Raw genomic sequence first — 57,671 nt, forward strand, 5'->3', positions numbered from 1 at the left:
CCGGCCACCAAGAACGAACCACCCGGCTGGACCTCACCCACCGGCCGGCACTACCAAAGCGAACACCAGGACTGGGAACCACCCCAATGGCCGCGGCACGTGGTGCCGGAGTTGGGATCGCTGGAAAGGGTAGTTGCCGGTTGTGCGGACCTGGTACGGATCGGCTACTCCCCGGGGGAGGCATGGCTGGACCGCATCCTCCATCCGCCCTCTGCCTGAACTGGCGGGCGGGCCGATACTCGGCGTCACGCTGTGCCACGAAAAGATGTGCCACGCCACGCCGCGCTTCACCACGTCCCGCCACGCTGGCCACGCCACGTCGGGCTGTGCCACGCCCCGCCGCGCTGTGCCACGCCACGTCGGGCTGTGCCACGCCACGTCGGGCTGTGCCACGCCACGCCGTGCTCTGTCGGACTTTCCCCGGTCATGGGCGTCCGGCTAGATTCATCAGCAAGATGACAAATTCACAGACTCCGCTCCACGCAACCGCATACTGGACCACTGCCAAGGAGCGCGGCGAGCTCAGAACCGAGGACGTGCCGGCCCCGGGGCCCGGGGAAGCGCTGGTCCGTGCCCTCTACTCCGGCATCAGCAAGGGCACCGAGATGGTGGTGCACACCGGAGCCGTGCCGCCCCGGGTCGCAGAAGAAATGCGGGCGCCGCACCAGGAAGGCCAGTTCCCCGGACCGGTGAAATTCGGCTACCTGTCCGTCGGAATTGTGGAGGAAGGGCCCCAGGAGTGGAAAGGCCGGCGCGTTTTCTGCCTGAACCCGCACCAAGACCTGTACGTGGTCCCCGTGGAGTCCCTAACCCGGATTCCCGACGACGTCCCCTCCCAGCGCGCAGTCCTCACGGGGACAGTGGAAACAGCCGTCAACGGCCTGTGGGAGGCCGGGCCCAGGCTGGGGGACAGGATCGCAGTAGTCGGCGCCGGGCTGGTGGGCGGCATGGTGGCCACCCTCCTGCGCACCTTCCCGCTGCAACGCCTGCAGCTGGTGGACCTCGATCCCGGCAGGAAGCAGCTCGCCGACGCCTTGGGCGTGGAGTTCGCACACCCGGATGACGCGCTGGCCGATTGCGACATCGTCTTCCACTGCTCGGCATCCCAGGAAGGCCTGGAACGCAGCCTGCAGCTGGTCGGCGACGAAGGCGACGTCATTGAAATGTCCTGGTACGCCAACCGGGAAGTTACGGTCCCGCTGGGCGAGGACTTCCACGCGCGGCGCCTGTCCATCAGGGCCAGCCAGGTGGGTATGGTGGCCCGTGCCCGCCGCCACCGCCGCACCAATGCCGATCGGCTGGACCTTGCAGTATCGCTGCTCAAGGATCCTGTCTTCGACGCATTCCTGACCGGTTCGTCTCCGTTCGAGGACCTCCCGGGCGTCGTCCAAAGCCTGGCCGACGGCACCCTGGAAGCCCTGTGCCACGTCGTCGAATACCCGGCCCCAAGCCAGACAGCCGTCCCCGCCGTCCACAACCCGGAAAACCAGAGGTAACCCATGTTCAGCCTTACCGTCCGCCGCCACTTCATGATCGCCCACAGCCTGCCGCGCGAAGCCTTTGGCCCGGCGCAGGGACTCCACGGGGCAACCTTCGTAGCTGAGGTGGCCTTCCGTCGTCGCGCCCTGAACAATGACGCAATCGTCCTGGACATCGGCGCCGCCGGAACCATCATCGAGGACGTGCTCGACGGCCTGAACTACAAGAACCTGGACGAGCACCCGGACTTTGAAGGCAAGCTCACCACCACGGAAGCGCTGGCCGAATACATCGCCACCCAGGTCGCGGCGCGGATCAAGGACAGCGACGACGGCCGCGAACTCGCCGGCATCGACGTCACCTTGCGCGAGAACCCGGACGCGTGGGCCTCCTACTCCCTGGACCTCGCCGCCTGACCTTGCGCCCCATCCGGCTGCTGGTCCCCGGAAACATCCGGCACAACTCCGGCGGGAACGTCTACAACGCGCACCTGGTTGACGGGTTGCGGACACTGGGCGCCCAGATGGACGTCATCAGCGTTGAGGGTGGTTGGCCGCTCGCCGGCGCCAAGGAACGACGCCGGCTGGGTGCCCTCCTCGGCGCATGGGAACCGGACAGCGCCACCGGACCGGACAATGCCCAAGGACCAGACAGCGGTCCGGTAATCGTTGACGGACTGGTCGCCGTAGGCGCTCCGGACGAACTGGAATTCGCTGCCAAGGCCGGTAGGCAAACATGGGTCATGGTGCATATGCCCGTGCCGGAAAGTGCCGGGACAGCAGCCCTTGCAGGCGAGGCCAGGGCTCTCCGCGCGGCAACGGGCGTGATCTGCACCAGCTCGTGGGCAGCGTCCGTCCTCCTGCAAAGGGGGGTGGTGCGGACACACATAGCGCTGCCCGGAGTTGAACCAGCTGCCAAGGCCGCCGGGTCCACGCCTCCGCACCTGGCCGTAGTGGCCGCCCTGCTGCCCAACAAGGACCAGTTGTTGGCCGTGGACGCACTTGCCCGCATCCAGGACCTGCCGTGGACCGCCTCGTTGGTGGGCTCAGACCAGGCAGACCCCGGTTACGCGCGGGCAATCCAGGATGCCGTCCTTGCCCACGGGCTGCAGGAGCGGGTCAAGCTCACCGGGGAATTGGCCGGCGAAGCGCTCGGAGCTGAATGGGACCGGACTGACCTGAGCCTGTTGCTGTCCCGTGCGGAGGCATTCGGCATGGTGGTCACCGAGTCCCTGGCCCGCGGCATTCCCGTGATTGTCCGGAAGGGCACAGGGACTGAAGAGGCGCTGGGGCTTGCGGGGCTGACAGCGGCCGACGGCGGTCCACGCCTTCCCGGGGCAGCGCTGCCGCTTCCGGAAGGAGGGCAGGAAGGCCCCGCCAGGCTGGGGCAGGCACTGCGCCGATGGCTCGAGGACCCGGAGGTCAGGTACGGTTGGCGTGCAGCAGCGCTGGAGGCACGGCTGTGCCTTCCGGACTGGGGCACCACCGCCCGGGGAGTGCTGGCCCTGCTGGCCGAACGGGGCCGGTAGCCGGGCCACAGCGCACGTGGGCCGGTCTAGGACCGCGGACTAGGGTTGCGGGCTGCTGCTGCGGTGCCCTGCAAAAAACGTGCGCAGCAACACGGCGCATTCCTCCTCGCGGACTCCCGGATACACCTCAACCCAGTGGTTGAGCCGGCGCTCACGGAGGATGTCGAACACGGAACCGGCAGCGCCTGCTTTCTCGTCCCAGGCGCCGAAGACAACCCGCGGGATCCGGGCCAGGACAATCGCCCCGGCACACATCGCACAGGGTTCCAGCGTGACCACCAGCGTGCAATCGGCTAACCGCCAGCCGTCGCTGCGGCCGCCGTCGAGCCGTGCCCGTTCCTGCAGCCGCTGCGCCGCCTCCCGGATGGCCACCACCTCGGCATGGGCCGTGGGATCGCCCAGTTCCTCCCGCTGGTTCCGGCCGGAACCCAGCACCCCGCCGTCGGGCCCTATCACCACGGCGCCGATGGGAACGTCCTCTGTGGCCAGCGCCTTACGCGCCTCGGCCAGGGCAAGGCCCATCCAGGCGTCATGTTTCTTTTCGGGCAACGGCATGGCTCAATGATAGTTTCGGGGATACTCAGGTTACTTACGGATGCCGGGAGGCAGCATGGACACCCTGCGGGATCGCCTAGGTCTCTGGTTCAAACCTTATGCGGCGCTGATCCTTACCATCCTCGTGGGCGGGGCCATCATCGTGTCCCTGGCCCTGCTGGGAGCTGAGGTGTACGACGACGTGGTGGATTCAGCCGGGCTGGCCAACCTGGACAAGCCGGCCCTGGCGTTTGCCGAAAGCCTGCGCAGCCCCGGCCTGGACGCGTTCGTTACCGGCTTTACCAACATCGGCGGCGGCATCGGCATGCCCATCCTGGCCAGTATCCTCACTGCCTGGTTGACGTTCCTCAGCCGGAACTGGCGGCCGCTGGCCCTGATCGGCGGTGCTGCGGGCGTCTCCATCCTGGCCACCACCTTCGGCAAGAAGCTGGTGGGCCGCACCCGGCCGGACCACGCGGACGCGGTACCCCCCTATGAGGATTCGCCGTCCTTTCCCAGCGGCCACACACTGAACACCACGGTGGTGATCAGCCTGGTGATCTACCTCATCTGCCTCCAGTTCCAGGCCACGCTGGTTCGCGTCACGGCCATCACGGCCGGCACGCTCTTCATCATCGCCATGGGCCTCAGCCGCGTCTTCCTTGGCCACCACTGGTTGACGGACGTCATGGCCGGCTGGTTGCTGGGCCTCACCTGGGTTGGCGTGGTGATCCTGGCGCACAGGCTCTTCCACCTGGTCCGCAAGCGGGAGCACGCCGGAGCCCCGCCGTCATTCGACCGTCCGATCATCCGCGACGTGGTTGGCGAGGAAGTTCGCCAGCACGGCGACGGGGGCAAGGCACCTGCCCGCGGCAGCCACACCAAGGACACCGCCGGATGATAGTTTTGGGGGATGCGTACTCTCGTTGTTGACCACCCCCTGGTCGCCCACAAGCTCACCGTCCTCCGGGACAAGAACACTCCGTCGCCGGTCTTCCGCCAGCTGACGGAAGAGCTGGTGACCCTGCTGGCCTACGAAGCCACGCGGGAGGTCCGCACCGAGCCCGTCACCATCGAGACGCCGGTCAGCACCACCATCGGCACGGCGTTCACCAAGCCCACCCCGCTGGTGGTCCCCATCCTGCGCGCTGGCCTGGGCATGCTGGAGGGCATGACCAAGCTGGTTCCCACGGCCGAGGTGGGCTTCCTGGGCATGGCCCGGGACGAGGAGACGCTTGACATCATCACCTACGCCGAGCGCCTTCCGGAGGACCTGACCGGCCGGCAGGTGTTCGTCCTGGATCCGATGCTGGCCACCGGCGGCACGCTCCGCGAGGCCATCAAGTTCCTGTTCAAGCGGGGAGCCTCGGATGTCACGTGCATCTGCCTGCTGGCGGCCCCGGAGGGCCTGGCGAAGCTGGAGGAAGAGCTGGGCGACGCAAACGTGCACATCGTCCTCGCCTCCATCGATGAGAGGCTCAACGAGAAGTCGTACATTGTTCCCGGCCTGGGCGACGCCGGCGACCGCCTCTACGGCATTGCAGGGTAGTTTTCACCCTTTTTGAATGCCGTCTCCGCCGCTAGCCTGTGCGGATGAACTGGAAACTCGAACTTGTCTACGTCCCCGTGTCCGACGTCGACCGCGCCAAGGATTTCTACGTCAACAAGGTGGGTTTCAACGCCGACTATGACGAGCGGCCCTCGGACGACATCCGCTTCGTCCAGCTGACCCCGCCCGGCTCGGCCTGTTCAATCTGCATGGGCGACGGGCTCCTGGATGCCCCTGCCGGCACCGGAACCACGCTCCAGCTGGTGGTGGACGACATCCAAAAAGCGCACGACCACCTCAAGGGCAGCGGTGTGGACGTCAGCGACATCGAAGTGCTGCCGTGGGGCCACTTTGTGTATTTCGCCGACCCGGACGGCAACAAATGGGCCGTCCAGTACATCCCGTGGCGGAGCGCCGCCCAGGACGCAGCCGACAGCGGCACAGCAGGGGGCGCAGCAGGTTAACGCACCAGCGGCCCGCACCCAGGTGGATGCGGGCCGCTGGTGGCGGAGAAATTCCTTGCGCCCGGCCCCGGTGAACGACGGCGGGGAGTCCGGGTGCGGCGTCGGCAGCGGTTAATGCCGGGGAGCCTCAGCGGATCCTCCGGCGCGCTGCCACAGGCAAGCCGGGCCTAGTACCAGTTGTGGGCCAGGTGGAAATTCAGCGCACCGCACGGGGAAGCGTAGCTGAGCTTGATGTAGTTAAGGCCCCAGTTGATCTGCGTGCGGTAGTTCGTGAGGTAGTCGGCGCCGGCGCTGGCCATCTTCTCGGCCGGGAGCGACTGGACAATGCCGTACGCCCCGCTGCTCGGATTGGTGGCCGTGGTGGTCCAGTCCGATTCCTTGGTCCACAGCGTCTGCAGGCACTGCATCTGGTCCGGGCCCCATCCGTAGGTGGCCAGCTGGCTGGCGGCGTAGGCCTGGGCACCGGCGGGGTCGTTGACCGCGACGGCGGGTGCCGGCTCAGGTGCGGGTGCAGGCTCCGGTGCAGGTGCCGGCGCGGCCGGTGCCGGGGCGGCGGGGGCTGCCGCGGGAGCCGGCTCTGCGGCCTGGGGTGCCACGGTGATGGCGGCGGGAGCGGGGCTCTCCGCCGGGTTGGAGCGGATCTCGCTCTTCTCGATGCTCATCTGGGCATCGGAGGCTGCCGGAGTGGACTGGGTGGACGATACCGGGGCCATGCTGCTGGTGGCCTGGCCGGCGGCGCCTACTCCCACCAGAACCGCGCAGGATGCTGCGAGGATCCCGGCGCGGCGGCCGAGGGTGGTCTTCTTTGCCTGCTGCGTGCCTTTGTGTTTAGCCTTGGCATGCAGACGTGCTTCTGCCGTGTTTTTGAACATGATTGATCGCCTCTCACACCTGCGGAGTTAGCTGTCGGGTTCGGATGAGGGCATCCGGCCGCACGGAACAATCACGTGCTGGCTTAACCCCAAGGGCATTCATTGCCCGGGACGGTGGGTCCCCCGCCTCTGCCGTGTCTCAATCGGAAATCCGGGAAGCGGCAGAGCTTGGCGTCAACCCGGGATATGCGGCCCGAACGGGGACCGCACCCAATCGACGGTACAGGAAGATTAAGGCAAAGTCACATTTGGGTAACGGAAGTCACGGTCGGCCGCGCGTCGGGTTGCCCGGACGGGCCGGGGCGTTCGCAAGGGCGGCCGCCCCGGCAGCCGCCCTTGCAGCCGGCGCTGGCGGGGTCCGCTGCTATTGGCCGGCCAGCAAGTACACCGTGGTGCCGTCAATGCTCTGCGCCTGGAAATTTCCGGCCACCCACGTAGCGATCCGGGAGGCTGCGTCCGAGCCGCTGGTGGCACGCATGGTCCCGCCCGCGATGAAGTAATGGATCTTCCCTTGGGCTACCAGGTCCTGGAACTGCGCCAGCGTGGGGGAGGGGTCTGTGCAGTTGAAGCCGCCCACTGCCATGACCGGCAGCTCCGTTGCCAGTTGGTAGCCTGCAGCGTTGTTCGCACCCACAACCGCTGCAGCCCAGGTGTAGCGCGGCGCGTCGGTCTTGAGCGCAGTGACCAGGCTGGCCGACGGCGTGGGCGCACCCAGGAGGCCGCCCATGCCGCCCCCGCCACCCGTGAACCCGGTACCGCCCTGGCTGCGCGGCTGGCGGAAGCCCTGGGCGGCGCTGCCCGCGCCATTCGGACCGGACCCGATCCGGCTGTTCCGGGCACCGGCGGGAGCGCCGGCCGCCGCCGCCCCGAATCCGGAGGTGGGTCCCGCGCTGACGATTGCTCCACTGTGCGCCATCGATGCCGTGGAGACGGAGAAGGCCAATGGGCCGGCGAGCGACGCAGCAACGGCAAGCGCCGCCGTCGTCCGTTGGAGGGAAGTCCTTTGGATGGAACCAATGCCCGGGAGCCCGTTCAAGCCCGCTCCCGCCGCCGCGGCCAGGCCGGCTACGAGCACCAGCCAGCGCAGCCACGGACCATAGGCCGATGTGGTGCCCAGCAGGAAGAACGCGGTGAGGGCTGCCGCGGCCACGGCCAAGGAGAGCAACATGCCGGCGGCCAGTTGCTGCCTGCGCTGCCACAGCAGCACTGAGCCCAGGCCGGTGAGCCCGGCGATTCCGGGAGCAAGCGCCACCGCGTAGTAGGGGTGGATGATGCCGGCCATGAAGCTGAACACCAGGCCGGTCACCAGTACCCAGGAGCCCCAGGCCAGCACTGACGCACGCACCGGATCGGTCCGCGGTGCCCGCCGGCCCACCCACAGCAGGCCGATCGCGAGGATCAGGGCGGAGGGCAGCAGCCAGGCGATTTGGCCACCGAACTCGTTGTTGAACATCCGGAACAGGCCGGGAACGCCCCAGCCGTTACCACCGCCCACGCTGCCCGTTTCGTCGCCCGTCAGCCGGCCCAGGCCGTTGTAGCCAAGGGTCAGTTCCAGGATGGAGTTGTCCTGCGAGCCGCCGATATAGGGCCGCATTCCGGCGGGTGTCAGCTCCACAGCCGCGAGCCACCAGCCCGCGGACACCACCATCGCAGCGCCGGCCGCGGCCAGCCGCAGGAGCCGCCGGCCCGGCCGTCCGGGCCCCGCCACCAGGTAGGCCAGGGCGAACCCGGGAACCACCAGCAGGACCTGCAGTTGCTTGGCCAGGAAGCCGAAGCCCAGGAACGCACCGGCCAGCAGGAGCCAGCGCAGCCGGTCCTCCTGGATTGCACGGATGACCGCGTACCCGGCCGCCATCATGAGCAGCACCAGCAGGGCGTCAGGGTTGTTGAACCGGAACATCAGCGTGGCCACCGGGGTCAGTGCCAGCACCGCTGCCCCCAGCAAGCCCGCACGGTGGGCAAGAGTGGCATTCCCGGTGGCCTGCGCCGCGCTCCTGCGGACGGACAGATAGAGCAGCCAGGCGGTGCCTACGCCCATCAGCGCCTGCGGCACCAGGATGCTCCACGGATTCAGCCCAAAAAGCCGGACCGATAGGCCCATGATCCACAGGGAGGCCGGTGGTTTGTCCACCGTGATGGAGTTGGCGGCGTCCGAGGAACCGAAGAACCAGGCAGTCCAGTCCTGCGACCCTGCCTGGGCCGCAGCGGAGTAGAACGCGTTGGCCCAGCCGGAGGCGCCCAGGTTCCACAGGTACAGCACGGCCGTGGCCGCCAGCACCGCGGCCAACTCCAGCCGGCGCCGGACGGCCTGGTGGTCCCCGCGGTGGCGCGCGGGGACCGTCCCCGGGTTTCCGGAGGCGCGGACCCTGGAACCGGCAGCGGAACTTGATGGTCTGGCGCTTGAGGGGACGGCGCTTGACGGGACGGCGTCTGACGGCATGGCGTGTGGGTTACGGCTGGCCATGGCGGGCTACTTGGTGAGCTGGTAGACGGTGGAGTTGCCCACGGTCTGGGCCTGGAAGTTGGCCTGCACCCAGGCGGCCACCTCCGAGTTGCCGCCCCGGCCGCCCATGCCGCCACCCATGCCGCCGCCCTGGATGAAGTATCCGATCTCACCCTTGGCCACCATGTCCTGGAACTGGGCGAGCGTGGGATAAGGGTCCCCGCCGTTCCAGCCGCCCAGCGCAATGACATTGGTGTTCGTGGCAAGTTCCAGGCTGGCCGCCTGGCTGGCGCCGGAGACGATCGCGGACCACTTCGTGGTGGTGGCGGAGAGCAGCGCGGACACGGCGGCATCGGCGGTTCCCTCCCCGGGGCCACCGGCTGAACCAGCCATTCCGTTCGCGGGGTCAAAACCATTCGCCGGGTCAAGCCTGTCCGCTCCGGCGGCGGCGTCCGTGCCCTCGGTGCGGTCCCCGCGGAAACCGGCAGCCCGGTTTCCAAAACCGCCTGCCGGGGACCCCGCGGGCCCCGACGTCGGAATGGAGCCTGAATGCGCGGTTGCTGCGGTGGCGATGGTCCACGCACCGGAACCAAGCCCACCGGCAAGGAGGGATATGACGACGACGGCGGAAGCGCCCGCGCGTCGGAACCGTCCGGCCGTGCCGCGGCTGTCGACGCGGAGCAGGATCGCGGCCGCTGCCAGGACGCCGAGGACGATGACAGCGGTCCGCAGCCAGGGGAGCCAGGACGCGTCGCGGCCCAGGAGGACAGCCGACCAGATCGAGGTCCCCAGGACCGTCACGGCCAGGACGATCCTGGCCGGCCAGTAAGCTCGTCCGCGCCACAGTTCCACGGCGCCGGTTCCCACCACGGCCGCGATCGCCGGTGCCAGCGCCACGGAGTAGTAGGGGTGGACAATGCCGCTCATGAAGCTGAACACCCCGGCGGTCACCAGGAGCCAGCCGCCCCACAGGATCAGCGATGCGCGGCTCATGGAGGTGCGGGCCTCCCGCCTGGTGAACCAGAGCCCCGCCACCAGCAGGACCAGGGCGGCGGGCAGCATCCAGGACACTTCGCCGCCAAAACTCGTGCCAAACATCCGCAACAGGCCCGCCGACCCGCCGAACCCACTGTTCCCGCCGCCGAAACCGCCGCCGGGACCACCGGCCGCCCCCCCTGCGCCGCCGCCCGGCATGCCCTCACCTGAACCGGTGATGCGGGCCAGGCCGTTGTAGCCGAAGGTCAGTTCCAGGAAACTGTTGGTGGTGGAGCCGGCCATGTACGGCCGGGCAGAAGCCGGCGTCAGCTGGAATAAGGCAACGTAGCTGCCGGCCACCACAAGAATGCCTCCCAGCGCGCACATGAGGTGCGCCAGCCGGCGGCCTATCGACGTGGGTGCCGCCCACAGGTAGGCCAGGCCCAGTGCCGGAACGATCAGGAAACCCTGCAGCATCTTGGTGAGGAAGGCCAGGCCGATCACGGCCCCGGCCGCAACAAGCCACCTCCAGCCCGCCCGTTCGATGGCCCGGATGGTGAAGTATGCCGCCAGCACCAGGCACAGCGTGAGCATGGCGTCGGGGTTGTTGAACTTGAACATGAGCGCGGCCACGGGTGTCAGCGCCAAAGCACCGCCGGCCAGCAGGCCCGCCGCCGGTCCTGAAACCCGTTTGACTGACAGATAGAGGACGCCGACGGCGGCAACGCCCATGAGTGCCTCTGGCACCAGCATGCTGAGCGGCGAGAAACCGAAGATGCGGCCCGCGAGGGCCGGAATCCACAGTGCCGCCGGAGGCTTATCGACGGTGATGGCGTTCCCCGCATCAAGTGAACCGAAGAGGAATGCGGTCCAGTCCTTGGTGCCCGCCTGGATGGCGGCGGCGTAGAACGAGTTCCCGTAACCGGTAGCTGCGAGGTTCCAGAGGTACAGGACCGCTGTGGCCGCCAGGAGCCCGGCAGCGGACGGGCGTACCCAGCGCGGCTGGTTTCCGAAGGCGTAGCGCTTCCAGCGGGGCGCTGTCTTGTCGGGTGCTGGCTGGAGGTCCGGGCCGGCAGAAGGGACTGGCGTGCCGGCAGCGTGGCCGGCGGGAGTAATGGTGAAAGTCATGATGCTGCCGTTTCTGTGGAAGTGGTGGCGTCCGGGGTGTTGGTGTTGTCGGCGGCGCCCCGGAAGACCCAAAGCCGGAACAGCAGGAAGCGCACGGCCGTGGCCGCAAGGTTCGCCCCCACGACGGTGAGGACTTCCACCCACCGGTCAGGCGTCGTCGTCCGGTGCACCAGGGCAAGCGCCCCGGACGTGAGGGCCAGGCCGATGCCGAACACGATCAGCCCCTCGAAGTGGTGCCGGACCGGGTTGCCGCCCTGGATCCCGAAGGTGAAGCGCCGGTTAGCTCCGGTGTTGGCCACGGCGGTGACCAGCAGGGCCAGGAAGTTGGCCAGCTGAGGGTCCATGGAACCGCGGCAGAACAGGAAGATCAGCAGGTAGGCCAGCGTTGAGGCGGCGCCAATGGCGGCGAACCGGACCAGTTGGCCGAAGAGGCTGCCCCGGCGGGTCTGCTCGCCGGACCGCGACCAGGCGGGAAGCGGACCCCGTGCCAGGGCCGCACGCAGCTCTGGAACCGGGATGCGGCCATAAACCAGGTCGCGGGTGAGCCGTGCCATGCCGCGGACGTCGGCCAGCGCCGTGCGGACCACGTCCACGCTGGAATCGGGATCATCGATCCAGTCCACGGGGACTTCATGGACGCGCAGGCCGCAGCGTTCGGCCAGGACCAGCAACTCGGTGTCGAAGAACCAGGAGTTGTCCACGGTATAGGGGAGGATCTGCTGTGCGACGTCGGCCCGGATGGCCTTGAACCCGCACTGGGCATCACTGAACCGCGCAGCCATCAGGGAGTGGAGCAGCAGGTTGTAGCCGCGCGAAATGAACTCCCGTTTGGGCCCGCGGACAACCCGGGAATTGCGGGTCAGCCGGGTGCCGATGGCCAGGTCGGAATGCCCGGAAATAAGGGGTGCCAGCAATGGGGGCAGCGCCGCCAGGTCGGTGGAGAGGTCCACGTCCATGTAGGCCAGGACGGGGGACGGGGAGGCGAGCCACACTTTGCGCAGCGCGTTCCCGCGGCCCTTCTCGTCCAGGTGGACCACCGTGACCTCGGGGAACTCCCGGGCCAGCCGCTCGGCCACCTTCAAGGTTCCGTCCGTGCTGGCATTGTCCGCCACCGTGATCCGGAAACTGTGCGGAAAGGTGTCACGCAGGTGTGCGTGGAGCCTGCGGAGGCATTCCTCAAGGTCGCGCTCCTCGTTGAAGACGGGGATGGTGACATCAAGGACGGGGACGGCGGTCCGCGTATCAACGGGGGCGCGCCGCGGGGAGCGTCCCCGGGCAGGCGTGCCCGGCGGTGCCACCGCGGCGTCCTGCACGGTTCCTGAAGTGGAGTCGGTGAGCGTCATGCATCAACAGTGGCGCCGCCGTATTTGTGGGCTTTAGGCGCCACCTGTGACGTGCCTGTGCATGTCAGGGCCGGGTGGATCCTTCGTCAGGATACGGCAGAGCCGGCTGCCGGGAGGCGGACCGCGAACTCGGTGCGGCCCGGCCGCGAAACCAGTTCCACCGTGCCTCCGTGCGCCCGGACGATGGAATCCACGATGGACAGCCCCAGGCCAGATGACCCCTCGGAGCCGGGGCCTTCGGCAGCGGAGCGGGCGGCGTCGGCCCTGGTGAAGCGCGAGAAGATGCTGCCTTGGAACTCGGCCGGGATGCCGGGCCCGTTATCGGTCACCGTGACCACCACGCTTCCGTCGGCCGAGCGCATCACACCGGTCGTCACGGTGGTCCCCGCCGGCGTGTGTTTCCGGGCGTTGGAGAGCAGGTTGGCCAGCACCTGGTGGAGCTGGGCGGCGTCCCCGCGGACCGTGACCGGCTCCTCGGGCAACTGAAGCTGCCAGGCGTGGTCCGGGGCCATGACCTTTTCGTCGCTGACGGTTTCCACCACCAGCTGCGTGAGGTCCACATCGGTGGCCTGGGTGGCTTTGCCCTCGTCCAGCCGCGCCAGCAGCAGCAGGTCCTCCACCAGCGCGGTCATGCGCTCAGACTGGCTTTGGACACGGCCCAGAGACTTCCGGCCGTCTTCGGTCAGGGGCTCGGTCATGCGCATCAGCTCCGTGTAACCGCGGATGGCAGTCAGCGGTGTCCGGAGTTCGTGGGAGGCGTCGGCAACGAACTGGCGCACCTTGGTCTCACTCCGCTGCCGGGCCTCCAGCGCGCTGGAGACATTGTCCAGCATGAGGTTCAGGGCGTGGCCAACACTGCCCACCTCAGTGTTGGGATGTGCGGCTGACGGCGGCACCCGCAGCGCCAGGGCCACCTCGCCGGCATCCAGGGGCAGCTTGGATACTTTGGTTGCTACGTCGGACAGCTGTTCCAGCGGCCGCATGGTCCGCCTGATCAGGGCAGTGCCGGCCAGCCCGATCACCACCAGGCCGCCGAGCGAAACCAGCACCATGGTCAGGACCAGTGAGGCCTCGGTGTTTTGCTTCATGGACAACGGCAGCCCGGTGATCACCACGTCACCGTACGGGGTCTCGGTGGCCAGCACGCGGTAGTCGCCTTTGGACAGGTCACGGTCCACGGGCACGCCATCGCGGGGGAGTGCCTGCAGGGTGGCCACGTCAGCGGAAGTCAGGGACGTCCGGGTGAAGTCGGAGGAAAGGAAGCCGGCTTCCCTGCTGATCTGCCCGTTCACCACCCGGGCATTGAGGGTTCCCACGCTTTGCCCGCGCGCATCGAGGGGATCGGGACGGCCGGAGGGGTTGCCTTCCGGCGGCCGCCCGCGGGACGCCAGTTTCAGCTGGGCATCGAGCTGGTTGGTCAGGACCACATCCATCGAGGCATAACTGGCCACGCCAATGGCGCCTGAAATGGTCACCAGCAGCGCCATGGACAGCAGGATCAGGCGGGTACGCAAATGCCAGGTGGCGGGATTGGACCAGGACCGGCCTGCGGGACGGGGGACGCCGGAAAGCGATGACATGGGTGTGCGCCTGGCTAGTCTGCCGGCTTGATGACATAGCCCGCCCCGCGCACGGTGTGGATCATCGGCGGATGCGTGGCGTCGATCTTCTTGCGCAAGTAGGAAATGTACAGTTCCACGATGTTGGCCTGGCCGCCGAAGTCGTAGTCCCACACGTGGTCCAGGATCTGGGCCTTGCTCACAACGCGCTTCGGGTTTTCCATCAGGTAGCGGAGGAGCTCGAACTGCGTGGCCGTCAGCTGGACGTCCTCACCGGCCCGGGTGACTTCCCTGGTGTCCACATTGAGGACAAGATCGCCCACCACCAGCTCGGCGGTGTCCATGGCGGCCACTCCGGAACGCTGGACCAGCCGGTGCAGCCGGAGCAGGACTTCCTCCAGGCTGAAGGGCTTGGTGACATAGTCGTCCCCGCCGGCGGCCAGGCCCACGATGCGGTCCTGGACGTCGTCCTTGGCCGTCAGGAACAGCGCGGGCACCTCCGGGGCGAAGGCGCGGATCCTGCCCAGCAGCTCGACGCCGTCGAACCCCGGCAGCATGACATCGAGCACCAGGACGTCGGGGTGGAAGTCCTTGGCGAGCTTAACGGCCGTGGGTCCGTCGCCGGCCACTGCCACGGACCAGCCGGCCAGGCGCAGGCCCATGCTCATCAGTTCGGAGAGGCTGGGCTCGTCATCGACCACCAGGGCGCGGATGGGGGAACCGTCAGGGTGGGTGAGCCGGGGAAGGTTGTTGGTCATGGGGTGCGGGGATGCCATGGGACAACTCTCCGATCTGTCGGTTTGCCGATGCTTTGACGTTGCTGTGTTCCGGCTGTGAGCTCCAGCCTAGCCACCTGTGACCGCGGCCGGGTGGGTCCAAGGGGAGCCGCGGAGAGGTCACAGGCGGGCGTGGCCGGCCGCACAGCCCCTGCACAGCAAAGCGGCAGAGCCTGTTGGGACAGCAGCACCAATACCAACAGCACAACATCTTGGAGATCGCCATGGAACAGCAGGACAACAGCCGCGCGGGATCAACGGGCCACGACGGCAGGGTGGACCCGTCCGCAGCAGGCCGGGAGCAGAAGGACGGCCCGGCTCCCGTGTGGGAAGGCCAGGGCGGTTCCGCCGAGCAGGAGCCGGTGGCCGGCGGCCAAGCGCCGCGGGGCCAGTCGCCCTGGGAACGGAACCCGCAGGGGCAGCCGGCCCAAGGAGGGGGCGCCCCTACTCCCGGTTCGCCTTCCCCGGGGTGGGGTACGACGTCGGCACCGGGCCAGGTGCCCGGCCCCGGCACCGGGTGGGGCGCGCCGCAGCAGTATGCACCCGGCACTCCGCCCCGGGCCGGTAAGGGGAACTGGACCGCGAAGAAGAGTGCGCTGGTGGGCGGCGTCGCGGTGGTTGTGGCCGCCGCAGCCGGTGCCGGCGCCTATGCTGCCGGGAACGGGGCGGCGGCAGCGAACAACGCCCAAGGCATGGATGCCGCGGGCCAGTTCGGTCCGGGCAGCCAGGGCGGCGTGACAGGCCCGAATGGCCAAAGCGGCGTGGACGGCCGCGGATCGGCAGGCGGCATGGGGATGGATGGTGGACCTGGCGGGCTGGGGATGGGATCCGCCGGGCTTAACGCGGCCGTCCATTCCGAATATGTCGTCCTCGACGGCTCCAACTACGTCACCATGGCCGGCCAGGCCGGTACCGTCACGGAGATCTCGGACACGTCCATGACCGTAAAGAGCGAGGACGGGTTCACCCGGACGTACCAGGTGGCATCGGACGTGCAGGTCATCCAGATGGGGGAGGGGATGCGGCAGCGGGGCGGAAACTCCGCCGGCGGCACCACCGGCATGTCCAGCGTGGCCACCGGCGCCAGCGTCCGCGTGACGGCCCTGAAGAATTCAGACACCTACGTGGCAGAGACCATCCAGCTGGCGGCAGCGGCCACTGCCACGACCCCCGGCGCCGGTACCAGCAGCAACTGACGGCTGGCCGGAACGATGCGCGGACAGTCCTGCCTCCGGCTCAGCGGCGTGTGGCGGCAAAAAATCTGCTGGCGGCAGGGCAACGGTTGGACACGGCATATGTCCACGGAGCGGATTCCACGTCAAACGGTTGAATTTCGGACTCATTCGACAAACTGAGCTTTTATCGAAGTTAATTCTAAAAAATGACGTGATCAGGCCGTATGCCGATCCAGGCGTCCGCGATCTTCCCCGGTTCCGAAATAGTGACATGCGGCACAAAATTGGATTTCGTCTCACAATGCGGACGATTCGGTCCATTGTTACTTGCAAGTTGGCATTGTTACGCGGCACACTTCCAATGTGAACAAGAACTCAACAGCACCTGCAGCCGCAGAACATTGGACCAGCACACCCGCTGCCGCCAACATGCGCTGTTGTCGAATGCACGCCTGACCTTCCCCACCCACCGAAGTTCTTAGGCATTCGCCCCCAAGCCCAGCGTCGGGCGTCCCTCCCCGGTCCGCGTGACGGGGAAGCCAGCATTCGAGCCGCGGAGCCGGCCATTTCACAATGAGGTAAGCATTCATGTCAGTTGCATCCGGATACGTCCACATCTCTGTCCGTAACGCCGCCAAGGCCGGCCAGGCCACCGGCCTCCGCCCCGGCTTCGGACCGCGTCCTTCGCTTGCTCCCTCCCCGTCCGGAAGCAGCTTCCCCGCGCAGGGCTTCGCTCCGCAGGGATACAACCCGACCTCCTACGGCCAGCTTCGCGCCGTGCACCCCGCCGAAGCTGCCCCCGTCACCGCTCCCACGCCCGTGGTGCCCGGCGCACACCAGGTCCGTCCGGTAGCAAACGACAACGTTGCCCGCGGATTCGTCCTTTACATGGGCATCGATGAGGAAACCGCGGCAGCAGCCGGCACCTCCATCGCCAAGCTCGCCCAGGAAATCCGCGCTTACGCCCAGTCCCTGGTCTCAGGCGCCGAAAGCTACGCCGCCGTTGCCGTGGCGCCGGCCGGCACCCCCGGTTCCGCGCTCGACGTCGTCCGCTCCACCTTTGGCGACCCCACGGTCAACTCCCGCCAGCGCACCGAAACCCCCCGCCCTGCCCAGTCGCAGGAACCGCGGCCTTCCGGGGTGCTCATTGACCTCGCCCGCCGCGAAGTGCACCTCGACGGCGAATCCCTGAACCTGACGTTCAAGGAGTTCGAGCTCCTCAACTACCTTGTGGAGAACGGCACCCGCACCGTGGGCCGCGACGAACTCCTTGAGGGACTGTGGCGCAACGCCGAAGAAGTGCCTAACGAGCGCACCATCGACGTCCACATCCGCCGCCTCCGCTCCAAGCTGGGACGCCTCGCCAACACGGTCCGCACCGTCCGCGGCCAGGGCTACCGGTTCTACGAGCACCCGGAGGTTGTTGTCTGGGCCGCTCCGGAGTACTCGATCTAAGTATCTTTCGCGCGAAGGCGACTTGCTCCTGTGGGGCTGGTCGCCCTTCGGCGTTCAGCCGGCCCTCGCCAAGAACTGTGCCTCCGCGGCTGGGGGATTGGCTAGGCTTGGGCCATGAGCTCGCACCACGTTCGACGCCTTGTGATCATGCGCCATGCCAAGGCGGACTGGCCCGGCGGGGTGGCCGACCATGAGCGGCCGCTGGAGGAGCGCGGGCACCGGGAGGCGCCGCTGGCAGGGCGCTGGCTGCTCAAGCACAACATCCTCCCGGACTTCATCCTGTGCTCCAGCGCCCTGCGCACCCGGCAAACCTGCACGTGGGTCTGCTCCGAACTCGGCGACAAGGCCCCCACACCCAAACTTGAAGACGGACTGTACGCAGCCTCAGCCCTCCGGATGCTCACGGTGGTCAACCACGTGCCGGACACCGTCACCACGCTGATGCTGATCGCGCACCTGCCCGGCGTGCAGGACCTGGCCATGCACCTTGCCTCGCGGGATTCCGACCACGACGCCTATATGGACGCCGCCACCCGCTTTCCCACCAATGCGCTCACGGTCCTGGAGACGGAGAAGCCCTGGTCGGAACTCGACGGCCAGGATGCCCGGATTACCCGGTTCGCGGTGCCCCGGGCCCACTAGAAGCGGCTTCGGCGCTGGTCAGGGGCAGCGCTCCAAGCACCGCGGACGCTAAGGCTTCATGCTGTTCTGACCGGCTTCATTGCCGGCAATTCTGCGCAGCAGCGCCGCGACGTGCCTGATGCCCGGACTGGCTGTCATGGTCCGGCGGTGGACGAGCCCCACCTGCCGGGCCTGGACCGGGTTCACCACGGGAACTGCCACCACATCCGGAGGCAGTGCCGGCCGGCCCAGCCGGGGCACCAGGGCCACGGCCACGCCCTGCTCCACCAGGGCGATGTGGGTGGCAAAGTCGGGGTCGTAAACCCGGATGTCCGGTACCCGGCCCAGATCGGCGAAAATCCGCAGGAGGGCCTCATTGCAGATGGCTCCGTCAGGTGTGCTGATCCAGCGTTCGGACACCAGCTGTGCCGGCTCCACCTCCGCGTGGTGTGCCAGTGGGTGGCTGCGGTGCACCAGGAGGTCCGCAACGTCCTCGCAGAGCCATTCGAGCGCCAGGTGTTCCGGGATCACCAGCGGCACCGAGTTCCAGTTATGCACCAGCCCCAGGTCCGCTTCTCCGTTGGCAACCCGGGCCACGGCCTCGCGCGGATCCTCAGCCAGGACCGACAGGTCGAGGGTGGACCCCGATTGCCCCACCTGCGCCAGCAGCGGCCCCACCAGCCCCCGGCAGGCAGTGGAAAATGCCACCACGCGCAGGCTGCCGCTCGGCTTTGCCGGATCTGCCAGCAGCGTGGACTCAAGCTCCTCGAGTTCGGCCAGGATGCGCCTGCCGTAAGCCGCCAGGGCCAGCCCGCGTTCGGTCAGCAGGACTCCGCGGCCGCGGCGCTCCAGGACGGCAAAGCCGCCCTCCTTTTCCAGCTTCTTCACCTGCTGCGAAACCGCCGAAGGGCTGAACCCCATCGCTTCCGCAGCGGCTATGACGGTCCCATGCTGTTCGATGGCCGCGAGGGCCCGCAGCGAGCCGATATCGATCATGAAGCAAACGTACATGATGGAATGCCGAATTAAGCTCTGGTGCTTCATGTGGCCCTCTGCCACAGTAAGAGCGTGAACCTCCGCGATTCCCTCCTTGCCGTGCTGGTGGCCCTGCTGTGGGGCCTGAACTTCGTGGCCATCGACATCGGACTCCACGCGGGCGGCCAAAACTTCCCGCCGCTGCTGTTCGTGGCCATGCGATTCGTCCTGGTGGTCTTCCCGTGGATCTTCTTTGTACGGAAGCCGGAGGTGTCCTGGAAGGCGATCATCGGCGTCGGCCTCTTCATGAGCGCGGGCCAGTTCGGCCTCCTCTACCTGGCCATGGCGCTGGGCATGCCTGCGGGCCTCGCGTCCCTGGTCCTGCAGGCGCAGGTGCTGCTGACCGTCCTGCTGGCGGCGGCGTTCCTGGGCGAGCGGCCCAGCCGGCGGCAGCTGGCGGGAGTGGGGCTGGGGGTGGCCGGGCTGGCCCTCGTCTCCGTGGGACGCAGCGCCGTGGCGCCGCTCCTCCCGCTGGTCATTGTCCTGGCCGCGGCCCTGTCCTGGGCTGCCGGCAACGTCATCGCCCGGAAAGCCCGGGCGGCCTCGGGCCTGGGTCTGGTGGTGTGGTCCGGAGCCGTGGTGCCGCTTCCGCTGGCAGCGCTGTCGGTGCTGGTGGACGGGCCCGGCACCGTGTGGCAGTCGCTGTCCTCCCTCCAGGCACCCACCGTGCTCAGCGCGCTGTACACCGCGGTGTTCGCCTCACTGGTGGGCTACGGCATCTGGAACCGGCTCCTGGCCAGCCACCCGTCCTCGGCCGTTGTCCCGTTCACCCTGCTGGTCCCGGTGGTGGGCATGAGCGCCGCGTGGTTTGTCCTCGCCGAGGTGCCCTCGCCCACGGAACTGGCGGGCGGAGTGCTCCTCCTGGGCGGCGTGGCGACGGCGGTGCTCACCCGGGCGGGCAACCTGCGTCAGCGGCGGGGGAGCGTGCCGCTGCCGGACCTGCCGGCCGGCCTCGGCGGGGGCGAAGCGGACGACGACGGCGGCCGGGCCGCGGAGGACGTCCCCCGGGAGGGGCTTCGCGGGGCTGACGTCCGCTGAGCGGAAGATCCCTGGGTGCTTGCTCTCTGGCCTCCTGCCCGGGGTGCGGCCGGCCGGGGGCTGCGCGCCGCCGTCGTGCCCGTCCGCTGTGCCGGGGAACGCTGCGGCACCGGCCTGCGCGCCGCCGTCCGTTTTCTTCCCGGCCACAGGGCACCGAGGAAGAGCACCCCAAAGGTCGCCACCAGTGCGCCGGCAGCGCCGATGAAGTAGTTGTCCGGGTCATCGGTGGGCAGCGGGGTGCCCAGGAAGGAGGACTGGCCGTTGAACGCCAGTTCCCATGTGCTGAGGAACGCCAGGGAGAAGCCCAGGGCAAGGGCGGTCCCGGCGCCCGCTGCGAACAGGGCAAAGCGCCGCCGCCGCACCAGGAGCTCGGCGACGGCAGCCAGGTACGCCAACACCAAAACCCCCAGGAACGCCACGAACACCGGCTCGGCGAGGGTCATCGCGGTGAGCACCAGCAGCCCAGCAGCAACGATGCCGCAGATCACCGCGAACTTTCCGCTCTTCCCCGTATGGCGCATGTGCTCCATCATCCCTGAGGAGCTGGCTCCTTCAGGACGTAGCCGCGCATGATGGCCATGATTGCTGCAACGCTTTGGTCACGGGTGCGCTCCGGGTTGTACGTCTGCCGGTCCAGGCCCACCACGAAGCACGCGCCAAAGATGGCCGTCTCCAGGCTGCCTCTGGATACGGAGTTGTCCACCGGGTAGGCCTCAGCCACTTTTTGTACGGCCTGGCCGATGACTTCCAGCAGCTCCCCGCGCAGGATGGCGAACGTGCCCTGCCATTCGCTGGGTATCCGCCAGTTTTCGCTGACCCACAGGCGTGCGAAGGACGGGTACTCGGCCATGAAATCCATGGCCTGGCCGATCATCGCCTCCATGGCCAGCAGCGGGTCCGGCCCCGCCGCTCCACCGTTGGCAGCCTCAAGCAGCCGCGCCTTGAGGATGTCCACGCCGTGCCGCAGGAGCTGGGCGATCAGCTCGGACTTGCTGCCGAAGTTGTAGTAGACCGTTCCCTTGGAAACCCCCGCCGCTGCCGCGATCTCATCGACGGTGACGCTGGCGGCCCCGCGCTCGCCGATCAGCTCCATGGAGGCGTCGAAGAGCTTCTGGCGGGTGGCGTTGGTCCGGGCAGGCCGCAGCGCCTTGCCGGCGGGCGTCGGGTCAGTGGTCATACGGCGATCTCCGGTTTCAGGGTTTTGAGCGTCCAGTACTTGTTCTTCCGCGCCGCGAGGGTGGACAGGCCCGCGCCAAGCACCGTGTAGCCCAGCAGGCCCACAAACGTGGGGACAATCATGGACAGCTCCCCGCCGTAGATCAGGTGCCGCATCCCGGTCACCACGTATCCCATCGGCAGCACCTGGTGCACCACATGGAGCGGCTGGGGGGTGGTCTGCCATGGGAAGGTGCCGCCGGATGACACCAGCTGCAGGACCAGCAGGATCAGCACCACCAGCTTGCCGGGGGAGCCCAGCAGCGCCACGACGCCCTGGATGAGCGCGCTGAACGCCATGGCCGCGGCCAGCATCAGCAGCCACATCAGGACCGGGTGGGCCGGATTGAGCCCCAGCGCGAGGTCCGCCACCAGGGTCAGCAGCGAGGCCTGGACCACCGAGACCAGGAAGAACGGCAGCCAGCCGCCCAAGGCGATCTTCCACGACGGTGCGTTGGAGGCCAGTGCCCGCTGCGTAATGGGGCGCATGGCCTGGACCAGCATGAAAATGCCGATCCACATGGCCAGGGTGAGGAAGAAGGGCGCCAGCCCCGCGCCATAGGATCCGGCCTTGGCCTGCGAGACGTTGCTGACCGCCACGGGATCGGCCATCACCTGCGACAGGTTGCTCTTTTGCGCGTCGTCGGGATTGGGAACCTGTCCGGCGCCCTTGCCAATCTCGTCGGAGAGGGTACGGGAGCCGGTGGCCGCCTGCCCCGCGCCGTCCGACACCTGGGCTGCACCGGCGTCGACCTTCCGCGCCCCGTCCGCCAGGCCGGCGGCACCGTCGACGGCGGACTGCTCACCGGCCGCCAGCGCTGCGGCACCGGTGTGCAGCTGGTCAGCCCCTGCCGAAGCCTGCTCAATGGCGCCCTTGAGGGCGGGCATCCCGGCGGCCAGTTGGGCGGCGCCGACGCTGACCGCTTCGGAGCCGTCGGCCAGCTGCTGGACCTGCGCCGCGTCTGCCTGGATCTTGCCCTTGGCAGCCGCCACCGGGCTGGACGCGGCGGTGGCGTCAAAGTCGGCCAGGAGCTTGTCCGCCTGTTCCTGGGTGATGACGCCCGAGGCGACCAGCCTGCTGTTGGACTCCACCACGCGGTTGCGCAGTCCCTGGTCCGCCACCTCCAGCTGCGTGGCCACATCCTGCACCTTGGCGTTGAGCTGTGCGTTCCCGGCCGCCACCTGGGCCGCGCCCGAAGCGAGGGTCTGCGCATCCGTGGGCAGGGTGGCCGTCTTGTCCTTCAGGACAGCCAGGCCGCTGCTGAGCTGGCCCGCGCCGTCGGTCAGCTGGTTGGCTCCATCGCGCAGCTTCAGCTGGCCGGCGTACAACTGGTCCGCGCCGCTGCTCAGGGCGGAGGTTCCCTCGTGGAGGGTGACCGTGCCGTCCCTGAGGGTGGCTACGCCGTCGGCCAGCTGGGAAGCTCCATCCGCCGCCTGGATCATCTTGGAGTGGATGGTGCCGAAACCGGTCAGCAGCTGGTTGGCGGTTTCCTCGCCCACTTCCTTGGCCACCGTGGTGTGCACGGCGGTGGTCAGCTTGTCCACGATGGTGCTCAGGAGGTAGTTGTTGGCATCGTTCGTGGTCACGTTCAGCATCGCCTGGCTTGCAGAGTCAAAGCTGCCGGGGGAGACCAGGTTGGCAGAGAAATCCTTCGGGATCTTCAGCGCGAAGGCGTACTGGCCCGTGCTGACACCCGCATCGGCGTCCGCAGAGCTTTCCACCGGCACCCAGTGGAACACGTTGCCTTCCACCAGGCTGTCGGCAACTTTCGTCCCGGCCTCCAGGCGTGTGCCGTCGGCATTAGTGGCACCGGAGTCCTCCACCACCAGGGCGGCATCGAGGTTGTTGAGGTGTCCATAGGGATCCCAGTTGGCGTAAAGGTAGACCGCGCCGTAGAGCAGGGGGACCATGGTCAGCGCCAGGATGGTCAGCTTGGGCAGCAGCCCGCCGGTCATGCGCTTCAGTTCGGAGCGGGCAAGCCGCAGGACAGTCACTTGGCAACCTCAGTTTCGAGTTTGGTTTCCTGGTCTTCCGCCTCAGGGACGGTTTCCGCGGCCTCTGCTTCCCCGTCCTGCGCGGCGTGCCTGCCGGCGGGGGCGGGTTCGGGCGCGGCATTGCCGATCATGGCTGCCGGACCGTCCCACGACGCGGGGACGGCACTGACTGCCGCCACGACGGCGAGTGGCCGGCCGGCGTCGTACGCCAGCGCCTGCAGGCGCGGCAGCCACGTGAGCTCATCCGCGCTGTGGCGGTCCGGTGAGTCGACCACCAGAAGGTCGGTGCGGGGGTTGGCCAGCGCGAGTGCGGTCAGCAGTTCAAGCCGCCGGCCGGGCTCCAGTTGCTCAGTCCAGAGATCCGCGATGTCCTCGAAGCGGTTGACCTTGAGCCATGGGCCGCTGAGCAGGGCGCCGCGGTAGCGGCGCGGTATCAGGGCGAGGTCTTCGGTCACCAGGTCGCGGACACTGAGGTGCTCCTCGGGTTCGTTCACGCCGGGGGAGTCCACCAGGGCCGAGGCCAGGCGGATGTGCTTGGTCCGGCCGCTCCCGTCCCAGCTGACCTGCCCGGCGGCCGCTTTCATGCGGCCGCTGAGCAGCAGGGACAGTGCCGTGCGCTGGTCCTGCCTGTCGCCGGCGACGAGCAGCAGTTCGCCGCGCGCCAGCGTCAGTGAGGTGGCCGGAAGCAGCGGATCCCGGCGCCCTTTGGCCTGGAGCTGGTGTGCTGAGAGCAAGGAATGCCTTTCGCAGAAGAAGTCTGCATCAAGTCTAACCGAACTGACTGGTCAGTTCAAATAGAACTCAGAGGCCATACTTCTCCAGCAGCCGCAGCCATACCTCGCTGATGGTGGGGTAGGAGGGGACGGCGTGCCAGAGCCGGTCCAGCGGCACCTCGCCCACGATGGCGATGGTTGCGGCGTGCAGCAGTTCAGCCACGTCCGGGCCGGCAAAGGTTGCGCCGAGGAGCACCCTGCGGTCCTCGTCAACCACCAGCTGCGCCCAGCCTTCGTAGTTTTCCGAGTGCAGGGAGGAGCCCGCCACCTGGATGGGCAACTCCACGGACGAGGCGTTGTACCCGTCCTTCCGGGCCGCCTCCACGGTGCGTCCCACCCCGGCCAGTTCGGGGTCCGTGAAGACCACGCTGGGGACCGCATGCTGGTTGGCAGTCTGGGCGTAGCGGCTCCAGTCCCCGGGGGTGCCCTCGAGCTCACCCTTGGCCCTGGCCGCAATGGCGTCGCCGGTTGCGCGTGCCCCGTACTTGCCCTGGTGGGTGAAGAGATTCTTACCCGCGGCATCGCCCACGGCGTACAGCCAGGGATCCTCACCGGGTGCTTCCCGGACCAGGCCCGTGGTGTCCGTTGAAAGGGACAGGTGGCCTGATTCATCGGCCTCGAATCCGACGCTTTCCAGGCCCAGGCCCTCGAGCGCCGGGTGGCGGCCGGTGGAGACCAGGACCTTGTCCGAGGTGACGGTGGTCCCGTCGGCAAGGGCCACGGTGAGGGTGCCGTCGTCGTTCGCGCTGATCCGGTCCGTGGCAGTGTGCAGCCGGAGTTCGACGCCGTCCGCCCGCAGTCCCGCTGCGACAAGTGCCGAGGCCTCTTTAGGGAAGCCGCCCAGCAGTCCGCTGCGCGCCACCAGAGTAACGCTGGACCCCAGCCGGGCGAATGCCTGGGCCAGTTCTGTTCCCGCCACTCCGCCGCCCAACACCGTCAGGCGTTCCGGTACTTCGCTGGCCGAGGTTGCCTCACGCGTTCCCCATACCTGGACATCCTCCAGGCCCTCGATGGGCGGGGTGTTGGGGGTGGAGCCCGTGGCGAGCACCACGGCGTGCCTCGCCCGCAGCAGGTGTTGCGCTCCGTCCAGTCCGGCCACCTCCACGGCCTTCGGTCCGGTCAGCCACGCATGGCCGCGGACCAGTTCGATGCCGGTGTCCTTCACCCAGGAAACCTGGCTGTCGTCCTGCCAGTTGGAGGTGAAGTAATTGCGGCGTTCCAGGACGGCGGCGGCGTCGAGGGTGCGGGTGACCGCCTCCTTGGCACCCGGGGTGGTCTGCGCCCCGTGGAGCGCGGTGCCGGGCCGCAGGAGTGCCTTCGATGGCATGCAGGCCCAGTAGGAGCACTCGCCGCCCACCAGTTCCGCCTCCACCAGGACGGCCGTCAGGCCTGCCTGAACAACGCGGTCGGCCACGTTTTCCCCTACGGCGCCCGCGCCGATAACAACAACATCAAATTCGCGCCCAGCGGCCTCGGGATTCATGTGCACAGCCTAGCCGGGCACGGCCTGCATCACAGCACAAAAAAGGTCCGCACCGGCGAACCGGTGCGGACCTTGTTGGTGCGCCCAAAGGGATTCGAACCCCTGACCTTCTGTTCCGTAGACAGACGCTCTATCCAGCTGAGCTATGGGCGCATTCCGTGTCCCGGGAGAAGAACCGCTCTCCCCGAACCTCGAATTACTTTACGCGAGCCGGCGCCTGATGCCAAATCGAGGACGCTGTAATCTGCACGACTAGACCGGTCTAGGTGACCTTTGTCACTTAATTGGCGTTTTCGTGGCAACAATTCCTTGATTTCCCGCGGAATTCGCTTTTGGTGACCGCAAATGTCAGTCAAGCTCCCCAAAAATCGCACTGGTCCGGACCATAGCATTTAGGACACACCGATGAACCCGAGGAAGGGAACTGCAATGGGCGATCTGGCGCAGAAGCCGCTGCTTGAGAAAGCACCCACCACACATGCCGGCCTGCTGGCATGGGTCGAAGAGGTTGCTGAGCTTACGCAGCCGGACCGCATCTACTGGGTTGACGGCTCCGAAGAGGAAAACACCCGCCTCACGGACGAGCTCGTAGCTGCCGGGACCCTGACCAGGCTCAACCAGGACCTGTTCCCCAATTCCTTCGCCGCGTTCTCGGACCCCGCCGACGTTGCCCGCGTCGAAGAACAGACCTTCATCTGCTCCGAAAACAAGCGCGATGCCGGCTTCACCAATAACTGGATGGACCCGCGCGAGATGAAGGAGAAGCTGCGCGGCCTCTTCCACGGCTCCATGCGCGGCCGCACCATGTACGTCATCCCGTTCGTCATGGGACACCTCGACGCCGAGGACCCCAAGTTCGGCGTGGAAATCACGGACAGCGCCTACGTCGTCGCCTCCATGCGCATCATGGCCAACATCGGCACGGCAGTGCTCAACAAGATCACCGAAACCGACGCCTTCTTTGTCCCGGCCCTGCACTCCCTGGGCGCACCCCTTGAACCCGGCCAGGACGACGTCGCCTGGCCCTGCAACCCGGACAAGTGGATCGTCCACTTCCCCGAAGAGCGCTCCATCTGGTCCTTCGGCTCCGGCTACGGCGGCAACGCCCTGCTGGGCAAGAAGTGCTACGCGCTGCGCATCGCCTCGGTCATGGCCCGCGACGAAGGCTGGCTGGCCGAGCACATGCTCATCCTCAAGCTGACCTCGCCGGAGAAGAAGAACTACTACGTCTCCGCCGCCTTCCCGTCCGCCTGCGGCAAGACCAACCTGGCCCTGCTCGACCCGACCATCGATGGCTGGGAAGTCGAGACCCTCGGCGATGACATCACCTGGATGCGGATCGGCAAGGAGGGCGAACTGCGCGCCACCAACCCGGAAGCCGGCCTGTTCGGCGTCGCCCCGGGCACCGGCTGGGGCACCAACCCCAACGCCATGCGCGCCATCGCCAAAGGCCACAGCATCTTCACCAACGTTGCCCTCACCGACGACGGCGGCGTGTGGTGGGAAGGAATGACGGACGAGGTTCCGGCGCACCTGACCGACTGGCAGGGCAACTCCTGGACCCCGGATTCGGACAAGCCGGCCGCGCACCCGAACTCACGGTTCTGCACGCCGATTGCGCAGATCGACATGCTGGCCGAGGAGTACTACAGCCCGGAGGGCGTGGAACTTTCCGCCATCCTCTTCGGCGGACGCCGCAAGACCACCGTTCCGCTGGTCACCCAGGCCCGCAGCTGGACCAACGGCATCTTCATGGGCTCAACGCTGTCCTCCGAGACCACTGCCGCGGCCGCCGGCCAGGTGGGCGTGCTCCGCCGCGACCCCATGGCCATGCTGCCGTTCATCGGGTACGACGCAGGCGACTACCTGAAGCACTGGATCAGCGTCTCCGGCAAGGCCAACCCGGAACGGCTGCCCCACATCTTCCTGGTGAACTGGTTCCGCCGCACCGCTGACGGCGGCTTCGCCTGGCCCGGCTTCGGCGACAACGCCCGCGTCCTCAAGTGGGCCATCGAGCGCATCGAGGGCAAGGCCGACGCCGTCGAGACCCCCATCGGATACGTCCCCGCCGGGCACGCACTGGATGTCACCGGCCTGGACCTGACCCACGCCCATGTGGAGGACGCCGTCCGCGTCGACCGCGCGGAGTGGGATGCGGAGCTGGCCTCCATCGAGGAGTGGTACGCCAAGTTCGGCGACTCGCTGCCTGAGGCCCTGAGTGCCGAGCTGGTTTCCCTCAAGGAACGGATGTCCGCGCACTAGCTGCCGCCACACCATCCGCACGACGACGGCCCCGCACCTTTTCCGAAAAGGTGCGGGGCCGTCGTCGTTCCCAAAGGGCGCCGGAAATCAGCTGGCGAGCCAGATGTCCGGGCCGAAGACCTCGTAGTGGATCCGGGTGGCGGGGATGCCCGCGTTGATGGCCTCGTTGCGGATGTTCTTCATGAACGGCAGCGGGCCGCAGAGGTACAGCGAAGCATCGGCCGGGAGGTCCACTTCGCGCAGGGACATAAAGCCTTCCCTGGCGCCGCTGACCGGCTTCTCCAGCCAGAGCTGCAGTTCGGCGCCGTCCAGGCGTTCGACGTCGTCCGTCATCTGGCTGCGCAGGGCCCAGCTGTCCAGCGTGCTTTCGGCGTGCAGCACCAGGACCTGGCGGTCGGAGCCGGACTCGGCGAGGGAACGCAGGATGGAGGCGGTGGGCGTGCAGCCGATGCCCGCGGAGGCCAGGACCACGGGGCCGTCACCCTCCTTGAGGGTGATCTCGCCGTAGGGGTTGGAAATTTCGACGACGTCGCCCACCTGGACCGTGTTGTGCAGGACGGGGGAGACCTCGCCGCCGTCGTCCAGCTTGGTGGTGAAGGAACGGCTGGTGCCTGCGTCGCCCGAAAGGGAGTACTGGCGGACCTGGCGCAGGCCGTCCGCCACGGCCACCTTGACGCTCACGTACTGGCCGGGCAGGGCGGAGGTGACCGGGGTGTCATCCGCGGGCTCGAGGGTAAAGGTCATGGAGCCGGTTCCCGCCGGCGTCTTGGCCGCCACCCGCCACGGCGTCCACATCCTGTCATTGGCCTGCATGGCATAGAGGCCCTTCTCGAGCTTGATCAGGGCATCGGCCATGAGCCAGTACACCTCGGTCCAGGCTTCGGCGATCTCAGGGGTGATGACCTCGGCCAGGTCCTCGGCAATGGCCGCGAAGAGGTGTTCGTAGACCACCTGGTATTGCGGTTCGGTGATGCCGAGGGAGGCGTGGCGGTGGGCGATGCGGGCCAGCACGGTCTCCGGCAGGGTGCCCGGGTTGTTGACCAGGTGGGTGGCGAAGGCGGCGATGCTTCCGGCGAGGGCCTGCTGCTGGTTTCCATTGCGCTGGTTGGAGCGGCTGAACAGGCCATCCATCAATTCGGGGTGCGCCGCGAAAAGACGGGCGTAGAACTTGGGGGTGATGGATCCGATCCGGGAGCCGACCAGCGGCAGGGTGGCCTCAATGACGGGGCGGGACTTGTCCGAGAGCATCTGTACTCCTGAGGTTATGGCCGGGGCCTTCGTCCGGCCGGATGAAAACTCATATTTGAAATGCGAGTATTCCTGCCTCAGTTCTACACCTTGTAGAAGTTTGAAATCAAACCGGGAGCCGGCACCCGGATAGGCGCTGCCTACAGCCCTGGCCGGAGGCCGATCATCTGGAAGACCGGGGCCATCTGCCGGGCCTGGGGGAGGTCCGCGATGACCACGGAGTCCAGTTCGGCGTAGAAGGCTTCGCGGGCACGGGCCAGGGCGCCGCGGAGTTTGCACTCATTGATCAAGGGGCAGTTCCCGCCCGGCGAGACGCAGTCCGCGGGATCGGTCCGGGTATCGAGCTGCCTCAGGATCTGGCCGACGGTGGCGATGCGTCCGGCATGGCTGAGCCGTGATCCGCCCGTACGGCCGCGGACCACTTCGATCAGGCCCATGCTCCGCAGTTTGGCCATGGCCTTGCTGACGTGGTTGTACGGCGTCCCCACCGAATCGGCGATGCTCTGGGTGGTGAGCAGCGTGCCGTCCGGAACCGCTGCGAGCACCATGAGGGCGCGCAGGCTGACGTCGGCAAAGGCGTTGATTTTCATGGCTGCGGGTCCGGTCTAGTCCACCCAGATGGCCGGTTCGCTGGCGTCCGCACCAAGGTCACCGAATTCCCAGGTCTGGGTGGTGGCATTGGCCGAATAGGGGAGGACGGCGGCGAAAAGAGAGCCGTCCCGGTGCTCGGCGGCCACGTGGATGGCGTCCGAATCCTCCTCCACCAGCAGGATGTCGCACACCACGGCAGCGGCGCGGAAATCGTCCCGGTTCTGGCGGAGGAGGGCCTGGAGGTCGCGGATCATGGCGTCGGCGTCGAACTCCGCGTCGCTGCCCTCTCCGGCATCCGCGGGAGAGACGGCAACCAGCCGCACCTCGCCGTCGTTCTGGACGGTCAACGCGAAAGGCAGGAAGCCGCCGTTGCGCTGGAGCTGCTCCTGGGCCGCGCTGACGCCCGTGCCCAGGAGGTTCTCAAGGTCCGTTGCCGTGGCGTCGGAGACGGAATCACGCCAGCTGTCCTGCCCGCTGGTTCCGTCCCCCGCCTGCCCGGTGTGGTCAGCCATCCGGTGCTAGGCCCGCACCAGGGACAGGACGCGGTCGCGGATGCGTTCCATGGTGGCGCGGTCCGTGGCCTCGGCATTGAGCCGCAGGAACGGTTCGGTGTTGGACGGGCGCAGGTTGAACCAGTAGCTGCCGTCGTTGGCCGTGAACGTGCTGCCGTCCAGGTTGTCGATGGTGAGGTCCTCATCCGCGAAGGCCTGGCGCACCCGCTCCACCGCTGCAGGCTTGTCCTCCACCTGGGAGTTGATTTCGCCCGAGCTGACGTATGGCTCGTATTCGCGCGCCAGTTCCGAAAGCGGGCCGTCCTGCTCGCCCAGGGCTGCCAGCACGTGCATGGCGGCCAGCATGCCGGTGTCGGCGTTCCAGAAGTCGCGGAAGTAGAAGTGCGCGGAGTGCTCGCCGCCGAACACGGCACCTTCCTTGGCCATGACTGCCTTGATGAAGGAGTGGCCCACGCGCGTGCGGACCGCGCGTCCGCCGTCGTGCTCCACCAGTTCGGCAACGGCGCGCGAGGTCAGCAGGTTGTGGATGATGCTGGGCGTTTCCTCGCCCTGAGCCTTGGCGCGGGCGATCTCGCGGCGGGCCACCATGCCGGTAATGGCCGACGGCGACACGGGCTCGCCCTTCTCGTCCACCACGAAGCAGCGGTCGGCGTCGCCGTCGAAGGCCAGGCCGATATCGGCCCCGTGTTCGATGACCGCAGCCTGCAGGTCGCGGAGGTTTTCCGGCTCCAGCGGATTGGCCGGGTGGTTGGGGAAGGACCCGTCCAGTTCGAAGTACAGCGGAACGATGTCGAACGGCAGTTTGGTCAGCAGGGTGTCGCCCAGGACGGCCGGGGTGGTGAGGCCGGCCATGCCGTTGCCTGCGTCCACTACGACCTTCAGCGGGCGGGACGCGGAGAGGTCAACGAGCTTGCGGAGGTACTCGGAGTAGTCCTTGAGCACGTCGCGGACGCTGATGAGGCCACGGGAGCCGGCGGCCGGGATGGAACGGCTGTTCAGGTACTGCTCCGCCAGGGCCTGGATTTCCTTGAGCCCGGATTCGGAGGAGATGGGAACGGCGCCTGCCTTGGCCATCTTGATGCCGTTGTATTCGGCGGGGTTGTGGCTGGCGGTGAAAGTTGCCCCGGCGCGGTTGAGGTAGCCGCAGGCAAAATACAGCTCATCGGTGGAGATCAGGTCCAGGAGCTCCACGTGGGCGCCGCGGATCGCCGCGCCGTTGGCGAAGGCCTTGGAGAATTCGGGGGAGGAAGGCCGCATGTCGCCGCCCACCACGATGGTCTGGCCTTCGAGCTGCAGGACATCCACGAACGCGGCCCCCACGGCTTCGACGATTTCGGCGGTGATCGATTCGCCCACAATGCCACGGACGTCGTAGGCCTTGAAGGATGCCGAGAGATCAAATGTCGTTGTCTGTTCGCTAGTCACGGGCTTTATCTTACGTGTGCGGCGCATGTGGCCAGCGGGTTTTGGGAGAACTTGCTTAACGGGTGCTGCGGTGTGGCGTGTGCGGGGCCCGCTTTCCACATGGCGGTGCGGTGGCCGTGCGGGGTGTCGGAGGGGGCTGGGATACTGAATCAATGGCCAATAACCAGTACGCTTCCACAGATTCCGCTACCGCAGTTGCCGCTATGCCAGCCCCTGGCGCCCCGGGGACTGCCACGCACGCTGAGGCGCTTGAGGTCCTTCGCGGGCTGGTGGGCAACTCCGGCGCCGTTTTCCACGACGGGCAGTTTGAAGCCATCGAGGCCCTGGTGGACGGCGGGCGCCGGGCCCTGGTGGTGCAGCGCACCGGCTGGGGCAAGTCCGCCGTGTACTTCGTGGCATCCCTGCTCCTGCGCCGGCGTGGGGCCGGGCCCACGTTGATCGTCTCGCCCCTGCTGGCCCTGATGCGGGACCAGGTGGCGGCCGCCGCCAGGGCCGGGGTCCGGGCCGTGGCCATCAACTCGGCCAACCAGCTGGAGTGGGACACCGTCCGTGAGCAGTTGGCCGCGGATGAAGTGGACGTCCTGCTGGTGTCCCCGGAGCGGCTCACGAATCCGGCGTTCCGGGAAACCCAGCTGCCGGAGCTCATCCGCCGGACCGGCCTGCTGGTCATCGACGAGGCACACTGCATTTCGGACTGGGGCCACGATTTCCGTCCCGACTACCGCCGGATCGCCGATCTCATAGACCACCTGCCGGATACGGTTCCGGTCCTTGCCACCACCGCCACGGCCAACTCCCGGGTGGTGCATGACATCGAAGAGCAGCTCGGCGCGGGGGTCCTGACCATCCGTGGACCGCTGGGCCGCGATTCGCTGCGGCTGGGCGTCCTTGCGCTGCCCAATTCCAAAGAGCGGCTGGGGTGGCTGCTGACCCACCTGGCCGACCTTCCCGGCAGCGGCATCATCTACACCCTGACCGTCTCAGCGGCGGAGGACACCGCCCGGCTGCTGTCCGAAGCGGGGCACAACGTGCTCGCCTACACCGGGCGGACCGATCCTGCGGACCGGGAGCGTGCAGAGCAGCTCCTGAAGGACAACCAGGTCAAGGCGCTGGTGGCCACGTCCGCCCTGGGGATGGGTTTCGACAAGCCTGATCTCGGTTTCGTTGTCCACCTCGGCGCACCGTCCTCGCCGGTGGCGTACTACCAGCAGGTGGGCCGCGCCGGCCGTGGCGCCGCGAACGCCGATGTCCTGCTGCTGCCCGGCTCCGAGGACCGGGAAATCTGGCAATACTTCGCCACCGCGTCCATGCCGTCGGAGGAGAAGGCAGCGGCCGTCCTGACGGCCTTGGCCGAGGCCGGCACCGCGCTCTCAACGGTTGCCCTGGAGGCCCGGGTGGACCTGCGCCGCACGCCGCTGGAGCTGCTGCTGAAGGTCCTGTCCGTGGACGGGGCGGTGGAGCGGGTCGGCGGCGGCTGGCGCGCCACCGGCCAGCCCTGGGTGTACGACGCCGAGCGGTACAGCCGGATCGCCGAGGCGCGGGTGGATGAGCAGGACTCCATGGTGATCTACCAGGACACTGCGGGGTGCCGGATGGAATACATCACCTCCGTCCTGGACGACGAGACGGCCCGGCCATGCGGCCGCTGCGACAACTGCGCCGGCCAATGGTTCCCGGCCGACGTGGCAGCCGACGCAACGGCGGCGGCCAACCAAACGCTCAGCAGGGCGGGCGGTGTCCTGGAACCGCGCCTTCAGTGGCCCAGCGGCATGGACCGCCTGGGGGTGCCGGTGAAGGGGAAGCTCAAACCGGCCGAGGGCCTCTCGGAAGGGCGCGTCCTGGCCCGGCTGACGGACCTCGGGTGGGGCGGGGCCCTGCGGGGACTCTTCGCGGCCGGCGCGGACGACCGTCCGGTGGATCCCGGCCTGCTCCAGGCATGCGTGCAGGTACTGCGCGAATGGGGGACCGGCGACGGCCGGAACCCCGGATGGAGCGGGGCGGGCAGGCCTGCTGCCATTGTGGGTGTGCCGTCACGCAGCAAGCCGCAGCTGGTGGGATCGCTGGCGCGGGGCATCTCCGAGATCGGTCGTATCCCTTACCTGGGTGAGCTGCAGTTGGCGCACGGCGGACCCACCGGCGGACGCGGCGGCAACAGCGCGTACCGGCTGGCCGGGGTGTGGGACCGCCTGGTGGTGGGCCCTGAGCTCGAAGCGGCCCTGCAGTCCATCCAAGGCCAGCCGGTGATGCTGATTGACGACCTCACCGACAGCCGGTGGACCCTCACTGTCGCGGGGCGCGCCCTTCGGCAGGCCGGTGCGGGGGCGGTGCTTCCCCTGGTGCTGGCGCAGGCCGGCTGACCGCCTGCGCGGCGGAATGCCCCCGCCCCTGTCCGCGCTGGCTCACTGCGGCCCCCGCATGCCGGGGGAGCAGGATGCTGTCCACGGTGCTGGCCAGCATCAGGACGGCCATCGCCAGGAAGGCGCCCCGGAAAGGTCCCGCAGCATCGGCGGCCGCGGGGGAGAAACCCTCGAAGGTCCGGATCAGGAGGGCGGCAATGGCGATGCCGGAGCCTGTGCCGAGCTGCACCAGCGTGGCGGAAACTGTGTTGGCGGAGGTCAGCTGTGCAGGGGGGATGTCCGCGTACTGCACCGACGCGTAGGCCGAGAAGCCAATGGAGCGGAAGGCGCCGCTGCACACCAGCAACACGGCCATGAGGGCCTGGGGCGTGTCGGGTGTGAGGAGGGCGCAGAGGGCGAACGTCACGGCTGATGCCAGCGATGCGAACACCAGCATCGCCTTGAAGCCGAACCTGCGGATCAGCGGCGTGGTGGCGGGCTTGATCCCGATGTTGCCGATGAACACCGCAGCCACCATGGCGCCGGCCTGGAGCGGCGACCAGCCAAACCCGGCCTGGAACATCAGCGGCAGCAGGAACGGCACCGAGCTGATGGTGACCCGGTAGATGAAGCCGCCCGTGGCCATGGCCCGGAACGTCCTGGTGTGGAAGACCTCCAGGTTGAACAGCGGATGTGGACTGCGGCGCATCCAGAGGACCGCGGCAACCAGGGCCGCAGCGCCGCTCAGTGCGCTGATCCCTGCCCAGGGAAGTCCCGGATGGCTGCCGGCGAGTTCCAGGCCGGCCATCAGGGCGCCCACCCCCACCGTGGTCAGGACCATCCCGGGCCAGTCCAGCCGCCTGAAGGGATCTCCCGGCACCGCCGGAACCAGCCGCAGCGATGTCAGGAACGCGGCCACGCCGAGCGGGAGGTTTACCAGGAAGATCCAGTGCCACGACAGGTACGTGGTGAGCGCGCCGCCCACCAGCGGGGCCAGGACCGGCGCCAGGAGGCCGGGCCACACCAGGAACGCGGTGGCCCGCAGCAGCTCGGACTTGGGGGTGCCACGCAGAACCACCAGCGTTCCCACCGGCACCATCATGGCCCCGCCCGCGCCCTGGGCAATCCTGCTCAGGGTCAGCGTCGCCAGGTCCTGGCTGAGGGCGCACGCCAGGGACGACAGCGTGAACACGGCGATGGCCGTGCAGAAGATCCGCCGTGCCCCGAAGCGTTCCGCCAGCCAGCCACTGAGGGGAATGCCGATGGCCACCGTCAGCAGGTACGCGGTCATGGTGATGTTGACGTCCGCGGCGGGGATGGCAAAGTCGGCCGAGATACTGGGAATGGCCGTGGTAAGGACCGTGCCGTCCAGGAACTCCATGAAGAACGCAGCGGCTACCAGCAGCGCCAGGCGCGGGTTCCATGCCGCGTGGACGCCGTCCGGCTGGTCTGGTTGGGTGCGTGCCGCCATGCGCCAATCCTGCCACCGCGGCTCCAGTGGCGCCCGCAGCGTCCGGCTGCCGGACAGCGTTTTCCGCTAGGTGCCGGGCCACTCCCTGCGAGTCCTAAGTTTGTTCGCGATTCCGAGGCTTGAACGCCCGGATCGGCGAAACAGCCCAGGACTGACGGGAGCCCGGGCTGGAGAAACCGCAGTGCGGATATTTCCGGGAACGCAAAAGGCCCCGGTCCAAGGACCGGGGCCAAACGCGGAGACGGGGGGATTTGAACCCCCGGTCGAGTTTAACCCCGACCCTTCATTAGCAGTGAAGTCCATTCGGCCGCTCTGGCACGTCTCCAGTTGCTATCACTAGCCCACCAAGGATACGCAGATCCGGCCATGCAGTGCAAAACGGTGGACGCGGGAGGCAGCAGCACTGGCGCAGGGGGGACCGGCTGCTCCGGAGTCAGCCCTGCGCCGGGCGGACCATCCGGATCTCGGGCAGGTCCTCCCAGTCCGACAGGACGTCCCTGGCACCGTCGGGTTCAAAGCCGGCGTGGCGGTAAAACCCGATGGCCCGGCTGTTGCCGGCCGCCACCCAGAGGCTCGCCGCCCGGGACCCGATGGCCGCATCCAGCAAACGGGCACCCAGCCCGCGGCCTTGGTGTGAGGCCAGCAGGTACAGGCCCCACAGCTCCAGGTCACCGGAGGCCGGCGGCGGGTGCCCTTCCGGGGAACCGGGGGCGGGCAGCCGGCGGGACCCGGCAAACCCCACCACCGTGCCGCCGTCGCAGGCCACCCACGCCTCGGCAGGATCGGGACGGTCCAGCAGGTGCTGCCAGAGCCGCAGCCGGCCCGCCGGATCCACCGCTGCGAGGAAGGCATCGGACAACATGCCCCGGTAGGTTTCCTGCCAGCAGCGCACATGCACCTGGGCCAGGCGCTCGATGTCCGGGACGCCGGCCCGCCGCACGGCCAGTCCCGGTGCCATGGCGGTCAGCCCGCCAGCGCTTTCCACAGGAAGTGCTGGCTGCGCGCCTGCAGCGCAGCAGCCTGCCGGTTGTCGGATGCCCCTGCGTGGCCACCCTCCAGGGCTTCGTGGAACCACACGTTCGGGATACCCATGGCAAGCATCCGGGCGGCCATCTTCCGCGCCTGCATGGGGCCCACCCGGTCGTCAGAGGTGGCGGTCCAGATGAAGGTCTCCGGGTAGTCCACGGCGTCCTTGAGGAGGTGGTAGGGCGAGAAGGTCCTGATGTACTCCCACTGTTCGGGAACGTCGGGGTCGCCATACTCGGCAATCCACGAGTGCCCGGCGGAGAGCTTGGTGTAGCGGCGCATGTCCAGCAGGGGAACGCCGCAGGAGACGGCCCGGAACAGTTCCGGATACCGGGTGAGCATGTTCCCCACCAGGAGTCCGCCGTTGGAGCCGCCCACGCAGCCCAGCCGCCGCGGCGAGGTGACCCCGCGGGAGATGAGGTCCCGCGCCACGGCGGCAAAGTCCTCGTAGGCGCGGTGGCGGTTTTCCTTCAGCGCGGCACGGTGCCAGGCCGGGCCGTACTCTCCGCCGCCGCGGATGTTCGCCACCACGTACACCCCGCCGCGCGAGTGCGGGGCCTTTCCGTCGCTGCCGTCAGAGAGCGTGGTCCGCCGTTCCAGCCACGCCCGGCCGACAGTGCCGCTGTAGGCGGGCGTCCGTGAGACCTCGAATCCGCCGTAGCCGGAGAGCTGCGTGGGGTTCTGCCCGTCCAAAGCCAGCCCGCGGGGCGCCACCTGGAAGTACGGGACCCGGGTGCCGTCGTCGGACACCGCGAAATGTTGCTCCACCTCGTAGTCGGCGTCGGCAAAGAACGACGGCGAGGACTTGACCACCCCGTGCCGGCTCACCACCCCGTGCCGGCTCACCACGCCGGGCGTCCCGGCGCTGTCCGGCTCCGGTGCGCTGCCCGGTTCCAGTGCGCCGTCCCGCTCCAGGGTGCCCCGCATCAAGGTGGTGGGGGTGGTGAAACCGGTGGCGATGAGCCAGAAGTCGTCGCCCGCGCCGCCGTCGGCCGGCCCTTCGTCCTCGTCATCCACGGCGTAGGCGTTCACGTCATGCAGCGGCGGGCAGGCGTCCAGGAGGGTGGCAGCCCAGCCGCTCTCCGTGCCGGAAGGCCGGGCCGGGTCCAGCACCCGGATTTCGGCGGAGACGTCCTTGAGCAGGTTGAGCAGGAGGAAGTTCCGGGTCCAGCTCCAGGACTGCAGGGACGTGTGGGCATCCGGGGTGAACAGGACCGTGAGGTCGCGGCTGCCGGCGAGGTAGTCCTCGAAGTTGGCGGCAAGCAGGGACCCGGACGGATGCGTGGTGCCGTCCAGGACCCAGTCCTGCTGCGGACGGAAGAGCAGCCATTCCCGGTGGGCGCTGACGTTGACGTCGGTGGGAACGTCGATCTGTACCCAGGATCCGTCCCGCAGCACAAAGTTGGTGCGGTTGAAGAAGTCGACGTAGTCCACGGCGAAGGTCCGCTCAAAGCCGGGGGTGGAGTCGTGGGCCGCCATGGCCATCATGTGGTCTTCGGGCACCTCGAAGAGGCGTGGGGCCGCTGCCAGGGATTCTCCGCGCTTGAGCGTCACCGCCGTGCGGGCATAGGAGGATGCTGTCTTGGGCAGCCCGTCAGCGGTGGAGGCGACCAGCAGCGTATCGGCATCCAGCCAGGACACGTTGCCCTTGGCCGTGGGCAGGTCGAAGCCGCCCTGGCCGGGGTCAACGAAAACGCGGGCCTCGACGTCGAACTCGCGGTACCTGTTGGCGTCGCCGCCGTCGGGGGACAGCGCGAGCAGCGCCAGGCGGTAGGGCTCCCCGGACACTGGGCGCAGGAACGTGGCGCCGTGGAACACCCACTCTTCGCCCTCGGCACGGGACAGCTCATCCACATCCAGCAGGACGTCCCATTCCGGGGAATCCGTGCAGTAGCTCTCCCACGTGGTCCGCCGCCACAGGCCTTTGGGGTTCTGCTGGTCGCGCCAGAAGTTGTAGTACCACCCGCCACGCTTGCCCACCATGGCGATCCGGTCCGTGGAGTCCAGGACCTCCAGGATCCCGGCCTCCAGGTCCGTGTAGCTGCCGTCCTCCAGCAGGTCCTCGGTGCGGGAGTTTTGCTCCTTGACCCACGCCAGTTGTTCCTCGCCGTAGATGTCCTCGAGCCAGACGTTCTCATCGACGGGCTCCGGCGCGGTTTCCCGTGGCAGGCCGCCGGAGGTGTCCCGGCCGGGACCGGGAACGGACGCTTGATCAGCTGCTGTGGTGGTCATGCGCCCCATCCAAACAACATCCCCCACAGCTGGCAAGTCAAGCGGCCGGCGCACACTCCGCTTCCAGCCCGTACGCTGGATGGCGTGGAATTATCGCAGAGCAACCGGGCCGTCATCATCGGTGGCGGCCCCCGCGGCACCAGCGTGCTGGAGCGGCTGCTCGCCCACACTGCCAGTGCAGGCAACCCGAAAGCGCACCTGCACATCGACGTCGTGGATCCCTACCCGGCGGGCCCCGGGCACGTGTGGCAACCGGGTCAGTCCCGGCTCTTCCTCATGAACACCCAGTCGTTCTACCCCACCCTGGTTCCCGAGGACCCGGCCCTTCCCGCGCCGGTCGCCGGCACCACGTTCGACCAGTGGCGGGCCACCCAGCAGCGGGACCCGCTGCCGTCCCTCACCGCGGAGGAACGGGCGGAGCTGGCGGTGCTGGGATCGAATGATTTTCCCAGCCGTGCCCTTTACGGCCGCTACCTGCGCTCCACGGTGGAGGAGTTGCTGGGAAAGGCGCCCGACGGCGTCACGGTCGAATTCCATGAGACGACCGCACTGTCGGTGCGTCCTTCGGCGGACGGGATGTTCGACGTCGGGCTTGCCTCCGGTGCGGTGATCCGCGCCAAATCCGTGGTGCTTGCCCTGGGGCACATTCCCTCCCGGCTGAACCCCGAACAGAAGGAGCTCCAGGCTGCGGCAGGACAACTGGGACTGCAGTACTTTCCCCCGGCTGTCCCTGCGGACGTGGACTGGTCCCGGATCCCTGCCGGGGAGCCGGTCCTGGTCCGCGGCATGGGCCTGAACTTCTTCGACACCATGGGCCAGCTCACCGAGGGACGCGGCGGCACATTCGTCACCAGCGGCAGCGGCCTGGTGTATGAACCGTCAGGCCGGGAACCCCGGATCATTGCGGCCTCGCGCCGCGGGACCCCGTACCGTGCCAAGGCGGCGCTGGACGGCTACTACGCATCCTCCATCACGCTGCGCTACCTCACGGAGGGCGCCATCGAACGGTTGGAGAAGACCGGGATCCGCCCGTCGTTCGACCACGACCTGTGGCCGCTGCTGCACCGCGACGCCCTGTGGGCCTACTACTCCACGCTGGTGCGCTCGCAGCCCGGCGCGGTGCCCGATGCGCCCGCCTTCCTCGCGGCCCTGGAGGAAGCCCTGCAGCCGCACGCGCACAGTGCGGCGAAGTGGGAGGACAACGTTGAGAGCGTCCTGGCCGTCCACGTCGGTCCCCGGCACCGCCTGGACCTGCCGGGGCTCGCGGCCCCTTTGGCCGGGCGTTCCTTCGAGTCCCGCAGGGCACATGATGCTGCCGTGGTGGAGTTCCTGCTGGACGATGCGCGCCGCTCCGCGCTGGGCGAGGACGATCCGGTCAAGATGGCCATCGGTGCGCTGCACCACGGGCGCGCCGTCCTGAAGACGGCGGTGGCCGACGGCGGCATCACCGACGAATCGTGGGTCGCCGGCCTGCGGGGCTGGTTTGAGTCGTTTGTGGAGGGCCTGGCCAGCGGACCGCCGGCACTGCGGTCTGAGCAGCTCGCGGCCCTCGCAAAGGCCGGCGTGGTCAGTTTTGTGGGGCCGGACCCGAAATTCCGGGTGGACCGGAAAGCGGCACTGTTTACCGCTTCCTCGCCGTGGGTTGCGGGTCCGCCTGCCACTGCGCGGACCTTGGTGGAGGCGCTGGCCCCCGGCAACCGGGTATCGGCCAACGATTCACCGCTCCTGGCCCAGCTGCTGGCCGACGGGCTGGTCCGGCCGAAGCTCATGATGACGGTCGAAGGTGTCCCGCTGGAATCCACCGGCCTGGACGTGGAGCCGCACCCGTACCGGCCGGTCGCCGCGAACGGGTCGGTGACCGGGGGCCTCTTCGTGCTGGGGCTGCAGCTGTCGTCGGCGCAGTGGGGTACCGCGATCGCCGCCGAGGCGGTCCAGCCCGGCAGCCCCGCCTACCGCAGCGCCCAGCGGACCCTCCGCGACGCGGACGAGATCGCCGCCGCCATCCTCAACCAGGCCTAATCCCAGGCTTAACGGGCGATGCGCCATCACTTATGGTCCCTAAACCGGTGGAATAGGGACCACAAGTGATGGCGCATCCGGGGGTTTAGCCCCGCAGGCAGGCCCGGTAGGCTGCCATGGCCTGGCCGTAGTTCGCCTGGCCCCTGACGTCAGCGGGACGGCTGGGCTTGACCGGCGGGACGCAGACCGGCTGGGACGGCGTGTCCGCCCCCACCAGGACGGCCACCTTCACCACGGTGCCGGATTCGACGGCGGTGAGCACCAGGGTTGCCGTGCCCTCCGCCGCGCCTGCCGGAACAGCGAGGTTCACGGACGCTGCGCCGGACTCCACCGGTACGGTGCCCAGCGGGGTCACCGTTCCGGCGGCGTCGGTGAACGAGGCCTGCAGGGCGGTGTTCACCGGGCTGCCCAGGGAGGTCAGGTCCAGCTTGGACACCGTGAGAGTGACCGGTTCCCCGGGTTTGACGCCGGGAGCCGTGGAGTTGGTGACTGCCACGGAACGCCTGGCGAAGTCCGGGGACACCGGGCTGCTCTTCTGGAGGTAGCCAATCCACGCGTCCCGGTCCACCAGCCCGGAATCCCGGGTGTTGGTGCCTTCGGTGAATGCCCGGAAGTTGTCGCCGCCGGTGGCCAGGAAGCTGAACGTGCCAATCCGGTAGGACCTGGCAGGGTCCAGCAGTTCACCGTTGACCCGCACCGAGGTGATGCGGTCACCCGCGGCACGGGCGGCGTCGTAGGTGTAGTTCACGTTCTTGGACAGGCCCAGCTGCAGGTACGCGCGGCTGGGAACCGTGCCGTCCGGGTTGGTTTGCCATTGCTGCTCCAGCAGGGCCTTGAACTGCGCCCCGGTGAGGGACGTGGTCCACAGGTTGTTCACGAACGGCAGGACCGCGTTGGCCTCGGCGTACGTGATGGTGCCGTCAGGGGCGTAGTACAGCTCGTTGCGCAGGCCGCCGGCGTTCACGACGCCGATCTCCGCGCCGCCGAGCTCTGCCGGCTGCAGGGAGGAAAGCAGGGAATCGGCCACCAGGTTGCCCAGGGTGGATTCGCTGCCGCGGTCATCGCGCTGCGGGGCGCCGGTCGCGTCGGTGGTGAAGGCTGTGGTGATGTCCTTGGCCACCGAACCCACGGGCTGGTTCCCAACGGCAGCAGCGTCCGCGAGGGCCTTCTTGACGATGGCGTCCACAGCGGCCACGCGCGGGTAGGCGGCTACCAGGTCGGCGGTGGCGTCAGTGGTGCGCTTGACGTTCCCGGCCTTGTAGGCGGTCACCTGCCTGCTGGCAGTGTCCACGGTCAGCTGGATCTGGCCCACGTTCTCACCGTAGTTGCCGGTCTGCACGATGGGCCTGGTCTTGCCGGCCGCGCCGGGAACGGGGGCGTCCCAGGCGTATTCCTTGTGGGTGTGGCCGGTGAAGATGGCATCGACCTCCGGGGACGTTTCGGTGACCAGCCTGGCGAAAGGTCCGCCGGCTGCCACTTCCTGCTCCAGGGTGGCGCCTTCCACCACGCCCGAGCCCGCGCCGTCGTGGTCTTCCACGATGATGACGTCGGCGGCCTTGTCCGCGGTGATCTTCGCGGCCACCCGGTTGATGGCCTCCACCGGGTCCCCGAAGTCGAGGTCGGCAATGCCGGCCGGCGTCACCAGGGACGGGACCTCCTGGGTGACGGTGCCGATCACGGCCACCTTGATGCCGTTCAGGTCCAGCACCGTGTACTCGGGAAGGACCGGCTCAGTGGTGCCCTTTTTGTAGACGTTGGCGCCCAGGTACGGGAACTTCGCATTGGTGCCGCCGGCAATGACGCGGTCACGGAGGTCCGCCCAGCCGCCGTCGAACTCGTGGTTGCCTACAGCGGATGCCTTCAGTTCCAAAGCGTTCAGCACGTCGATGGTGGGCTGGTCCTTGGCGACGGCCGAGGCGAACAGGGAAGCGCCGATGTTGTCGCCTGCCGAAAGGAATGCCGTGGCGCCCGGAGCGGCTGCAGCGCGCAGCTTCTCGAGGGTGCCCGCCACCCTGACGGTGTTGGCGTCGATCCGGCCATGGAAATCGTTGATGTTCAGGAAGTTCAGGTCAACGCTGGCAGGAGTTGCCGGGAGGTCCAGGCCCACCACCACGGGGTCGTGGTCGCTGGCACGGAACTGGTTGGGTGCGTAGTAGTCGGTGACGTTGTTGTTGTAGCGGCTGTATTCCAGCGCCACGGATTCCACCGAGTTGATGTTCCAGATGTCCGCGCCCGTCACCACGGCGTTGGCGGCGGGGGAGGCCAGGATGTGGTCCAGTGAACCCACCAGGCCACCAAAGAGATAGGAATGCTTGGCGGAGCCGTCGGTGTTCTTCGCCTTGTCGTCCTGGTTGACATACCCCGCGCCGGTGAGGACGTTGATGGGGTCTTCCTTGCCGTAGGAGTTGAAGTCACCGATCAGGAACACCTTGTCGGTGCCCTTGGCCTGCTGCAGGGAGGTGGCGAAGTCCAGCAGCGACGTGGCCTGGGCCGTACGGGCGAGGTTGGAGTTGCCCTGGCCCTTGTCCGTGTCGTCCGGAGTGGCGGCTGAACCCTTGGACTTGAAGTGGTTGGCGATGGCAATGAACTTCTTGTCATCGGAGGCGCCCACGGGCTTGAACACCTGCGCCAGCGGCTTGCGGGCGTTGGCGAAGGCAACGGTGTCATTGTGGATGACGGATTCACCCACGGGTTCTGCGGCGGCCTTCTTGAAAATGAACGCGGTGCGGATCATGTCCTCGTCGGACAGCGGGGGTGCGTTCGCGGGAGTGCGGACGTAGTCCCAGACGCCGGGCGTGGGGATGTTCAGTGCCTCGACCAGCTTGGCCAGGGCGTCATCGCGGTTCTTTCCGAACTGGGCGGAGTTCTCAATTTCCATGAGGGTGACCACGTCGGCGCCGGTCTTGGTGATGGCGGAGACGATCTTGTCCTGCTGGCGCTTGAAGTTTTCGGCGTTGGCGGCGCCGCGGGCATCACACCCGCCGCGGACGGTGATCGGGTTGCCGGCGCGGTCCTCGTAGAACGTGCAGCCGGACAGGGTGTCTCCGGTAGTGGGGAAGTAGTTCAGGACGTTGAACGAGGCGATCTTGACGTTGCCGCCCACGGCTGCCGGAGCTTCCGTACGGGTGGCGCCAAAGCTGGCCGGCTGGACTGATGCCTTGTTGGCCCCGGTCAGGTGGGCCAGCGGCTGGAGTTTCCAGGAGCTGTTGGCGTAGCCGAGCACCACGTTGGTGTTGAAGGTGACCGGAGAGCCCACGCGGACGGGGTCAGCGGTGGTCAGGTACGGCAGAACTTCGTCCTTGGTGGCGGCGTCTTTCAGGAAGTTGGTGCTGGACCCGTCGTCGAGCTTGATGCCGCGGGCCGCGTTGTCCGCCACCAGGGCCGTGTATTCGGCCGAGCCGTAGGGCGCCACCGCGGTGGGCTGGACCAAGGGAGTGGTCCCGCCGGCCAGGCCGATCTCGCCGTACTGGTTGAGGCTGTAATTGTCCGCCACCGTCATGGGCCCCTGGGGTGCCAGCAGCATGCCTTCCAGCGATTCACGGAAGGATTCCGTGGCGGGGAGGGTGAAGATGGTGGGCTTGACCTCGGGGGCGGCGTCGGTGAGCTTGGTGAGGCCCGCCGTCGCGGTGACATTGAGCTGGGTCATGCCGTAGTACTCGGCCACGGTGCCCGTCACCTGCACGTAGTCGCCGGCTTGCACAGACGCCGCAGTGGTGGGGGAGTAGACGAAGATGCCGTCGGATGCGGCGTGGTTCGTTGCCGTGAGGTCCCCGCCGGTGCCGGGGGTCTGGACGTAGTAGCCGTTGAGGCCGCCGGTGGGAAAGGCTGCGGTGACTTTGCCCTTGGTGGTGACGGTGGCCCCGGCCAGCGGGCTTGCCGTCCCGGTGCCCTGGATCTCCGCGATGGTCCTGGTGACCGGATCAGGGGTGGGCACCGGCGTCGGATCAGGCGCAGGAGCGGTGCCGCCCGACGGGGTTGGCGTGATGGTGCCAAGGAGCGAGAAGTCTGCGGCGTTGTTGTTGCTGTCCGCGCCAGCGGCCCTGTTGAAGCTCTTGACATCCCCGTTGCCGGTGGGGGCAGTCGCGGCCTGGGTTTCGAAGGTGTTCGATGTTCCGTAGCCCAGGAGGTCCGCCACCCCGGCGGATTCCACCACGGAACCTGTAGCAAGCGCGACGGCGGTGGGCTGCTTGGCGAGCACCAGGGTCCCGGTGGTGCCGCTGGGGTTCAGGCCGGTCACCACATCGGGAGTGGGCAGGTCCGCGCCGTTGGTGCCGTTGCTGCCGCCCTGTACCAGGTAGTAGCCCTTGGCCGGGATGGAGCCGGACAACGCTGCGATGCCGGAGGGAGCGCCCGTGCCGTTGTAGGAGCGGTACTGGACTGACCAGCCGTCCAGGGACACCGGCGCGTCGGAGCTGTTGTACAGCTCCACGAATTTGTTCCTGTAGGCGGCGCCGCTGCTGCCGCCGCTCAGGTAGGCCTCGTTAATGACGACGGGGGACGTGCCTGCCGCGCCAGAGGCTTGCGTGGCAGTGTTGTCTGCTACGGCAGGCAAGGTGGCCAGCGGGGCTGCGATGAGCCCCGCGGACAACGCTGTGCCCAGCGTCAACTTCCATGTTTTTTGATGCATCCGCTCTAACTTTCATTGAGGTGTCCCGGGTGGGGACCCGATGGAGTGCGTCCGGGGTTGTACCGGTCGGACGTGGGGCCCGGATCCTGCTCCTGGTCAAGTGGTTGTCCGGCACATGACAACAGCGCTGAATGAACGCAAGATGGCTAAAGCGTGCATTCGGCGGGACGTTCCCCAGCGGAGCGGCCCGCCCCTGCGGACCGGGCTTCCCCGGCCCGGCCCGCAGGTGCTGTTGGCGGGAGTGATGCTGCCGGCAATCACGCGGGTGTGCCGGCAATCACAAACAATACCCGTGGGTAGGTTTGGGGCCAGGGTTTGGCAGCGGGTTAATCCAAAGAATTTACGTGCGCGCAACCTGGCGCGGCAGGGACGGCTTAAAGCAAAAAACCCCTGGCTGCCGGTGCCGGCTGCCAGGGGTTCCCTTGCGGAAGGTAAGAGATTCGAACTCTTGGTACGGGGTTACCGCACACTGGTTTTCAAGACCAGCTCCTTCGGCCGCTCGGACAACCTTCCTCAGCTAGTAGTGTTTCATAGGCGCTTGCCTGCAACAAAACAGGCCCGCGGAAGTGCCCGGTGCACACTGGATGCAACCAGGATTTATGTCAGGAACGGGAGAGGTCCATGAAAGCCGTCTACATATCGGAACCGGGCGGCCCGGAAGTGCTGGAGGTCCGGGAGGTCGATGCCCCCGTTCCCGGCCAGGGCGAAGTGCTGATCGACGTGGTGGCTGCCGGCCTGAACCGTGCCGATGTCCAGCAGCGCAAGGGGTTCTACCCGCCGCCGCCGGGCGCCTCCGAGGTGCCGGGGCTCGAGGTGTCAGGCCGTATTGCCGGATTCGGCCCCGGAGTCAGCAAGCCTTTCTCCCTGGGGGACAAGGTAGTGGCGCTGTTGGCGGGAGGCGGCTACGCCCAGCAGGTGGCTGTCCCGGCCGAGCAGGTGCTGCGCATTCCCGAGGGCGTCGACCTGGTCACGGCTGCGTCGCTGCCGGAAGTGGCGGCAACGGTCTATTCGAACCTCATCATGACGGCGCAGCTGCAGCCGGGCGAAACGGTCCTGATCCACGGGGCCACCGGCGGCATCGGCACCATGGCCATCCAGTTGGCCAAGGCATTCGGTGCCAAGGTTGCCACCACGGCCGGAAGTGATGAGAAAGTCAGTACCGCCAAAGCCTTCCTCGGCGCGGACATCGCCATCAACTACAAAGAGGAAAACTTTCCGGAGAGCCTTCGGCGGCAGAACGGCGGCAAGGGGGCCGATGTCATCCTGGACGTGGTGGGCGCAAAATATCTCCCGCAGAACGTGGATGCCCTGGCCGAGTACGGCCGCCTGGTGGTGATCGGCCTGCAGGGCGGAACGAAGGGCGAGCTGGATTTAGGACTGCTTCTGAAGAAGCGCGCGGCCGTGGTGGCCACGGCCCTGCGGCCGCGGCCCGTGGCGGAAAAGGGGGCCATTATGACCGCCGTCCGCGACGCCGTATGGCCGCTGGTGGCCGATGGCAGGATCCGCCCGCTGGTTGCCAAGACGTTCCCCCTGGACCAGGTCGGGGCGGCCCACCGCTACTTCGACAGCGGAGACCACGTGGGCAAGGTCCTGCTGGTGATGTAGCAACCAGCACTGCATACCCGGTATTGCGCTAGGCCCCGGGGTCGGTCTACTCTGGCTATACGCGGTATGCACGGGTCTTGGGGGCCTGTGCATACCGGCAATGACTAAGCCCGGGGGAGCATCATGTCAATACGCCACAGCCTCCTCGCCCTGCTGCAGGACCAGCCGCGTTACGGCTACCAGCTTCGGGTCGAGTTCGAGAACCGCACCGGAGCCACCTGGCCCCTGAACATCGGGCAGGTGTACACCACCCTGGACCGCCTTGAACGCGATGCCCTTGTTGCCAAGGAAGGCGACGACGGCGAGGGTCACGTGGTGTACAGCATCACCGCTGCCGGCAAAGCGGAGGTGCGGAGCTGGTTTGCCGCCCCCGTGGAACGGAACAACCCGCCGCGCAACGAGCTCGCCATCAAGTTGGCGCTCGCCGTCACCCTGCCCGGCGTAGACGTCCAGGCCATCATCCAGGCCCAACGGGTGGCATCCATCAGGGCCCTGCAGGACTACACCAAAGCCCGGCGTGACACGGCAGCGAACCAGCGGGCCACGGATACCGCCTGGCTCCTGGTACTGGACTCGCTGATCTTCCAGACCGAAGCGGAAGTCCGCTGGCTGGACCTCTGTGAGGCCAGGATGGTCCAGCAGGCGCAGGCAGCCGCCGCGGGGTCCGCACGGAAGACGTCCAACGGGGTCACGGAAGACGCCCCGCTCAACGCGGACAGCCGCCGGTGAGCGTGCAGGGGCCGCAGCAGGTCCTGGAACTTGCCCAGGTTGGCCGGACCTTCGGGGAAGGTGCGACGGCGGTCGCGGCCCTCCGCGGCGTGGACCTCACCATCTGCGCGGGGGAGTTCGTCGCAGTGATGGGCCCGTCGGGCTCAGGAAAGTCCTCGCTGCTCGCCGTCGCCGGCGGACTGGACCGGCCGACGTCGGGCGCTGTCTTTGTCGAATCCACGCCCCTGGCCGGCCTGGGCCTGAATGAACTGGCCCGCCTGCGCCGCCGCGCCATCGGCTACGTGTTCCAGGACTTCAACCTGGTTCCCACGCTGACGGCCGCCGAAAACGTGGCGCTGCCGCTGGAATTGGACGGGACATCAGCCAGGAAGGCCCACCGGCAGGCCGCCGACGCGCTCCGGCAGGTGGGCATCCCGGAGCTCGCGGACCGGTTCATGGACCAGATGTCCGGCGGCCAGCAGCAACGGGTGGCCATCGCCCGCGCCATCGTGGGCCAGCGCCGCCTGATCCTGGCCGACGAACCGACCGGTGCGCTGGATTCGACAACGGGCCAGGGGGTCATGGAGGTGCTGCGCGCCAGGGCCGACGCCGGAGCCGCCGTCATGCTCGTCACGCACGAAGCCAGGCACGCCGCCTGGGCGGACCGGGTGGTCTTCCTGCGCGACGGCCGCATCATCGACCAGGCCGCAGCCATGCACGACCCCACCATGCTCCTGACGCAGGCCGGACTCTGATGCCGCTTGACCTCGCTCCCGCGACGAAGGGCCGCGGGAGCGGCCGCCGGGTTGCCCTGCGCCTGGCCCGGCGGGACATTGCCCGCCACAAGGGACGTTCACTCCTGATCATCCTGCTGATCATGCTGCCGGTGGCGGGCATGACCAGCGCCGCCACCCTCTACCAGAGCTCGCACCGCACGCCCGGTGAGCTTGTCAGGTACGAACTGGGCAACACCCAGGCCAGGCTCAGCGTCCTGCCGGTCCCCAGCGCAGAATCCCTCCAGGACCCGCTCAACGACGGCATCGTCGCCTCCAGTTCCGGGCGCTATGATCCGGATTTCCAGCGAACGGACCCCCTCGAGGCCATTCCGGCCGGCTACGAGGTCCTCCCGCAACGGACGCTTACCCTGACTACCGGGGTGGGGGAGGCCCTCGTCTCATTGCAGGGCCGCGAGGTGGACGCGCTCAATCCGGCCTTCGACGGCAAATACAGCCTGCTGGCCGGCCGTGCACCGCGCGACCGGTCCGAGGTGCTCGCCTCGCCCGGGCTGATGACGCGGTTCCACCTCGCCTTCGGCCAGGAATTTACGACGTCGGCAGGAACCTTCGTCCCGGTGGGCACCGTCCGTGACGCCTCCGCCGCGGACAGCAACAGCATCCTGTACCTTCAGGCCGGCCAGCCGACCGACAGCCTGGCACCGGGCCCCCCGACCCGGCAGTCCGTGTCCTACTACCTGGTGGGCCCCGAACCATTTACCTGGGAGCAGATCAGGGACGCCAACAGCAAAGGCATCGGCGTGCTCTCCCGCAGTGTGGTGCTGGGCCCACCCCCGCCGGGGGAGCGTGTGGTCCCGGGTGACCGGCAGGACGGCAATTCCTCCGCGCTGGTGACCGTCTACGCCACTTTCGGCCTGGTGGGTGCGTTGGCACTGCTGGAGGTGGGCCTGCTTGCCGGTGCCGCCTTCGCTGTCGGCGCCAAGCGCCAGGTCCGTGAGCTGGCATTGCTGGCATCCTCCGGAGCGGACACTTCCACCATCGGAGCCGTCGTCACTGCCGGGGGACTGTGGCTTGGCAGCCTGGCCGTGGCCGCCGGCGCAGCGGTGGGGCTGGGAGCCGCCGCCGCCGTCGTCCACGTGGTCCGTACCACCGGTTCCGTCCGGCTGGCCGGACTGCACCCTTACCTGCTCCTCACCGCCGTGGCCATGGCCATGGGCTTGGGAGCCTGCATGCTCGCAGCACTGGTCCCGGCGCGCCAGGTGTCGCGGCAGGCGGTGCTGGGGGCAATTAAATCCGGCCGGGCTCCGGCACCGAGGGGACGGCGGATCACCGTGGCCGGCGCCGTCACCCTGGCACTTGCCGGCGGATTGCTGGCAGCGGGCCGGCTTGTCAGCGGTTCCACGACCGATCCCGACCAAAGGGCGGAGCAGCTGCCCGTGGTGGCCACCCTGCTGATCGCAGGGGCGGTGGCTGCTGTTGTGGCCCTGGTAATGCTGACTGGCTGGATGATCGTCCGGCTGACTTCCAGGACGCACTGGCTGTCCCTCTCCCTGCGCATGGCTGCGCGCGACTCGGCCCGGAACCGCGGCCGGAGCGTGCCCGCCGTGGCCGCGGTCCTCGCCGCCGCCACCCTGGCCAGTGCCGCCCTGGTACTGTCCGCCAGCCAACAGGCCGGTCTGCGGGACTCGCATTACTGGGGTGCGCTGGAGAACCAGGCGTACCTGCCGCTGGCGGTGGACCGGCCGGCGTCGGACGACGGCGCCGGGCCACCGCCAGCACAGGTGGACGCGGCGGTGCTCTCCGCTGCCGTCTCCGATGCCATCGGAACCGTTGAGGGGACCCATGTGCTGATGGCCCCCCAAGGCCTGCGCACCTGCACGGACGGGCCGGTGGACCTGGCACTGCCGGCCCGGACCGAAACCGCCAACTGCATCGCCTACTCGCTGGCCACGCCCGAATCCAACCAGTGCCCGCGGACACCACAGGGACGGATGACTGATCCCGGAGACTGGCGCTGCCGGGGTTCCCTGGTCGGCGAACAACCCTCGGACCGGGCCATCCTGGTGGGCGGAGCTGACGACATCCGGGCGGTGCTGGGACAGGACCCCACCGCAGAAGCGCTGGCTGTGCTGGACGCCGGCGGCATGGTGGTGACCAACCCTGTGTTCGTCACCGGCGGAAAGGTCCTGGTGCAGGCGCAGGATGTCCGGACGCAGGTGCCGCCGGCGTCCGGGCAGGCTTCCGCGCACCAGACGGTCAGGACTGACTCCCTCGCGGCGGCAGTGCTCGAACCCGTTGTTCCCGTCCCCTACTACGGGGTTGTCTCACCGGAAACCGCCGCACGCCTGGAGTTCCACGAAGAGCCTGCCGGGCTGCTGGTTCAACTGGCGGCGTATCCGTCGGAGGCAGAAGCAGACGCTGCCACCGCGGCGGCGGCTGCCGTCTACGGGCTGCCCGGCACCCCGTTCCAGGCCGAGCCGGGCATTTCCCGGGGCAGCCAGTGGATGACGTGGTCCATTGTCGCCGTAGCGGCGCTCATTACGTTCAGCGCAGCCGGCATTACCACGGGCCTGTCCCTGGCCGACGCCCGGACCGACCATGCCACGCTTGCCGGGGTGGGCGCCCCGCCCCGGCTGCGCAAGGCCCTGGCAGGCGCCCAGGCCCTTTTCACCAGCGGCGTGGGTACCACGCTGGGGGTGCTGGCAGGGGTGGTGCCCGCCGTCCTGCTTGTCCTGGCCACGGACATGCGTTCAGCCGTGGATGTTCCGTGGCTGCACCTCCTTGCCCTCGTCATGGCCGTCCCGGTGACCGGCGCGGTGCTTGCCTGGACCTTCACCCCGTCCGGCCTGCCCCTGTCACGCCGCGGCCTGGCGTAGCAGCACTGCGTCTTCTCCTCGTTCGTCGCCGCGTCCCCGCCGCTCAGCGCACGGGCCGGCGCCGCACCGCCGTCGGCCGCTAAAGCGCACCCCGTCGTTGGTAGGGTGCCCCATAGGAAAAGTGGGAAAACTCTCAAGGAGGAGACATGGCCGGAGTACCTGACCAACGGAAGAACGGACCACGGGCGGAGGGCGGACTGGCCACGGACCCGGATCTTCCCCCGCCCGCCGTCGACGAGGCCCGGCTCGAAGCCGAGGACCGGAAATGGACTCCGGCAAAGATCGCGCTCTGGGCCGCGATTGCCCTGCTGGGCGGCGTTGCCTGGGTCATGCTGGCCATCGTCCGCGGCGAGACCGTCAACGCCATCTGGTTCGTGTTCGCCTCCGTGTGCACCTACCTGATCGGGTACCGCTTCTACTCCAAGGTGATCGAACGCTACATCACCAAGCCTGATGACCGCCGCGCCACCCCGGCCGAGTACAAGGCCGACGGCAAGGACTATGTCCGCACTGACCGGAACGTGCTGTTCGGGCACCACTTCGCCGCCATCGCCGGCGCCGGACCGCTGGTAGGGCCGGTCATCGCCGCCCAGATGGGCTACCTTCCCGGCACCATCTGGATCATCGTCGGCGTTGTCTTCGCAGGCGCTGTCCAGGACTACCTGGTGATGTTCTTTTCCATGCGCCGCGGCGGCCGTTCGCTCGGCCAGATGGCCCGTGAAGAACTCGGCGTCATCGGCGGCACGGCGGCACTGATTGCCACCCTGCTCATCATGGTGATCATCGTGGCCATCCTGGCGCTCGTCGTCGTCAATGCCCTGGGTGAAAGCCCGTGGGGCGTGTTCTCTGTGGGCATGACCATCCCCATCGCCCTCTTCATGGGCGTGTACCTCCGTTACCTGCGGCCCGGCAAGGTCATGGAAGTCTCCATCATCGGCTTCGTCCTGCTGATGGCCGCCATCATCGGCGGCGGCCTGGTAGCCCAGACCGAATGGGGCGCCACCGTCTTCCACCTGGACAAGGTGACCATCGCCTGGGGCCTGATCGTCTACGGCTTCGTCGCCGCCATCCTGCCCGTGTGGCTGCTCCTCGCACCGCGTGACTACCTCTCCACCTTCATGAAGATCGGTGTGATCGTGATGCTGGCACTGGCCATCATCGTGGTCCGGCCCGAAGTCACCGTTCCGGCATTCAGCGAATTCGCCAGCCGGGAAAACGGGCCCGTGTTCTCCGGCGCCCTGTTCCCCTTCCTGTTCGTCACCATCGCCTGCGGCGCGCTCTCCGGCTTCCACGCCCTGATCTCGTCCGGCACCACCCCCAAACTGGTGGAGAAGGAACGGCAGACCCGGTACATCGGCTACGGCGGCATGCTCATGGAGTCCTTCGTGGCCATCATGGCCCTGGTGGCCGCCATCTCGATCGACCGCGGACTCTACTTCGCCATGAACGCCCCCGCGGCCCTCACCGGCGGCACCGTTGAAACCGCAGCCACCTGGGTCAACAGCCTGGGCTTGGCCGGGGTGAACATCAGCCCGGACCTGCTCTCCGAAACGGCCCGGAACGTGGGCGAGCAAAGCATCGTCTCCCGGACCGGCGGCGCCCCCACCCTGGCCGTGGGCCTGGCGCACATCATGCACCAGTTTGTCGGCGGGACCGCCCTCATGGGCTTCTGGTACCACTTCGCCATCATGTTCGAGGCGCTCTTCATCCTCACCGCAGTGGACGCCGGCACCCGTGTTGCCCGCTTCATGCTGCAGGACTCGATCGGCAACTTCGTTCCGAAGTTCAAGGAAGCCTCCTGGCGCCCCGGTGCGTGGCTCTGCACCGCCATCATGGTGGCGGCCTGGGGAGCTGTGCTCCTGATGGGTGTCACCGACCCGTTGGGCGGCATCAACACCCTGTTCCCGCTGTTCGGCATCGCCAACCAGCTGCTGGCTGCCATTGCCCTGGCGGTGTGCCTGGCCATTGTGGCCAAGCGCGGCACCTTCAAGTACCTCTGGATCGTCGCCCTTCCGCTGGCCTTCGCCGCCGTGGTCACCATCACCGCGAGCTACCAGAAGATCTTCTCCTCCACGCCCGCTGTGGGCTACTTCGCCAACAACGCTGCCTTCAGCAAGGCGCTGGCCGACGGCAAGACGGAATTCGGGACCGCGAAATCGGTCGCAGCGATGGAAGCCGTGGTCCGTAACACCGCCATCCAGGGCTGGCTGTCCGTGATCTTCGTGGTGCTCAGCATCATCGTGATTGCGACGGCGCTGATCGCCACGGCCAAGGCGTTCCGTGACCGGTCGGCAGGGGTGGCCATCACCGACAACGAGGATCCGGCTGTTCCGTCGCGCGTCTTCGCCCCGGCAGGGCTGGTGCCCACGACCGCCGAGCGCGAACTGGCTGCCGAGTGGGGGAAGGTGCCCGCGGACGCCCGCCTGGAACGGACCGGGCACTGATGGGCGCCGGCATCGCCCTGGTTGCCAATGGGTTCCGCGGGTTCGCCCGCTACCTGGGCGGCGTGATGGGCGCGGACGCCTACGCCAAGTACCTGGAACACCACCAGGCGGCCGGGCACGCGGAAGAACCCCTGACGGAGCGGGAGTTCTGGCGGGACCGTACTGACCGCCAGGACGCCAACCCGCAGGGCCGGTGCTGCTGATTGAGCCCGCAGCGGACAAGCCGGCCCCCGGGGCATCCCCGGGGGCCGGCACCTGTGGGCCGTGAGAGTATGAACGCATGAGCGATCCCAATGACACTCAGGCAGCTGAGGACCTCCCCGTAGAAGGCACCCCCGTTGACGACAACGAGGCTCCTGTCCAGGCCCCGGCCGACGGAGACGGCAGGCCGCGGGGCAGCAGTTTGCAGGACCTGGTGGATGAGCCCGCCAAGGTCATGCGGATCGGCACCATGATCCGGCAGCTCCTTGAAGAGGTGAAGTCCGCGCCGCTGGACGATGCCGCCCGGGGCCGGCTCGCCGCCATCCACGCACGCTCCATCAAGGAGCTTGAGGACGGGCTGGCGCCGGAGCTGGTGGCGGAGCTGGAGAGGATCAGCCTGCCTTTCTCCAATGAGGCCACCCCCTCCGATGCCGAGCTCCGGATTGCCCAGGCCCAGCTGGTGGGCTGGCTTGAAGGCTTGTTCCACGGGATCCAGACAGCCATAGCAGCCCAGAACGCGGCCAGGGAGCACGCGGCGGCACAGCTGCAGCTGCGTCAGCTGCCGCCAGGCACCATGATTGCCCCCGGCGTCGTCATCGGTGAAAACGGCGAGCCCCAGCGTGCTCCGGCCGCCGCCCGTCCGGGGCAGCAGGCCCGCCCCGGCCAGCGTGAGGACCCGGACCACGGTCCGGGCCAGTACCTTTAGGCTGCGCTTGGGCTTTTTCAGCGCCGCCAGGCAGGGGCGCAAGGACGACGCGGAACTGGGCAAGGGATTGTGGCGACGCGCCCACGACCGCTTCCACCGGGGGCTGGACCGCTTCCACCAAGTGCTGGAAGGCGTGGAGGACGACCAGCTGTACGCCGAGCTGGTGGACATCGCCAACCAGCTTTCTGCCTTGCTGCCGCGCGTCCGCGCGGTGTGCATGGAGGCGCAGCGTCGTGCGCCCAGCGATGGCCTGGACATCCCGGCGGCACTGGCCGACGTCCACCGGTCACTGTCCAAGGCCGGGAACTCCCTGGCCACCACCGCCGAAGCCGCGGCAATGCTGCGGCTTGCCGTTGGGCCGGTTCCGGTGGGTGCAGCGTCCGTCCATCGCCGCGCCGAGGCGGTCTTCCAACAGGTGGACGACGCCGAGAGGCAGCTGCGTGGGACGTAGCCGGCTTGGGGTGCCGCGGAAATATTCCCGGTTTGGAAGCATACTTTCCAGTTAAGCGTGTGGCTGACATGGCCTGATCCGGGGGCGTCGGGGCGGCCGGCTTTGGCAGGATGGAATCATGACTCTTTCACCTACCTTGACTTTCAACGACGGAAACACGATCCCCCAGCTCGGCTACGGTGTGTGGCAGGTTGAGGACGACGTAGCTGAGAAGGTCGTTCGCCAGGCGTTCGAAGCCGGCTTCCGCCACATCGACACCGCAAAGATTTACGGCAACGAGGCCGGCGTGGGCCGTGCCATCGCCGGCTCCGGCCTGTCGCCGGAGGAAATCTTCATCACCACCAAGCTGTGGAACGCGGACCAGGGCTACGAGTCCACGCTCGCGGCCTTTGAGGAGTCCATGGACCGGCTTGGCCTGGAAACCCTTGACCTGTACCTGATCCACTGGATGCAGCCCAAGCAGGACAAGTACGTTGACACCTGGAAGGCGCTGGTTGAACTCCAGAAGCGCGGCCGCGTGAAGTCCATCGGTGTCTCCAACTTCACCGCAGAGGGCCTGCAGCGCCTGATCGACGAAACCGGTGTGGTTCCGGCCATCCACCAGATCGAACTCCACCCCTACTTCAGCCAGCGCGAACTGCGTGAGTTCGGTGCCAGCAAGGGCATCCTGACTCAGGCGTGGTCTCCGCTGGGCCAGGGCGGGGAGCTGCTTCAGGACCCGGCCGTCGCCTCCATTGCCGCCAAGCACCAGGCCACCCCGGCCCAGGTGGTCATCGCCTGGCACCTTGCGATCGGCAACGTGGTTATCCCCAAGTCAGTGACCGAGTCACGCATCCAGGAGAACTTCGCGGCCCTCGAGGTATCCCTCGACCCGGAGGACATCGAAGCCATCAACAACCTGGACCGGACGGCCAGCGGTGAAGGCCGCATCGGCCCCGATCCTGCGGTTTCGGACTTCGCCTAAGCCGCGGCGGCGGCACCGGCCCATCGGCCGGAGCATGCCCGCCAAACTACCCCAGCCCGTGCTGGCGGCAACCGCCTGGCAGCACGGGCTGGGGCCTTTAACGCAGCCGGTCCCATGGCTGGCACGGTCAGCGCCGTGACAGGGACGGCCAGAGGAGTCAGGCAGCGATCTGGACGTGCTCCACCGTGACGGCGTCCACCACGGCCCAGCTGTCCTCGTCGTGGCAATGCCGGCCGGCGAAGCGCTCGGCTTCCTCCAGCGTGTCAAAGACCTCGGCCCGTGCCCGGCCGCAATCGGCGTCGAAGTAAGTGACGTGAAATTCCTGTACAGCGTGGTTTTCCATAAATCCAGTCTGCAACCGGGGTCTGACATTCCTTGGAACCGGCTTCCGCGTGTTGATGTAACACGCCTTATCCAGGTGCCCGCACCCCGGATAGGGTCTGCCGTAGGGGTGCTGGCCATCAGCATGTCCCGGCAGTCGAAAGGGTTGGTCAATGGGTGCGTGGGGTTACCTGCCGTTTGAGAACGATGCTGCGCTGGACTGGCTTGAAGATCTTGAGGCGGACGGGGCGGACGCCGTCCGCCAGGCACTGGCGAAGGCGGGCGACAGATACGTCGAGGCTTCGGAAGGTGCATTGGCCCTCGCAGCCGCAGAGGTTGCCGCCGCCACCCAAGGCAACCCGCTGGGGAACCTGCCGGAGGGCGTCGCCGACTGGGTGAGCGCCCACGGGCCCGAGATCACCGCCGAGGACGTTGAAATGGCCCTTGAGGCGGTGGAACGGGTTGCGGGGGATAGGTCCGAGCTGGCCGAGCTGTGGGATGGCGCCGCCGAGCCGGGATGGCGCGAGTCCGTCGCCGACCTGGCAGGGCGCCTCCGCCTTGCGCTGGAGTAAGCAGTGACTGCAGGCCTGCGGAGGTCCGGTGCCTCACGAGGGCAAACCACATTCAGTTGCTGCCCAGGCGGAGCACCCGTTCCTGCGCCAGCATGGCTGTCTTGCTGGCCTTGTCTGCCGCCCGTGCAGCCTGTTTCGCTTCGGCCGCGGTGGTGACCAGCTGCTTGCGCGAGCGGTCCAGGCGTTCCTCGGCAGCCTTGAGCCGGCCCCGCAGATCAGCCGTCTCCTGCTGCAGGCCGGCTATTTCCGCCTGGATTTCCTCCTCTTGTTCGCGCAGTCCGGTGGCGTGCCGCATCGCGGCTTCTTCGGCGTCCCGGGCCTCCGCGAGCAAGGCCTTCGCCCGTTCCAGCGCGGGAGGCGAGGCCGGTCGTGGAGCCTGCCGGACTGCCTCGAGCCGGGGCCTGGCAGGCGATTTCCTGGACCCAGGTGCCGTCGTGGTCTGCGGCTTCGGAGCGGCAGCCTTCGGTGCGGTGACGGCTTCCGGTGCAGTGATGGCAGACGGCGCCGCCGGGAGCAAACCCGGCAGGGCCACCGCACCTTCCAGGTCCACGTCGTTGACGCCGTCTGCTGTGAGGACTTTCAGGAGCCGCCCACTGGCAACGGCGCCGGCGGCCGCCTGGTCGGCGGTCAGCGCACGGAGGGTTTCCCCGATCTCCGTGGCCATGGCCTCGCTCAGGGAGCGGCCCTGTTCCCGGGCCACCGAACGGGCAGTCTCGACGGCGGCTGCCAGCATGGTGCGCCGCTCGCGGCCGAGTTCGCGGAGGGCCGCGGCATCCAGCGACGCCTGGGCGGCGCGCATCCGTTCCCCGAGGCCGCCCAGTTGGGCCGTTACGTCAGGCCGGTGCCTAACAAGCATGTTGAGCGCCCACGCTGCGACGGAAGGCTTAGGCAGCGCCCGCA

At 68.0% G+C, this 57,671-nt stretch carries 45 protein-coding genes, 3 tRNA genes, 1 pseudogene and 1 riboswitch (1 of these 50 running past the window's edge); of the genes and pseudogenes, 24 read left to right on the top strand and 25 right to left on the bottom strand.

Annotated features, from left to right (window positions below; translation table 11 throughout):
• The 4 genes and pseudogenes from HNO81_RS11845 to HNO81_RS11860 form a co-directional block, all read left to right on the top strand.
• Nucleotides 1–219: pseudogene (locus tag HNO81_RS11845) on the top strand (endonuclease); the annotation flags it as partial.
• Between the two features lie 236 nt (nt 220–455).
• The gene (locus HNO81_RS11850; protein WP_175318329.1) at nt 456–1,496 is read left to right on the top strand and encodes a zinc-binding alcohol dehydrogenase; all 1,041 of its coding nucleotides are present in this window, start codon (nt 456–458) and stop codon (nt 1,494–1,496) included.
• Between the two features lie 3 nt (nt 1,497–1,499).
• Nucleotides 1,500–1,895 (top strand): 6-carboxytetrahydropterin synthase, encoded by a 396-nt coding sequence (locus tag HNO81_RS11855; protein ID WP_175318330.1) that lies wholly within the window; start codon nt 1,500–1,502, stop codon nt 1,893–1,895.
• A 2-nt stretch (nt 1,896–1,897) separates the two neighbouring features.
• On the top strand, nt 1,898–3,007 hold the full coding sequence (locus HNO81_RS11860) for a glycosyltransferase family 4 protein (RefSeq protein ID WP_175318331.1): 1,110 nt from the start codon (nt 1,898–1,900) through the stop codon (nt 3,005–3,007).
• Between the two features lie 39 nt (nt 3,008–3,046).
• Here the strand turns inward: HNO81_RS11860 and HNO81_RS11865 are convergent, their stop codons facing one another.
• Nucleotides 3,047–3,562 (bottom strand): nucleoside deaminase, encoded by a 516-nt coding sequence (locus HNO81_RS11865; RefSeq protein WP_175318332.1) that lies wholly within the window; start codon nt 3,560–3,562, stop codon nt 3,047–3,049.
• A 55-nt stretch (nt 3,563–3,617) separates the two neighbouring features.
• Between HNO81_RS11865 and HNO81_RS11870 the strand changes: the two genes are divergently transcribed.
• From HNO81_RS11870 to HNO81_RS11880, 3 genes are read left to right on the top strand one after another with little or no spacing between them, the layout of a single operon-like run.
• Complete coding sequence (locus HNO81_RS11870) at nt 3,618–4,442, top strand: phosphatase PAP2 family protein (protein ID WP_254703437.1); 825 nt, start codon at nt 3,618–3,620, stop codon at nt 4,440–4,442.
• 12 nt (nt 4,443–4,454) lie between these two features.
• Nucleotides 4,455–5,090, top strand: coding sequence for a uracil phosphoribosyltransferase (gene upp, locus HNO81_RS11875; protein ID WP_175318334.1), 636 nt, complete (start codon nt 4,455–4,457; stop codon nt 5,088–5,090).
• Nucleotides 5,091–5,134: 44 nt separating this feature from the next.
• Nucleotides 5,135–5,554: a glyoxalase superfamily protein gene (locus HNO81_RS11880; RefSeq protein ID WP_175318335.1), complete on the top strand. Its 420-nt coding sequence runs from the start codon at nt 5,135–5,137 to the stop codon at nt 5,552–5,554.
• Nucleotides 5,555–5,721: 167 nt separating this feature from the next.
• Here the strand turns inward: HNO81_RS11880 and HNO81_RS11885 are convergent, their stop codons facing one another.
• The 6 genes from HNO81_RS11885 to HNO81_RS11910 all read right to left on the bottom strand — a co-directional run bounded on the left by HNO81_RS11885 (nt 5,722) and on the right by HNO81_RS11910 (nt 14,650).
• Nucleotides 5,722–6,426, bottom strand: coding sequence for a hypothetical protein (locus HNO81_RS11885; protein WP_175318336.1), 705 nt, complete (start codon nt 6,424–6,426; stop codon nt 5,722–5,724).
• 3 nt (nt 6,427–6,429) lie between these two features.
• Nucleotides 6,430–6,592: riboswitch (cyclic di-AMP (ydaO/yuaA leader) on the bottom strand.
• A gap of 198 nt (nt 6,593–6,790) precedes the next feature.
• Nucleotides 6,791–8,890: a glycosyltransferase family 39 protein gene (locus HNO81_RS11890; RefSeq protein WP_254703438.1), complete on the bottom strand. Its 2,100-nt coding sequence runs from the start codon at nt 8,888–8,890 to the stop codon at nt 6,791–6,793.
• A 6-nt stretch (nt 8,891–8,896) separates the two neighbouring features.
• Entirely contained in the window at nt 8,897–10,972 is a 2,076-nt protein-coding gene (locus tag HNO81_RS11895; protein ID WP_175318337.1) for a glycosyltransferase family 39 protein, read from the bottom strand.
• The gene (locus HNO81_RS11900) at nt 10,969–12,315 is read right to left on the bottom strand and encodes a bifunctional glycosyltransferase family 2/GtrA family protein (RefSeq protein WP_175318338.1); all 1,347 of its coding nucleotides are present in this window, start codon (nt 12,313–12,315) and stop codon (nt 10,969–10,971) included. The genes HNO81_RS11895 and HNO81_RS11900 overlap by 4 nt, the downstream gene beginning before the upstream one ends.
• 86 nt (nt 12,316–12,401) lie before the next feature.
• On the bottom strand, nt 12,402–13,895 hold the full coding sequence (locus HNO81_RS11905; RefSeq protein ID WP_175318339.1) for a HAMP domain-containing sensor histidine kinase: 1,494 nt from the start codon (nt 13,893–13,895) through the stop codon (nt 12,402–12,404).
• 14 nt (nt 13,896–13,909) lie between these two features.
• Entirely contained in the window at nt 13,910–14,650 is a 741-nt protein-coding gene (locus tag HNO81_RS11910) for a response regulator transcription factor (RefSeq protein WP_175318340.1), read from the bottom strand.
• Between the two features lie 224 nt (nt 14,651–14,874).
• Here HNO81_RS11910 and HNO81_RS11915 point away from each other — a divergent pair, with 224 nt between their 5' ends.
• From HNO81_RS11915 to HNO81_RS11925, 3 genes are all read left to right on the top strand, one after another.
• A complete protein-coding gene (locus HNO81_RS11915; RefSeq protein ID WP_175318341.1) occupies nt 14,875–15,846 on the top strand; it encodes a hypothetical protein in 972 nt (323 codons plus the stop codon).
• 567 nt (nt 15,847–16,413) lie between these two features.
• Complete coding sequence (locus HNO81_RS11920) at nt 16,414–17,280, top strand: winged helix-turn-helix domain-containing protein (RefSeq protein ID WP_175318342.1); 867 nt, start codon at nt 16,414–16,416, stop codon at nt 17,278–17,280.
• A 114-nt stretch (nt 17,281–17,394) separates the two neighbouring features.
• Nucleotides 17,395–17,922: a histidine phosphatase family protein gene (locus tag HNO81_RS11925; protein WP_175318343.1), complete on the top strand. Its 528-nt coding sequence runs from the start codon at nt 17,395–17,397 to the stop codon at nt 17,920–17,922.
• A gap of 48 nt (nt 17,923–17,970) precedes the next feature.
• On the opposite strand, the gene HNO81_RS11930 is transcribed toward HNO81_RS11925, so the two are convergent.
• Nucleotides 17,971–18,897 carry a LysR family transcriptional regulator gene (locus tag HNO81_RS11930; RefSeq protein WP_175318344.1) on the bottom strand — a complete coding sequence of 309 codons (927 nt, stop codon included), beginning with the start codon at nt 18,895–18,897 and terminating at the stop codon, nt 17,971–17,973.
• A gap of 72 nt (nt 18,898–18,969) precedes the next feature.
• On the opposite strand from HNO81_RS11930, the gene HNO81_RS11935 reads away from it, so the two are divergent.
• Nucleotides 18,970–19,974 (top strand): EamA family transporter, encoded by a 1,005-nt coding sequence (locus tag HNO81_RS11935; protein WP_175318345.1) that lies wholly within the window; start codon nt 18,970–18,972, stop codon nt 19,972–19,974.
• Nucleotides 19,975–20,503: 529 nt separating this feature from the next.
• On the opposite strand, the gene HNO81_RS11940 is transcribed toward HNO81_RS11935, so the two are convergent.
• From HNO81_RS11940 to HNO81_RS11960, 5 genes are all read right to left on the bottom strand, one after another.
• A complete protein-coding gene (locus HNO81_RS11940; protein ID WP_175318346.1) occupies nt 20,504–21,151 on the bottom strand; it encodes a TetR/AcrR family transcriptional regulator in 648 nt (215 codons plus the stop codon).
• Nucleotides 21,148–23,184 (bottom strand): YhgE/Pip domain-containing protein, encoded by a 2,037-nt coding sequence (locus HNO81_RS11945; RefSeq protein ID WP_175318347.1) that lies wholly within the window; start codon nt 23,182–23,184, stop codon nt 21,148–21,150. Before HNO81_RS11945 ends, HNO81_RS11940 begins: the two co-directional genes overlap by 4 nt.
• A complete protein-coding gene (locus tag HNO81_RS11950) occupies nt 23,181–23,918 on the bottom strand; it encodes an ABC transporter ATP-binding protein (RefSeq protein WP_175318348.1) in 738 nt (245 codons plus the stop codon). The genes HNO81_RS11945 and HNO81_RS11950 overlap by 4 nt, the downstream gene beginning before the upstream one ends.
• A gap of 67 nt (nt 23,919–23,985) precedes the next feature.
• The gene (locus HNO81_RS11955; protein ID WP_175318349.1) at nt 23,986–25,440 is read right to left on the bottom strand and encodes an NAD(P)/FAD-dependent oxidoreductase; all 1,455 of its coding nucleotides are present in this window, start codon (nt 25,438–25,440) and stop codon (nt 23,986–23,988) included.
• A gap of 76 nt (nt 25,441–25,516) precedes the next feature.
• Nucleotides 25,517–25,593, bottom strand: a tRNA-Arg gene (locus HNO81_RS11960).
• A 276-nt stretch (nt 25,594–25,869) separates the two neighbouring features.
• Here HNO81_RS11960 and HNO81_RS11965 point away from each other — a divergent pair.
• On the top strand, nt 25,870–27,702 hold the full coding sequence (locus HNO81_RS11965; protein WP_175318350.1) for a phosphoenolpyruvate carboxykinase (GTP): 1,833 nt from the start codon (nt 25,870–25,872) through the stop codon (nt 27,700–27,702).
• 87 nt (nt 27,703–27,789) lie between these two features.
• On the opposite strand, the gene HNO81_RS11970 is transcribed toward HNO81_RS11965, so the two are convergent.
• The 4 genes from HNO81_RS11970 to HNO81_RS11985 all read right to left on the bottom strand — a co-directional run bounded on the left by HNO81_RS11970 (nt 27,790) and on the right by HNO81_RS11985 (nt 31,478).
• Complete coding sequence (locus tag HNO81_RS11970) at nt 27,790–28,950, bottom strand: globin domain-containing protein (protein WP_175318351.1); 1,161 nt, start codon at nt 28,948–28,950, stop codon at nt 27,790–27,792.
• Nucleotides 28,951–29,090: 140 nt separating this feature from the next.
• Nucleotides 29,091–29,540: an Rrf2 family transcriptional regulator gene (locus HNO81_RS11975; protein ID WP_175318352.1), complete on the bottom strand. Its 450-nt coding sequence runs from the start codon at nt 29,538–29,540 to the stop codon at nt 29,091–29,093.
• Nucleotides 29,541–29,555: 15 nt separating this feature from the next.
• Nucleotides 29,556–30,053 (bottom strand): hypothetical protein, encoded by a 498-nt coding sequence (locus HNO81_RS11980; RefSeq protein ID WP_175318353.1) that lies wholly within the window; start codon nt 30,051–30,053, stop codon nt 29,556–29,558.
• A 6-nt stretch (nt 30,054–30,059) separates the two neighbouring features.
• Nucleotides 30,060–31,478, bottom strand: coding sequence for a phosphomannomutase/phosphoglucomutase (locus HNO81_RS11985; protein WP_175318354.1), 1,419 nt, complete (start codon nt 31,476–31,478; stop codon nt 30,060–30,062).
• Between the two features lie 152 nt (nt 31,479–31,630).
• Between HNO81_RS11985 and HNO81_RS11990 the strand changes: the two genes are divergently transcribed.
• A complete protein-coding gene (locus HNO81_RS11990; protein WP_371818240.1) occupies nt 31,631–33,835 on the top strand; it encodes an ATP-dependent DNA helicase RecQ in 2,205 nt (734 codons plus the stop codon).
• On the opposite strand, the gene HNO81_RS11995 is transcribed toward HNO81_RS11990, so the two are convergent.
• The 4 genes from HNO81_RS11995 to HNO81_RS12010 all read right to left on the bottom strand — a co-directional run bounded on the left by HNO81_RS11995 (nt 33,759) and on the right by HNO81_RS12010 (nt 38,543).
• Complete coding sequence (locus HNO81_RS11995) at nt 33,759–35,285, bottom strand: MFS transporter (protein WP_175318356.1); 1,527 nt, start codon at nt 35,283–35,285, stop codon at nt 33,759–33,761. The genes HNO81_RS11990 and HNO81_RS11995 overlap by 77 nt on opposite strands.
• Before the next feature lie 236 nt (nt 35,286–35,521).
• Nucleotides 35,522–35,610 (bottom strand) — tRNA-Ser (locus HNO81_RS12000).
• Nucleotides 35,611–35,718: 108 nt separating this feature from the next.
• A complete protein-coding gene (locus HNO81_RS12005) occupies nt 35,719–36,270 on the bottom strand; it encodes an N-acetyltransferase family protein (RefSeq protein WP_371818241.1) in 552 nt (183 codons plus the stop codon).
• Entirely contained in the window at nt 36,249–38,543 is a 2,295-nt protein-coding gene (locus HNO81_RS12010; RefSeq protein ID WP_175318357.1) for a prolyl oligopeptidase family protein, read from the bottom strand. The genes HNO81_RS12005 and HNO81_RS12010 overlap by 22 nt, the downstream gene beginning before the upstream one ends.
• 84 nt (nt 38,544–38,627) lie before the next feature.
• Between HNO81_RS12010 and HNO81_RS12015 the strand changes: the two genes are divergently transcribed.
• A complete protein-coding gene (locus tag HNO81_RS12015) occupies nt 38,628–40,562 on the top strand; it encodes an FAD/NAD(P)-binding protein (protein WP_175318358.1) in 1,935 nt (644 codons plus the stop codon).
• An 85-nt stretch (nt 40,563–40,647) separates the two neighbouring features.
• Here the strand turns inward: HNO81_RS12015 and HNO81_RS12020 are convergent, their stop codons facing one another.
• Together HNO81_RS12020 and HNO81_RS12025 are read right to left on the bottom strand one after the other, a co-directional pair.
• Nucleotides 40,648–45,189 (bottom strand): ExeM/NucH family extracellular endonuclease, encoded by a 4,542-nt coding sequence (locus HNO81_RS12020; RefSeq protein ID WP_175318359.1) that lies wholly within the window; start codon nt 45,187–45,189, stop codon nt 40,648–40,650.
• Nucleotides 45,190–45,614: 425 nt separating this feature from the next.
• Nucleotides 45,615–45,702: transfer RNA gene (locus tag HNO81_RS12025), tRNA-Ser, on the bottom strand.
• Nucleotides 45,703–45,810: 108 nt separating this feature from the next.
• Between HNO81_RS12025 and HNO81_RS12030 the strand changes: the two genes are divergently transcribed.
• From HNO81_RS12030 to HNO81_RS12070, 9 genes are all read left to right on the top strand, one after another.
• Complete coding sequence (locus HNO81_RS12030; protein ID WP_175318360.1) at nt 45,811–46,794, top strand: NAD(P)H-quinone oxidoreductase; 984 nt, start codon at nt 45,811–45,813, stop codon at nt 46,792–46,794.
• Between the two features lie 123 nt (nt 46,795–46,917).
• Nucleotides 46,918–47,523 carry a PadR family transcriptional regulator gene (locus HNO81_RS12035; protein ID WP_175318361.1) on the top strand — a complete coding sequence of 202 codons (606 nt, stop codon included), beginning with the start codon at nt 46,918–46,920 and terminating at the stop codon, nt 47,521–47,523.
• Nucleotides 47,520–48,257, top strand: coding sequence for an ABC transporter ATP-binding protein (locus HNO81_RS12040; RefSeq protein WP_175318362.1), 738 nt, complete (start codon nt 47,520–47,522; stop codon nt 48,255–48,257). The genes HNO81_RS12035 and HNO81_RS12040 overlap by 4 nt, the downstream gene beginning before the upstream one ends.
• Complete coding sequence (locus HNO81_RS12045) at nt 48,257–51,112, top strand: hypothetical protein (protein ID WP_175318363.1); 2,856 nt, start codon at nt 48,257–48,259, stop codon at nt 51,110–51,112. Before HNO81_RS12040 ends, HNO81_RS12045 begins: the two co-directional genes overlap by 1 nt.
• 146 nt (nt 51,113–51,258) lie before the next feature.
• On the top strand, nt 51,259–53,556 hold the full coding sequence (locus HNO81_RS12050) for a carbon starvation CstA family protein (RefSeq protein ID WP_175318364.1): 2,298 nt from the start codon (nt 51,259–51,261) through the stop codon (nt 53,554–53,556).
• Nucleotides 53,556–53,759, top strand: coding sequence for a YbdD/YjiX family protein (locus tag HNO81_RS12055; RefSeq protein WP_175318365.1), 204 nt, complete (start codon nt 53,556–53,558; stop codon nt 53,757–53,759). The genes HNO81_RS12050 and HNO81_RS12055 overlap by 1 nt, the downstream gene beginning before the upstream one ends.
• A gap of 77 nt (nt 53,760–53,836) precedes the next feature.
• Nucleotides 53,837–54,463, top strand: a complete 627-nt coding sequence (locus HNO81_RS12060) for a bacterial proteasome activator family protein (protein WP_175318366.1) — start codon at nt 53,837–53,839, stop codon at nt 54,461–54,463.
• Between the two features lie 7 nt (nt 54,464–54,470).
• A complete protein-coding gene (locus tag HNO81_RS12065; protein WP_175318367.1) occupies nt 54,471–54,914 on the top strand; it encodes a hypothetical protein in 444 nt (147 codons plus the stop codon).
• Nucleotides 54,915–55,032: 118 nt separating this feature from the next.
• Nucleotides 55,033–55,878, top strand: a complete 846-nt coding sequence (locus tag HNO81_RS12070) for an aldo/keto reductase (protein WP_175318368.1) — start codon at nt 55,033–55,035, stop codon at nt 55,876–55,878.
• 157 nt (nt 55,879–56,035) lie between these two features.
• Here HNO81_RS12070 and HNO81_RS12075 read toward each other — a convergent pair whose 3' ends face one another.
• Nucleotides 56,036–56,221, bottom strand: a complete 186-nt coding sequence (locus HNO81_RS12075) for a hypothetical protein (protein WP_175318369.1) — start codon at nt 56,219–56,221, stop codon at nt 56,036–56,038.
• Nucleotides 56,222–56,372: 151 nt separating this feature from the next.
• Between HNO81_RS12075 and HNO81_RS12080 the strand changes: the two genes are divergently transcribed.
• Nucleotides 56,373–56,771 carry a DUF4259 domain-containing protein gene (locus tag HNO81_RS12080; protein WP_175318370.1) on the top strand — a complete coding sequence of 133 codons (399 nt, stop codon included), beginning with the start codon at nt 56,373–56,375 and terminating at the stop codon, nt 56,769–56,771.
• 52 nt (nt 56,772–56,823) lie between these two features.
• On the opposite strand, the gene HNO81_RS12085 is transcribed toward HNO81_RS12080, so the two are convergent.
• A protein-coding gene (locus HNO81_RS12085) for a hypothetical protein (RefSeq protein ID WP_175318371.1) crosses the window boundary here: on the bottom strand, nt 56,824–57,671 show its 3' portion. 127 nt of this gene lie beyond the right edge of the window; 848 of the gene's 975 nt are visible here — the last part of the coding sequence; the start codon falls outside the window, past its right edge; it ends in the stop codon at nt 56,824–56,826.

This window comes from Pseudarthrobacter sp. C4D7, assembly GCF_013359725.1.
GTDB lineage: Bacteria > Actinomycetota > Actinomycetes > Actinomycetales > Micrococcaceae > Arthrobacter.

Coding starts and splice junctions, on each gene's coding strand:
- HNO81_RS11855 (WP_175318330.1), top strand. CDS start 1,500: ATGTTCAGCCTTACCGTCCGCCGCCACTTCATGATCGCCCACAGCCTG.
- HNO81_RS11930 (WP_175318344.1), bottom strand. CDS start 18,897: ATGATCGATATCGGCTCGCTGCGGGCCCTCGCGGCCATCGAACAGCAT.
- HNO81_RS11995 (WP_175318356.1), bottom strand. CDS start 35,285: ATGGCGGCACGCACCCAACCAGACCAGCCGGACGGCGTCCACGCGGCA.
- HNO81_RS11910 (WP_175318340.1), bottom strand. CDS start 14,650: ATGGCATCCCCGCACCCCATGACCAACAACCTTCCCCGGCTCACCCAC.
- HNO81_RS12010 (WP_175318357.1), bottom strand. CDS start 38,543: ATGACCACCACAGCAGCTGATCAAGCGTCCGTTCCCGGTCCCGGCCGG.
- HNO81_RS11905 (WP_175318339.1), bottom strand. CDS start 13,895: ATGTCATCGCTTTCCGGCGTCCCCCGTCCCGCAGGCCGGTCCTGGTCC.
- HNO81_RS12080 (WP_175318370.1), top strand. CDS start 56,373: ATGGGTGCGTGGGGTTACCTGCCGTTTGAGAACGATGCTGCGCTGGAC.
- HNO81_RS12075 (WP_175318369.1), bottom strand. CDS start 56,221: ATGGAAAACCACGCTGTACAGGAATTTCACGTCACTTACTTCGACGCC.
- HNO81_RS11940 (WP_175318346.1), bottom strand. CDS start 21,151: ATGACCACTGACCCGACGCCCGCCGGCAAGGCGCTGCGGCCTGCCCGG.
- HNO81_RS11880 (WP_175318335.1), top strand. CDS start 5,135: ATGAACTGGAAACTCGAACTTGTCTACGTCCCCGTGTCCGACGTCGAC.
- HNO81_RS11955 (WP_175318349.1), bottom strand. CDS start 25,440: ATGAATCCCGAGGCCGCTGGGCGCGAATTTGATGTTGTTGTTATCGGC.
- HNO81_RS11850 (WP_175318329.1), top strand. CDS start 456: ATGACAAATTCACAGACTCCGCTCCACGCAACCGCATACTGGACCACT.
- HNO81_RS11870 (WP_254703437.1), top strand. CDS start 3,618: ATGGACACCCTGCGGGATCGCCTAGGTCTCTGGTTCAAACCTTATGCG.
- upp (WP_175318334.1), top strand. CDS start 4,455: ATGCGTACTCTCGTTGTTGACCACCCCCTGGTCGCCCACAAGCTCACC.
- HNO81_RS11915 (WP_175318341.1), top strand. CDS start 14,875: ATGGAACAGCAGGACAACAGCCGCGCGGGATCAACGGGCCACGACGGC.
- HNO81_RS11920 (WP_175318342.1), top strand. CDS start 16,414: ATGTCAGTTGCATCCGGATACGTCCACATCTCTGTCCGTAACGCCGCC.
- HNO81_RS12045 (WP_175318363.1), top strand. CDS start 48,257: ATGCCGCTTGACCTCGCTCCCGCGACGAAGGGCCGCGGGAGCGGCCGC.
- HNO81_RS12060 (WP_175318366.1), top strand. CDS start 53,837: ATGAGCGATCCCAATGACACTCAGGCAGCTGAGGACCTCCCCGTAGAA.
- HNO81_RS11970 (WP_175318351.1), bottom strand. CDS start 28,950: ATGCTCTCGGACAAGTCCCGCCCCGTCATTGAGGCCACCCTGCCGCTG.
- HNO81_RS11975 (WP_175318352.1), bottom strand. CDS start 29,540: ATGAAAATCAACGCCTTTGCCGACGTCAGCCTGCGCGCCCTCATGGTG.
- HNO81_RS11990 (WP_371818240.1), top strand. CDS start 31,631: ATGGCCAATAACCAGTACGCTTCCACAGATTCCGCTACCGCAGTTGCC.
- HNO81_RS11885 (WP_175318336.1), bottom strand. CDS start 6,426: ATGTTCAAAAACACGGCAGAAGCACGTCTGCATGCCAAGGCTAAACAC.
- HNO81_RS11965 (WP_175318350.1), top strand. CDS start 25,870: ATGGGCGATCTGGCGCAGAAGCCGCTGCTTGAGAAAGCACCCACCACA.
- HNO81_RS11925 (WP_175318343.1), top strand. CDS start 17,395: ATGAGCTCGCACCACGTTCGACGCCTTGTGATCATGCGCCATGCCAAG.
- HNO81_RS12020 (WP_175318359.1), bottom strand. CDS start 45,189: ATGCATCAAAAAACATGGAAGTTGACGCTGGGCACAGCGTTGTCCGCG.
- HNO81_RS11865 (WP_175318332.1), bottom strand. CDS start 3,562: ATGCCGTTGCCCGAAAAGAAACATGACGCCTGGATGGGCCTTGCCCTG.
- HNO81_RS11890 (WP_254703438.1), bottom strand. CDS start 8,890: ATGGCCAGCCGTAACCCACACGCCATGCCGTCAGACGCCGTCCCGTCA.
- HNO81_RS12035 (WP_175318361.1), top strand. CDS start 46,918: ATGTCAATACGCCACAGCCTCCTCGCCCTGCTGCAGGACCAGCCGCGT.
- HNO81_RS11895 (WP_175318337.1), bottom strand. CDS start 10,972: ATGACTTTCACCATTACTCCCGCCGGCCACGCTGCCGGCACGCCAGTC.
- HNO81_RS11980 (WP_175318353.1), bottom strand. CDS start 30,053: ATGGCTGACCACACCGGGCAGGCGGGGGACGGAACCAGCGGGCAGGAC.
- HNO81_RS12070 (WP_175318368.1), top strand. CDS start 55,033: ATGACTCTTTCACCTACCTTGACTTTCAACGACGGAAACACGATCCCC.
- HNO81_RS12055 (WP_175318365.1), top strand. CDS start 53,556: ATGGGCGCCGGCATCGCCCTGGTTGCCAATGGGTTCCGCGGGTTCGCC.
- HNO81_RS11900 (WP_175318338.1), bottom strand. CDS start 12,315: ATGACGCTCACCGACTCCACTTCAGGAACCGTGCAGGACGCCGCGGTG.
- HNO81_RS12030 (WP_175318360.1), top strand. CDS start 45,811: ATGAAAGCCGTCTACATATCGGAACCGGGCGGCCCGGAAGTGCTGGAG.
- HNO81_RS12050 (WP_175318364.1), top strand. CDS start 51,259: ATGGCCGGAGTACCTGACCAACGGAAGAACGGACCACGGGCGGAGGGC.